This window comes from Halomonas sp. MES3-P3E (assembly GCF_002836035.1).
In the GTDB taxonomy this organism is placed as follows: Bacteria; Pseudomonadota; Gammaproteobacteria; order Pseudomonadales; family Halomonadaceae; genus Vreelandella; species Vreelandella arctica.
Window position 1 is genome coordinate 1 of record NZ_PJBT01000193.1, and the last position, 57671, is coordinate 57671.

A 57671-nucleotide genomic window follows, 5' to 3' on the forward strand; every position below is an offset into this window, starting at 1 on the left:
CTAGGTCATTGGCCTGTTCGCCAGCAGTGCCCGCCGTGGAGATAGTGATCTCAATGTCGGGATAGAGCGCCTCAAGGCGCTTTTTAGCCTCTTCGGCGTGGTAATTGACGCCCCCCGTCCAACCATGGGTGGCAGCGGGAATGGAGACACCGATAGTGTACTCCTGGGCAACCGCGGTGCCGGAGAGCCCTATCGCTGACGCGAGTGCAGCGGTAGTGACGCAGGCCTTCACTGTTGTCTTGATGGTTCGCATGGTGATGCTCCTTTCGTGTTTGTACTTGTTATGTTTCGCTGCTTGTCGTTGATGTTGCGCTGTTAGCGAGTGAGTTTATGGTCCTGTTTTCCTCCACGATGCACGCTGCAGATAAACCGCCACAATGATGATGATCCCCTGCACCGTGCCGTTGAGATAGTTGGAAATGGCGTCGGTCAAATTGAGAATATTGCCAATCATGGTGAGCATGATGGCGCCCACCACCGTGCCCCAGATGCGCCCATGCCCACCCTTCAACATGGTGCCGCCAATAATCACCGCGGCAATCGCCTCTAACTCCCAGAGCACCCCGGTGGCACCCGAGGCAGAACCCAAACGCGGCACATAAATAATCGTTGCTAGCGCCACACACACGCCTTGCAGCATGTAGGTCAGGGTTTTCACGCGATCCACATGAATGGCACTGTATTCGGCGACCTTTTCATTAGAGCCGATGGCAAAGCAGTAGCGACCAAAGCGCGTATAGTTGAGCAAGATGTAGCCGATGACGGCCACTGCCAAAAATACCCACACAGGTATGGTGATGCCCAAAAAGCTGCCGTAGTACACCGGGCGGTAGATATCCCGTACTGCCCAGTCCAGCGTCAGCGTTCCGCCATCAGAAAGGTAGGTCACCAGCGAACGGTAAATCCCCATGGTGCCAAGGGTGACAATAAACGCTTCGATCTTGCCTTTCGTCGTCACAATGCCGTTGATAAAGCCGGCGCAAATCCCCAACAACAACGAAGCGCCAATACCCAGCAGTATGGTGGTCCACCCAGCACCGAACTGCTCAATGAGGCTATTCATTAAAATAATCATCACCCCGGCAATAAAGGCCGCCATGGCCCCCACCGAAAGATCCAACCCACCGGCGGTAATCACGAAGGTGGCGCCGATGGCGATAATGCCGATAAAAGCACTGCGGGTAAGCATGTTCGAAAGGTTATCCAGCCCCAGAAACGCCGGATTAATCAGCACCCCCAGCAGTCCTAAAGCCACCAGCGCCACAAACGGCCCCCAGGTTTTCAGGTCAATCGCGAAGCCTTTTTGAGTAATCATTTTATTCGCTGCTTTATTAGTCGTTTTGTTATTAGCCATGACGCTGCTCATCGACCCCTACTCCTTTAATACCGGATGCGTACTGCATAATTTCTTGTTCATTAATTTGTTCGCCTTCAAGTACGCCAGTGAGCACGCCGGCACACATCACCGCCACACGATGGGAAAGGCCGATAAGCTCGCCCATCTCGGACGAGATCAAAATCACCGAGCAGCCTGAATCCGTTAGCTCACGGATAAAGTGATAAATCTGGTGCTTGGTGCCCACATCGATGCCCCGGGTCGGTTCATTGATAATCACGATTTCAGGGTCGATGGACATTACCTTGGCGAGCAGCAGCTTTTGCTGGTTGCCGCCGGAGAGTTCAGCGGCGGTGCGTGCAGCCGTGCGCAGCCGGATATCGAAGCGCTCAATCGCCTGTTGAAAGGCTTGCTCTTCACGGCGGCGATCGATCAGCGGGTGGCAGTGAGCGCGCAGGTTGAGCAGAGTAACGTTGGAGCGCAGATCCATATTGAGCACTAGACCTTTGCCTTTACGATCCTCGGTGAGATAGGCGATGCGCTGATGCACCGCATCACGCAGGTGGCGCATGACTACCGGCTGGCCGTTGCGCAGCACCTGCCCAGCGCTTTTGCGGCGCAAACCCAGCACCGCTTCAATCAACGCGGTGCGCCCCGCCCCTACAATGCCGCCGAACCCCAACACCTCACCCCGACGCAGGGTAAAGCTGGCGTGCTTAACGGCGCCGGGCACTACCATATCGCGCACTTCCAATACCAACGGCGCATCGTCAGGAAGGTGGGTACGCGGCGGATACATTTCAGTGATCTCACGCCCCACCATCAACCGCGCCAACTCCTCTTTGCTGCGCCCGGCCATGGGGCCGCTGTCCACCAAGTGGCCGTCGCGCAGGACTGTTACACGGTCAGCAATTTGCTCGATTTCACGCAACTTGTGGGAGATATACAAAATGGCCACTCCCCGCTGGCGCAGGCGGTCGATCAGTGCAAACAGCACCTTTACTTCGTTTTCAGTCAAGGTGGCGGTAGGTTCGTCCATTATCAGCACGCGCACATCGCGGGTGATCGCCTTGGCGATTTCCACCATCTGCTGGTCTGAGGTGCTGAGGTCTTTCACGCGGGCGCGTGGATCGACATGCGTTTCAAGCTCCGCCAGCGCCGCCCGGCTACGTTCCCGCATAGCGCGTCGGTCTAGAAACAGCCCCCGACGCAGTTCGCGGCCCAGGAAGATGTTCTCCTCCACGCTGAGCTGTTCCGCTAGTGCCAGTTCCTGGTGAATCATCACCACACCGTCGGCTTCCGCCTCACCGCTGGAGCGGTAATGCCGTTGGTGGCCGTCCACCAACACGTCGCCAGATGTCGCGCTAAGGTAGCCGGCCAGAATTTTGACCAGCGTCGATTTTCCCGCGCCGTTCTCACCCAACAGGGCATGCACTTCACCCGCCTGAAGGTCGAGATCAACGTCGAATAAGACCTGGTTTTCGCCAAACGAGCGGCAGAGTTTGCGCGCTGATAAGAGCATGGAGCCACCTGTCGTTACTGTTGTTATTATGCGTTTAAGGCTTACCACTATTATTTATATGCCGTGCGATGCTTTATTTACTTTAGGTGCTAAAATAAATAAACGCATATGCAACTTAGGTCGCATTTTGCGATTTTTCACCTCAAACAATAACGGCATTTTTATGGCGCTTACGTCGACTGATACCAGCCGCTATGACAACACGCTAGCGGTTATCCGTACCCTGCGAGACCAAGGACCGGTGGCACGTGTTGACCTGGGTGCGCTGAATGGCATCAGCTCAGCCACGGTGACCTCCATCAGCGCCGAGCTGCTTCAGCAGGGCCTGATCAAGGAACGGCCGCCAGCAGCACCCCGCCCCTCCGGGCGTGGGCGTCCCAAGACGCTGGTTGAGCTCAACCCGCAAGCGGCCTGCGTGGTGTGCATCAAGCTATCGATCAATGAGATTCAGTTGGTGGTGGGCGATTTCTCAGGCCAGGTACGCCATAGCGAGCACCACGCGGTGCCCACCCTGACACTGAGCGCCGACGACCTGGAAACGCTGCTGAAAGAGAAGATCAGCGCTGTTTGCGCGCAACAGCTAAACGGGTTTCAACGCTTGGCGGGGATCTGCTTGGCCGTGCAGGGGGTTGTATCTTCGCAAAGCGGGTCGATTATCTGGTCACCCGCGTTAAGCTTTCGCAACGCACCGATATCGGCACAATTAGCCGATCGTTTTCACTGCAGCGTACTGCTGGAAAACGATGCCAACTGCATTGCCAGTGTGCTGGCGGCAAAGCCTGACTATACGAATTGCCCCAACTTGGTGGTCATTATGCTGGGCTACGGCATTGGTATGTCAGTATTGATTAACGGCGTGCCTTACCTTGGCGCCAATGGTTCAGCGGCGGAGTTTGGCCATAGCAAATATCACCCGGATGGCGCCCTGTGCGCCTGCGGAAAACGGGGATGCATTGAAGCTTATGCCAGCGACTATGCGCTCTACCGCGCCGCCGACCATTTAAACCTCCCCGCTGGCGATAGCGCTCACCCCTCCGAGCAGCAGATGCAGGCGCTAACCCAACTAGCGCTGCAAGGCGACCTCTTGGCTCAGCGCATCTATGCTGAGGCGGGTCGCGCGTTGGGCTATGGCATCGCCAATGTCCTGGCGCTGTTTAACCCCGATCTGGTGCTGATTACCGGCTCCGGCGTGCGCGGTTTTGACGCCATGCAGGCCACCATGCATCACGCCATTGATGAAGCCCTGGTGGCCGAACTGAGAGGCACCACCCGCATCGAAAGCTGCGCCTGGGATCGCGACATGACCTGCATGGGCGGCATCGCCATGGCGCTACACGCTACCGATGGCGAAACGCTGTCGGAGAGTCAGGCCAGCTTCGTCAGTTAGTGCGAATGACGCGGCACGTCAGACCCTCGGCAGCCCACCAGGAAGTCAAAGTCGCAGCCTTCGTCGGCCTGGAGCACCCGCTCGATATAGAGCTGGCGGTAGCCACCCTGGCTGGCGATCAGCGTTGAGGCGGCGGTGGGGTCGCTCTCGGCCAGGCGCGAGGCCAGTTCTTCGTCACTGACCTCTAGATGCAGTCGCCCGCTTTCGCAGTCGAGCTCGATCCAATCACCGTTACGTACCGCGGCTAGCGGGCCACCGGCGGCGGCTTCGGGTGCCACGTGCAGGACCACGGTGCCGTAGGCGGTGCCGCTCATGCGGGCATCCGAAATACGCACCATATCGGTAATGCCCTGGGCGAGGATCTTGGGCGGCAGGCCCATGTTGCCCACCTCGGCCATGCCGTGATAACCCCGTGGGCCGCAGTGTTTCATGACCAGAATGTCATTGGCTTCCACGTCCAGGTCTGGGTCGTTGATGCGCGCCTTGTAGTCGTCGAAGTCCTCAAACACCACCGCACGACCGCGGTGCTGCATCAGCTCGGCTGTTGCCGCCGAGGGCTTGAGCACCGCGCCATTGGGGGCGAGATTACCGCGCACCACGCAGATGCCGCCGTCCGCGGTGAGCGGATTATCCAGCTTGCGGATCACTTCGTCGTTATACAGCGGGGCGTCCTGAACGTTTTCCCACAGGGTTTTACCGTTGACGGTGAGCGCGTCCTTGAAGGGCAGCCGGTCGGCCTCGCCCAGGCGCTTGAGCACCGCAGGCAACCCACCGGCGTAGTAGAACTCCTCCATCAAGAACCGCCCTGAGGGTTGCAAATCGACCACAGTGGGGGTGCCGCGACCCACTCGACTCCAGTCGTCCAGGGTTAGATCCACACCGATCCGCCCGGCAATCGCCTTGAGGTGAATCACCGCGTTGGTGGAGCCGCCAATCGCCGCATTGGTGCGAATGGCGTTGTCGAAGGCTTCCTTGGTGAGGATTTTGGAGAGCCGCAGGTCTTCGTTGACCATCTCGACAATCCGGTTACCCGAGAGGTGCGCCAGCACATAGCGGCGGGAGTCGACGGCCGGAATCGCCGCATTATGGGGCAGCGAGGTGCCCAGCGATTCAGCCATGCAGGCCATGGTGGAGGCAGTGCCCATGGTGTTACAGGTGCCCGCCGAACGGGACATGCCGGCTTCCGCGGCCATAAAGTCGTGCAGCGATATTTCGCCTGCCTTGACCTGTTCGGAGAGCTTCCAGACCACGGTGCCGGAGCCAATGTCCTTGCCCTTGTGCTTGCCGTTAAGCATCGGCCCGCCGGTGACCACGATGGTGGGGATATCGCAGCTCGCCGCGCCCATCAGCAGCGCCGGGGTAGTTTTGTCGCAGCCCACCAGCAGCACCACCGCATCGATGGGGTTGCCGCGAATCGCTTCCTCCACGTCCATGCTGGCCAGGTTGCGGGTAAACATCGCGGTGGGGCGCAGGTTGGATTCGCCGTTGGAGAACACCGGGAACTCCACCGGGTAGCCCCCCGCCTCCAGCACGCCCTGCTTCACGTGCTCCGCCAACTTACGAAAGTGCGCATTGCAAGGAGTGAGCTCCGACCAGGTGTTGCAGATACCGATGATCGGTTTGCCCTGAAACTCATGGTCGGGAATGCCCTGGTTTTTCATCCAACTGCGGTACATAAATCCGTTCTTATCAGCCGTGCCAAACCATTCAGCACTGCGCAGCGGACGTTGACGTTGGCCCATGAAGTTAACTCCTTGTTTTAGTTCGGTGACAGCTGACGGCCTAGTGGTATATGTCGATGGCTGTTTTGAATTTGCACGACACTAAACCACCTTCAAGAGATAGTCGACCATACAAAAGTATATGTTGAACAATTGCTCTTAATGTTCAACATTACCCTCTCCATATGGGTCGCTGACCCTGTTCACCACCACTTTCTCCACAACAAGAATCTTGAGGAATAGTGCCATGCTCACATCGAAATACAGTTTGCTACTCACTGGCTCAGCGCTGCTGCTAGGCCTTTCAACGGCTCAGGCGGCCGAGTACGAGTGGAAGTTTCAGGCGTCAGAAACCTCGGGCGAGCCCAGCTTTAAGATCAAACAGGAATGGGCTAATAAGATCACAGCAATGACCGATGGCCGTGTTGAGATTGAGGTAATGCCGATTAACGCCGTGGTTGGCCCCACCGAAACGCTCTCGGCGGTCAGTGCCGGTATCCTGCAGGGTCATATGACCGACCCCAGTTACTTCTCTGGCCAGGATCCCGCGTTCGGCATGCTCGGTAACCTTGTTGGCGCCTGGCAGAATCCCTACGACTTCTTGGAGTACATGAAGTACGGCGGCGGCGAAGAGCTGTACAACGAACTAGTCGAACCTTATGGCGCGCATTTGATCAGCGCAGCGACCTTTCCGCTGGAGTCAGTACCCTCCACGGTACCTATCGAATCCATCGCCGATTTTGAAGGGCTTAAGATCCGCGCCCCCCAAGGCATGGTGTACAACATCTTCGAGCGCATTGGCGCCACGCCCGTCAATCTGCCGGGCTCTGAGGTATATACCGGTCTGGAAAAAGGTGTGATCGACGCTGCTGACTCCACGGTGCTCTCCAACAACGACGCCATGGGCCTGCACGCCTTCGCCCCTTACCCGCTTTACCCTGGCTTTCACTCCATGCCAATGATCGCTGTCTCGATCAACAAGGATATCTGGGATGGCCTGCCCGAGGAGCTACAAACGACGTTAAATACCGCCTTTGATGGCATGGCGTATGACCTGATTGCGCGCCTCAAAGAGCAGGATATTGAGACCTTACAGCGGCTTCAGGATGACCCAGACGTTCATCCCTTCAACTTGCCCGAAGAAGAGCGTAAGAAATTCCGCACCGCGGCTGAGCAGGAGTGGAAAGAGTGGGCGGGTGAAAATGAGATGACCCAGAAAGTCTATGACTCGGCGACCGCCTTTTTGCGCTCGCGCAATCTGCTCTAACGCCCTGTTCTCAATTTTCTGCCTCACTAACCTAACCAACGCATCGCTCGGGAAACATCCCGAGCGATGCGCGTAGAGTCGCGCCATGTCTCAAAAAACGCCTGACAATCAATATCGCTCTCCTCCCACACATGATCTTCCCGAGATTCTCGAAACGGTAGAGGAGATCTCTCCCGAGCGTAATGCGCTTGACCGATTGATCGCCCGTGGTGGCCAAGCTGTTTCCTGGTTGGTGCTGGTGGCAATGGGTATCAGCGTCGTCGAAGTCTTTATGCGTTACGGCTTTAACAACCCGACCTCGTGGGTGCACGAAACCGTCGTGTTTCTCATCGCCGTCATCTTTGTGCTGGGCGGACCAGCGGCCATGGCGCGCAACAGCCATATCCGCGTCAAAGTGCTCTACGACAGCGCCGGGCCACGCTTAAAATGCTGGATGGACCGCTTCAACGACCTACTCACCCTGATTTTCTGCCTGTCAATGAGCTACGCCGCTTTTCATATGTTTTGGGGCGCTTCCCATAACCCGCTTGGCGAATGGTCGCTGGAGCGCTCCGGCACCTCTTGGAATCCGCCCTTTCCAGCCATGGTGAAGGGCATGATTCTATTTGCTCTGGCATTAATGACCCTTCAAGCCTCACTGCATTTGTGGCAATCGATCCGAGCTAAGCCTAGCGCTGCAAGTGAGGAGCCTCGCTAATGGATATTTCAACTGCAACGATCCTCATGGTCGGAGCCATTTTCGCGCTGCTGGTCACTGGCCTGCCGCTGGCGTTTATCACCGGTTTGGTGGCGATGGCGTTCACCTTCGGCTGGTTCGGTGAAGCGGCGCTGCCGCTGGTTACCAGCCGCGTCTATGGGTTTATCACCGAGTACTCGCTGGTGGCGGTGCCTATGTTCGTGTTGATGGCATCGCTACTGGATCGCTCTGGCATCGCCAAAGATCTGTTCAATGCCATGCGCGTTTTCGCTGGCCGCTTGCCGGGCGGCGTTGCTGTGCAAACCATCGTCGTGGCGTTTTTCCTGGCTGCCCTCTCGGGCATTATCGGCGGTGAAATCGTACTGCTAGGTATTTTGGCGTTGCCGCAAATGCTGCGTCTCGGCTATGACAAGCATCTCTCCATCGGGGTAGTGTGTGCCGGTGGCGCCCTGGGCACCATGATGCCGCCCTCAATCGTACTAATTATCTACGGCCTGATCGCCAGCGTATCGATTGCCGACCTGTTCGCCGCGGCCGTGACGCCAGCGGTGATTCTGATGGGGTCTTATATTGCCTATGTCCTGGTGCGCTGCCTAAAAAATCCAGCCCTAGGGCCGCCGTTAGATAAAAATGCTCAAGATAACCCCTTCGCCACCAAGCTGGACGCGGCGAAAGCCATTTTGCTGCCTGGGCTGATTGCCTTTTTGGTGTTAGGCACTATCTATGGTGGGGTCGCCTCGGTCACTGAAGCAGCGGCCATGGGCGTCTTTGGCGTACTGCTTGCCACCATCATTCGCGGCGAATTCACCCCAGGCATGCTGCACCACAGCTTGGGCCAAACCATGAATACCTGCGGCATGATCATCTGGATCGGCATCGGCGCCGCCGCTCTGGTGGGCGTCTACAACCTGATGGGGGGCAACCGCTTTGTCTCAAGCTTGATTCTGGGGCTTGATGTAGCGCCGATTGTGATTATCCTGGTAATGATGGCGATTATGTTGGTGCTGGGGCTATTCCTCGATTGGATTGGGATTGCCATGCTGGCACTGCCAATCTTTCTGCCCATTGTTATTCAGCTCGGTTTCGACCCGATCTGGTTCGGCATTCTGTTCGCCGTCAATATGCAGGTGTCGTTCTTGTCACCGCCCTTCGGGCCCGCCGCTTTCTACCTTAAAAGCGTGGCACCCCCGGATATCAGCCTGAAGGATATTTACCTATCCGTACTGCCCTTTATGGCTATTCAGCTGTGTGTACTCGCGGCGCTATTGATGTGGCCGCAACTCGCCATCTGGCCGCTTTGATAACGACTACAATAGGTTTCATAAGGAGATCACTATGCGACTGATTCAGTGTGACTACCAAGGCCAAGTTCGCGCCGCGCTGGTAGAGAGTGAACAGCAAGTTAGGCTGCTCGACTGCGACACCTATACGCTCGCCAACCGCGCCATTAACGCTGGTCAGTCACTTAGTGACTCTGTGACCGCCGCGCTGACCGACACGCGTTTGGATTACCAAGCGTTAGTAGACGATAAGCATCTGCTGCCACCATTGACCCATTCCGATCCGGCCCACTGCCTGGTGACCGGCACCGGCCTCACCCACCTAGGCAGTGCCGACACCCGCTCGGCGATGCATGCTAAAGCCCAAGCTGCGGAAGAAGATCTAACCGACTCCATGCGCATGTTTAAGCTGGGGGTGGAAGGCGGCAAACCCAACGCGGGCGAGATCGGCGCGCAACCTGAGTGGTTCTACAAGGGTGATGGCCAGTGTGTGGTAGCGCCGGAAGCAGCGATCCCGTCGCCAGCGTTCGCTCAGGATGCAGGCGAGGAACCCGAACTGGCAGGCCTTTACGTTATTGGCAAGGACGGTCTACCCTGGAGAGTCGGGTACGCGCTGGGCAACGAGTTTTCTGACCATGTCACCGAGCGCTTTAATTATTTATGGCTGGCTCACTCCAAGCTACGCGCCTGCAGCTTTGGGCCCGAGCTATTGATTGGCGAGCTGCCAGCCCATTTAGAAGGCTCCAGCTCGATTCAACGTAACGGCGAGACCGTATGGGAAAAGCCTTTTTTGACCGGCGAAGCCAATATGGCCCACAGTCTGGCCAACCTTGAATACCATCACTTTAAGTACCCAGGTTTCCGGCGCCCTGGCGATATCCACGTACATTTTTTCGGCACTGCTACGCTAAGCTTTGCTGACAACATCAAAGTGCGCGAAGGCGACCGCTTTGAGATCTGTATCAACGAATTTGGCCGGGCTCTGCGCAATCCGCTTCAGGTGGAGGCAGACGCACCGGCGGTTACCGTTCAATCGCTTTGACACTATTTTTTAGCACCAGCAGGAGGTTATATGAATTTGGAAGGCAAACTACTAATTGGTCAGCAGGCCATTAGCGGCCAACAGGCTGACATTCAAGCCGTTAATCCCGCCACCGGTGAAAAGCTTAGCCCCCCCTACCCTGGCGGCAGCAAAGCCGAAGTCGAACAGGCCTGTGCGTTAGCCGAAGCAGCATTTGATAGCTATCGCGAAACCGGCCTAGAGGCGCGGGCAACGTTTCTTGAGACGATTGCCGCTGAAATTGAAGGAATCGGTGATGAGCTGGTTGAGCGCGCCATGGCCGAAACCGGCCTGCCCCGCCCGCGCATAGAAGGCGAACGTGGCCGCACCTGTGGCCAGCTTCGCCTGTTCGCCTCGGTAGTCCGCGCCGGAGAGTGGTTGGATGTGCGTATCGATCCGGCCATGCCCGATCGTGAGCCTCTACCGCGCGCCGACCTGCGTCAGCGCCATATTGGGCTAGGCCCGGTGGCGGTGTTTGGCGCCAGCAACTTCCCGCTCGCCTTCAGTGTGGCCGGTGGCGATACCGCCTCTGCGCTGGCGGCTGGCTGCCCGGTCGTGGTCAAAGGTCACTCTGCCCACCCCGGCACTTCCGAGCTGGTAGGCCGCGCCATTCAGCGCGCCGTGGCCGCGTGCAAACTGCCTGAGGGCGTCTTCTCACTGCTGTTTGGTTCTGGCAAAGAGATCGGTCAGGCACTGGTTGCTGACCCGCGCATTCAAGCCGTTGGCTTTACCGGTTCACGCAGCGGTGGCACGGCATTGATGGCCACGGCCCAAGCGCGGCCGCAGCCGATCCCGGTCTACGCTGAAATGAGCTCGATCAACCCGGTGTTTCTGCTGCCGGAAGCGCTCAAGGCGCGCGGTAAAGCGATTGCCGAAGGGTTTGTCGGCTCGCTCAACATGGGCGCTGGGCAGTTCTGCACCAACCCTGGGCTGGTCATTGCGGTGGAAGGCCCTGAGCTGGATGCCTTTGTTGCGGCGGCAGGTGAAGCTGTTAAGGGTAGTGCAGGCCAAACCATGCTGACGCCGGGCATTCATGACGCCTATCAGCAGGGCGTAGGTCGCCTCGCAAGCCATGCTAAAGTAACCGAAGTGGCGCGTGGCCAGGCAGGTGAGACAGCTCACCCCTGCCAAGCGGGCCTATTCGTTACCCAGGCGGAGGCGTTCCTGAGTGACCCCGAGTTACAAGAAGAAGTGTTCGGTTCCACATCGCTGGTCATCGCCTGTGCCGATGCTCAGGAAGTAGCCCGTGTGGCGGCTCAGTTGGAAGGCCAGCTCACCATTACGCTGCAGATGGATGACGGTGACTTGGCGACTGCCAAGCAACTGCTGCCGACGCTAGAGCGCAAAGCGGGACGCATTCTGGCCAATGGCTGGCCGACGGGCGTAGAAGTATGCCACGCCATGGTACACGGCGGCCCTTATCCGGCGACGTCGGATTCACGCACCACCTCGGTGGGCAGCGCGGCGATCTTCCGCTTCCTGCGCCCGGTGTGCTACCAGGCGCTGCCGGAAGGCCTACTGCCTGAGGCGATTCGTGATGGTAACCCGGCTGGCGTATCACGCTTGGTCGATGGTAAGCGTGAATAAACCAGCGTCACTCAAGACGTTACTCAATGAAGGCGTCGGTGGTTTCTCGATGACCGTATAGAAACGCATCGGCGACTTGGCGCAGCGGGGCAACATCCACCTCGCTGCGCCTGTTTGCGACTAGCTCAGCAAAACGTGCGTAGAGGCCTTGATACTCGCGCTCTTCGGCTTCCACCACGAGTTCGCCGTCAATCATCAAGCAGCAGCCGCCTTGGGTAAGACTCAAGCGACTGCCATCACTACTCTCGACATGCATATCCCAGGTGGGCGGACCGCTCTGACGAAAGTCAAAGGCTGCCGCAATGGCTGCGCCTTCAGGGTCTGTAAAGGAGAGCTCCGCCGCAATCGGCGTTTGCGCATTGCTCGGCACTAGCAGCCGCGCTTGTTGCAGAAAAAACGGTTGAGGTAGGATTTCGGTCGCAATCGACAGCGCGTTAATACCGGGATCAAACACGCCCATGCCACCAGGCTGCCAGATCCATGCCTGACCCGGATGCCACACCCGCACATCCTCCTTCCACTCGATCTCAACCCGCTGCACCTGACGGTCGGCTAACCACTGCTGTGCGTGCGCTACGCCGGGCGCAAAGCGCGAGTGCCAAGCCGCGAACAGGCTGACGCCTTGTTGCTTAGCGCAGGCAATTAAGTCCTCTACTTCGCTTAACGTCGCCCCTGGCGGTTTTTCCAGCAGCACGTGTTTACCACGCATCAACGCTGCTCGCGCCTGTGAATAGCGCAAATGCGTTGGCGTACAAATGGCGACGGCGGTGATGTCAGGATGTGCGTCAAGCATCGCCTCCAGGCCTTGATAAGCGGGTAAATCCGGCAGTGAGGCGTGGGGGTCTGCCGTGGCAACAAGGTGGCAGTTTGGAGTAGCGGCGATTGCCGGTAGGTGTTGGTCGCGAACAATCTTGCCCACGCCCACCAGGCCAAGGGTGAAGTCAGACATACGCTTGCCTTTGTTTTAAGGGAAAAATCGTTTTAATGGAAGAATCGCTTAACTGAAAGTGGCTGAGAGGGGTCAGGGTCAATGCGTGTTATGAGGCAACTCGACACTGCGGCCCAGTGAGCTGGCGCTATGCTCTAAGCCCAACGCAGCGGCGGTGCCCGCCAATACCGCTTGAGCCGCTAAAAATGCTTCGCGGGGGCGGCGCAGGCGAATGCTCTCCATCAGCTGACGATGACGCTCCAGGCTTTCATCGGGGTCAACGGCATTCTCGTTGGACATGGACACCAGCATAAAGATAGAGGGCCGCAGGATATGCGATAACTGCGCCCAGACAATATTGTGGGTCGCTTTGAAGATCGCCTCATGGAAGGCAACATCACACTCGCTATGCAGCCGCCGCTCCTCTTCGCAGGTGGCATTGCGCAGGTTCTGCCCCAGCCCTTCAAAGGCTTCTTCGATGGCCACCAGATCACGCGCTTTAGCGCGCTTGGCGGCGGTCATCGCCACATAGGGTTCTACATCCAAACGAAAGGCGAGGATTTCGCGCTGTATTTCCGGATTGGGGGCGGCGTAGCGGGTCAGCCAGTCGGTCACCTGAGCGTCAAGAATATGCCACTCTGAGTACTCGCGTACTTTGGAGCCGTGCCCAGAGATACGCTCGATAATGCCCGCCTCCACCAACTGACGAAGGTCGCTGCGCACCGCCGAGCGATTGATCGCAAAGCGTTCACATAGATCCATTTCACGCGGCACAAGGTCGCCGGGATGATAGCGCCCGCCAAAGATCTCCTCGGCGAGGTATTCGGCGATACTGGGGCGAGCGGCTGGCTTGCTGAGAGATGACGTCACTACGTTAAGACCCTATTTCGATTCCTGCCCATCATAACGTACTTGACCGGTCTACTGTTATCGGTGAGGCAGGTTCAAATCCGGCGCGCATGCGTAGCTCAAGGCGCCTTTCATAGAGGCCCTTCGCACTCAGTGTGCCCAGTACCAGAAGGCCGCCGACTATGGCGATCGGCGCGGGTTGTTCACCTATAATCCACCAAGCTAATAGCGTCCCCATCACCACTTCAAGCAAGAGCAGTAGGCCAACTTCCGCAGAGGGTAGATAGAGCGGCCCGCGCTGTAGTAGCGTCACCCCGCAGGGCACGATAATCAGACACAGCAGGATCACCACGGCGAGTTGGTTGGTGGCTGGCAGGCTCGGTTCACTCCCCGCCAGCCAAAACAGTCCCGCCGTGCTGCCGACAATCAGGCCGTTAAACACTAGCATCGGGCTCATATCCACCCCCGGCCGCGTGCGGCAGAGAGTGAAATTAATCGCCAGGGTGGTTGCTGCCATCAAGGCGAAAGCGTTCCCCACCCACGAGCCGGCACCCGCATCATCCAGCGCGATCATCGCTATACCCACCATGCAGAGACAAATTGCCAGCCAAGTACGCCTGGGCAACCGCTCTTTGAGGATAATCCAGGAGAGAACAGCGGCGATAATCGGCGAACTAGCCAGTATCATCAGCACGTTGCCTGCCTTGGTGTACTGGTTGCCCAGCACGAAGCCACAGGTGGTCAGGCTGAATAGCAGCGCCACGGCGATGCCGGTCCAGCCACAGCGACGGTAGGCGGCCAGCGTGCCTCGGCCATAGCGCGCCAAGGCAATCAGCAGAAAACCCAGCCCGGAGAGGAAACCGCGCCACATCAGTATTTCCGCGTCGGGCAGGTCAGCTACCTTGATCAGCAAGGCATCCGGCGCCATGATTATCGCGCCGCCGCCGGTCAACAGCAGCCCCTGCTGGCGATGCGACAAGGTACTAAAACGGCTCATCTGAATATTAATCCCTTAACTGATTTGCCCCTTTAATGGTTATCCCGCGGCGGATGCTGGCGAGCGACATCGCGATACTTGGTGGCAGGCGCTAGCGTCATGCCGCGGTCCAGCGGTTCGACCATGCTGCGCTGAATTTCCTGCCAAGGCGTCTGATGACCGGGGTAGCGATAGCCACCCTGCTGAGCTAAGCGCTCGCGACGTGCCTCCAGCTCACTGGCTTCAATCAAAAGCTGTACCTCACCACGTTTGAGATCGACCCGCAGCCGATCACCGCTTTCCAGCAGCGCCAGGCCGCCGCCGGTAGCGGCTTCCGGGGAGGCATTAAGGATCGACGGCGAGCCAGAGGTGCCTGACTGGCGGCCATCGCCCAGGCACGGCAGCGATTCGATGCCCTGTTTGATCAGCGCCTCTGGCGGCTGCATGTTGACGACCTCGGCACCGCCGGGGTGGCCAACCGGGCCTGCGCCGCGCATCACCAGAATGGTACGAGCATCAATGTTCAGCGCCGGGTCATCAATGCGGGCGTGGTAATCCTCCGAGCCGTCAAATACCACGACCTTGCCTTCAAAGGCTTCCGGGTCGTTGGGATCATTCAGGAAGCGCTCGCGGAAATCCCGGGAGATCACGCTGGTTTTCATCAATGCGGAGTCGAACAGATTGCCCTTGAGATTGAGGAAGCCTGCATGATTCACCAGTGGATCGTTATAACGGCAAATCACGTCGATATCCTGGGTTTCGCGACCCTGTAGGTTATCGCCTATCGAGCGGCCATTCACCGTCAGCGCATCACTGTGCAGCTTACCCGCCGTTTGTAACTCGTGGAGAATCGCAGGAACGCCGCCAGCGCGATAGAACTCTTCGCATAGGAAAGCGCCAGCAGGCATAACGTTGGCCAGCAGCGGGATTTCATGGCCCAGACGCTGCCAGTCGTCATTATCCAGCTCGATACCCGTATGGCGGGCAATTGCATTGATGTGCACCGGTGCGTTTGAAGAGCCGCCCAGCGCGGAACACGCCACAATCGCGTTCTCAAACGCTTCGCGGGTCAGGATATCCAGCGGGCGCAGATCTTCCCAGACCATATCGACAATCCGCGTGCCGGTGTCGTAGGCGACCATGGCGCGCTCTTTATAAGGCGCGGGAATCACTGCAGAACCGGGCAAGCTCATTCCCAGCACTTCCGCCATGGAGTTCATGGTGGAAGCGGTGCCCATGGTATTGCAGTGGCCAATCGAGGGTGCCGAATCGCTGGCGCGGGAAAGGAACTCCGCGTAGTCGATATCGCCCGCTGCCAGGCGCTTACGTAGCTCCCAGATAATCGTGCCCGAACCCACCCGCTCGGCGCCGCGCCAGCCGTTTAGCATCGGCCCACCGGAAAGCACTATCGCGGGAATATTCACCGTTGCTGCGGCCATCAGGGCCGCTGGCGTGGTTTTATCGCAGCCGGTGGTTAATACCACGCCGTCTAGCGGGTAGCCGTGGAGCACTTCCACAATGCCCAAATAGGCAAGATTACGATCTAACGCCGCAGTGGGTCGGCGCACGTTCTCATGAATCGGGTGCATGGGAAATTCAAACGGCACGCCGCCTGCGGCGCGGATACCGTCTTTCACCCGCTTGACCAAATCAATATGGTGGCGGTTACACGGGGTTAAATCCGAGCCTGACTGGCAAATACCGATAATCGGTTTACCGCTGGTCAACTCATCCAGCGTGATGCCGTAATTGAGATAGCGCTCAATGCACAGCGCCGTGGTACCGGGGTGATCAGGGTTATCAAACCAGTAGCGTGAACGCAGCTGCTCAGGCGTTATGCGTTGAAAATTGGCCATGGGGACACTCCACGCCTAAAGTAAAGGTTGTAAGAACGTTTATAAGAACAGTTTTAAAAACTGCTATAAGAACGAAAGAAAGATTGCCACGAAGGTACGCTTTCTTTATTGCGGCGTCGATACATACAAAAGTATATGTTGAACATATGCGAAAAACGTTACACATTCACCTAAGGGTCGCGGTGCTGACGCGTTAAAGCCAGCGCCGCTACCAGACAACAACAACAGCCACCACGCTGTAGCTTGCTTAGAAGACTCCCTTAGTAAAGCGACCTACAGCACGCCAGGAGAATGACGATTATGCATCATCTTTGGAAGCGCACTCTGTTAGTGACCGGCGCTACGCTGCTCAGCTCAGGCATGGTTTACGCGCAAACACCCGATCTATCCGACCCGCCGGAGATTGAGGGCGACACCGTAGGTGACCACGGTAGCGTCACGTTACGCATGGGGCTTGGGTTGGCCGAAAGCTCGCCACAATACCTCTCTAGCCAATATTTTGCGGATATTCTTGACGAGCGCAGTGAAGGGCGCATTACCGTTAATATTTTCCCTAATAGCCAGCTTGGCGATGACGTGCAGATGATGGAAATGCTGCAGACCGGCACGCTGGATATGACCTATCCTTCTTCTTCTCCCGCCACGGGCTATGTTGAAGAACTGGCGGTTTTCGACTTACCGTTCTTGCTGCCCACCCGTGAAGCGGCCGTTAAGGCCATGCGCAGCGATGCTGCCCAGGAGATGCTTGACGCTTTCGATGGCACCGGCTTGAAAGCACTAGCGTTCTCTGAAAATGGCTTCCGCCAGCTCTCCAATAGCGCCCGGGAAGTCACTTCCCCAGAAGATGTGGCGGGTCTAGATGTTCGCGGCTTGTCGATTCGCACCATGGAAAACCCGGTGCACTTAGCTATTTGGGAAGCGCTGGGCGCCAACCCCACCCCCATGGCATTTGGTGAACTGTTCTCTGCCATGGAGCAGGGCGTAGTGGATGGTCAGGAAAACCCCTGGAGCACCATTCTGACGTCCAATTTCCATGAAGTGCAGGATTATGGCTCCGAAACCCGCCACGTCTATACGCCCTTCATCAAAATGATCTCTCAGCGTACTTGGGACGAACTCGACCCTGAATATCAGGAACTTGTTCAGGAAGCCGCGCTGCAGGCTGCCGATTACGAAATCCAACTTTCCAGCGAGTACGACGACTGGGCGCGCGAGCAGCTTGAAGAACGTGGCATGCAAATCACCCGTCTTAATGACGAGCAGATTGCCGCTTTCCAGGAAGCCGTGCAGCCTGTTTACGAAGAGTGGGCACCGCGCATTGGCGAAGATCTCGTAGCTGAATTCCAAGAGATTGCTGAATCGACAATGACCGAGTAATGCCATCCCTGCCGCCGAATAAAAAAGGCGGCAGGACTATTTATATGGCTTATAAAGCATTAAGAAGCGTCCGAGAGGCGCTTTTTTAGTTGCATATAAGTGCCGTAGTGACGGTCAAGGTGGCGTCGCATGGCCGCCTCGGCCGCATCCGGGTCGCGGGACTCAATGGCAGCAATGATTTCGGTGTGGGCAGCGGTCGCGGCTTTATCCTCATCTTTTTGCTGCAACACGAGCGCACGGCGATCATCCAGCCATTCGGAAAGCGCCACGTGAATGGCATCGAAGATGGGGTTACGGCCAATACTCGCCAACACGCCATGGAAGTCGTTATCGGAGCGCTTGAAGCGCGCTTCGTCACCAATGGCATCGCGGTTATCCGCTAATGCAGCATGTAGCCTAGCAAGGTCCTCCTCGCTGGCGTGGCGAGCCGCGTAGCGTGCCAGGGATATCTCGAACATGGCCCGCGCTTCCTGAAAATACTGCTGACCATCGGGCTTGGAAAGCAGTTGCCGGGTAACGCCGGAGAGTCTCGCCATTACCGCCTCGGCGGTAGGACGAATCACCCGGGCCCGTGTACCGCTGTTGATGGCGATGAGTCCAAGCTGCTGCAGGTGGAAAAGCGCTTCACGTACCGCCGGCCTGCCAACGCCAAACTGCTCCATCAATTCCCGTTCTGACGGCAATTGATCATTTTCACTTAGCCGCCCTTCGAGAATCTCCGCCTCGAGCTGTTCAGCGACCTGTTCGGACAGCGTTTTACGCTCGATCCGGTATCTGCTCATAGGCAGTCACCCCTGGTTAACCTGGAATTCGCCGCCATTTTACTGCATTTCTCGTTATTATCCTTCAAACCAGCTGAGAGAGCGGCGTTATTTGGTACTGCTCGGCGATCTCGGCATAGGCTATTTGATTGGCAGAATCGAGCGGAATGCCTTCGGCGTCGCGCTGGGCCCGGCAGCGCCATTCACGATCACCCGGCGCCATTACCTGGGCATTGGGTGCAGCAGGCTGGGCACGCAGGTCGGCTAGGTACTCGGCCATTCCGTGCGCAAAGGTGCCCGCCTCCACAAACGCATCTGGCTTCATGACCAGGAAGAAATGCCCTACCCCGCGTGGCGTCGACATGTCTGGCCCGCCCATGGGCAGCAGCTTGAAGCCATGCTGCATGCCCGACAGCATCGAGCTCAGAACCTCCACCATGCCACCCAATCCCGCGCCCTTGAAGCCGAAGCCGCTGCCGCCCAGCGGCAACAGTGCGGCCACTTCACTAGGAACGCGGCTTACCTGCCCGGCAGCATCCGCCGCGACTTGATCCGGCAGTTCGCGGCCAATCGCACCGAACTGCTGCACGCGATTCCAGGGAACCGAGCTGGTGGCCATATCCAGCAGGTAAGGCGACTCGCCCGCTACCGGCGCCGCAAAGGCGATGGGGTTGGTGCCGTGAAAGGGCTTGGCGCCCTCATGCAGCAGCACAAAAGGGTCCGAATTGCAGAACGCCATCCCCACATAGCCACACTCCGCCGCCGCCAGCGCGTAGCACCCGGCTGCTCCAAAATGCGATGAGTTACCCACCGCCACAGCGCCGATGCCCGTCACTTCGGCCATGGCAGTGGCGTGCTCCATAGCGGTGTATCCCGCCAAGTGGCCCAACCCGTCATCCCCATCTAAAAAGCCCGTGGCTGCTAGGCGCTGGTTAAACACCATGTTGGGGGCGCCGTTAATACGCCCGCCTTTGAGGGCCAGCAAATAGTGGGGCAACAGCCGTAAACCGTGGCTATCGGTCCCCATCCGCGAAGCAGTGACAAGGGCTCGGGTTACTGCATCCGCTGATGCCTGATCAGCTCCCGTAGCCGCCAACGCGGCTTGCATAAAACGGCTAAGGTCTTCACGGTTCACGCGAAACTCTTGCAATGTACCTGGCAACGTATCACTCATGGGTTAGATACTCCTGGTCTTAATATTAATCCGTTACCGGCACAACCTAGCGATAAATAAGTGTGGGTAGCCACATGGAGATCGCCGGAATAAAGGTCACCAATAGCAGGCAGATGACCAAGGGAATCAGGAACGGCATGGTGCCGCGCATGCAGCGCTCGAAGCTGACGTTAGAGACCCTGGAAAGCACATAAAGCACCATGCCGACCGGCGGGGTTAGCAGCCCTATCATTAAATTGAGCACCATGATCACCCCAAAGTGAACCGGGTCGACGCCCACGGCAACGGCCATGGGCAGCAGCACCGGCACCAGAATAGTGATTGCGGCGATGGTTTCCATAAAACAGCCAACGATAATCAACACGATATTGGCCATCATCAGCACGGCGAACTTGCTGTCAGCAAAGGGGCCCATTAGGGCAATCACGTTCTGGGTGACCTGATTGCTGGTGAGGATCCAGGCAAAAATCGATGCTGAGGAGACAATAAACAGGATGACCGCCGTGGTCTCGATGGTTTCCATACTAACTTTCAGCAGCTTGCGCCAAGTCAACGTGCGGTAAACCACCACGCCCAGAAGCAGCGCATAGAACACCGCCGCTACCGCGGCCTCAGTGGGTGTAAAAGCCCCGGTGATGATCCCGCCAACAATAATGATCGGCGTCATCAGCGATAAGAAAGCCCGTTTGAAGGTATGGCCAAGCACGCGCATCGAGAACACCGCGTCGCGTTGATAGCCACGCCGACGCGAGATAATAAAGATCATCAGCATCAGCATGGCGCCCATCAGCAGTCCTGGAATCAGCCCCGCTGCGAACAGCTGGCCCACCGAGGCCGAGGCCATCACGCCGTAAATCACCATGGGTAGGCTAGGTGGAATAATCGGGCCGATGGTAGAGGAAGCAGCGGTAATACCTACCGCGAACTCCTCATCGTAGCCAGCGTCTTTCATCGCCTTGACTTCAATCATGCCTAGGCCGCCGGCATCCGCCACAGCAGCCCCCGACATTCCGGAAAACACAATGCTGGCACCAACGTTGACGTGACCCAGGCCACCGCGCATCCAGCCCATTAGGGCCTTGGCGAAATTGAAGATCCGCTCGGTAATGCCGCCGTTGTTCATCAAACTACCGGCAAAGATAAAGAACGGAATCGCCAACAGCGGGAAGCTGTCGATGCCGTTGATCATGCGATGGGCCACCACGATATTGGGGACTTGTCCGGTAATCAGCACAAACATCAAGCAGGCGCCCGCTAGGCTGATGGCAATCGGCACGCCCAGCACCAGCATGGTGAATAGCGCGAAAAACAAAAAAGCAAGATGGTAGCCCATCAGCGGTAAGATCACGCAGCCCAACACTGCCAACGCCGCCAGCAGCGGGGACACCAGTGGCGTCTGCCAGCGCATCAAGGAAATTCGGGACATGGGAAACCTCTCAATGAAAATGGCACGACCGGAAACCACCCTTCACGCATCATTGGTACGATCCCGATACTTCAAATAAAGCCGCTGCACGGTGCGAAACGCCATCAGTACAAACGCCCCGCACACGGTGAAATAGATAATGCTCTTGGGTAGGTCGATGGAGACCATCAAACTACTGGTGCGGGATGCCAGTTGGTAAGTCACCCATGCCATCGCTATATAGAAACTAAGACTTACGAGGTTAACGAGCCGCTCCAGCAAAAGGGCTTGCCACGCAGGCATATAATGGTAGAAAAACTCCACCATGATATGGCTGCCATTGCGGGCAGCCATCACGCTACCCATAAAGCCCACTCCGATCAGCAAATAGCGGGCTATCTCCTCAGTCCATCCAATAGAGTCACCCATTACGTAGCGGCTAAAAAATTGGGCAAACACCACTAAAATCAGCGCCCAAAAGAGGATAAGGGTCACCAAATCTTCAATCCGGTAATCACTTAGCCTAAACGGAGCATCATCAAAGGCGGATTCAAAATCGATCATGGGATCGCCGATTGGCGCGGCGTCTTCTCGCGTATCATTCATGGCACCAAGCTCCAGGCACTCCGCCCGATTAAAAGCGGAGTGCTACTAAACAAGGGTTGGATTACTGGCCGATAGCCTGAAGACGATCGTAGGTTTCCTGATCCCACGTGGCAGCGTCGCCATTGTGTGCAGGCACTACGGCTTCACGAAAGATGTCGCGATCCACTTCGTTCACCGTGTTGCCCTGCTCTTCGAACCATGCCACCAGCTCTTCCTCTGATTTGAGGATATCCTGAGTGTTGTTCTCGGCAGCTTCCTGGAAAACCTCGCGGAATATTTCACGATCCTCTTCGGAGAGCTGGTTCCAACGTGGGCCACCGACAATAGTGATTAACGAGTCGGTGATATGGCCGGTAAGATTGATGTAATCCTGCACTTCGTGGAAAGCCTTGGCACGAATGGTAGGTAGCGGGTTTTCCTGTGCGTCTACCACGCCTTGTTGCAGTGCTAGATAGACCTCGTCAAAGGCGATGGGGGTGGGGTTTGCGCCAACGGCTTCGGGCATCATCATATACATCGGCGCGTTGGGAACGCGGATCTTCAGGCCTTCCATGTCCGCCGGCTCGTTGATTGCCTCATTGGAAGTGACATGACGCTCGCCATAGTAGTTGAGCGCCAGGGGAACGTTGCCTGTTTGATCCTGATAGCCCTGGGAAATCTCCTTGAATAGGTCACTGTCGGCAAAAGCCTGCCAGTGATCAAAGTCGCGGAACATATAAGCAGCACCGGCAATGCCGATAGGGCCGTAAGCGCGTCCAGCAAACTGTGTGCCGGTATAAATAACGTCCACAGTGCCCAGTTCAAGCCCTTCGTTAATATCCTCTTCTTTACCTAACGATGAGGCAGGATGCACCTGCATGGTGTAGCGGCCATCGGTTCGCTCCTCGATCTCATCAGCGGCCCATAGCGCCCATTTGTGGAAGGGCTCAGAGGTTTCATAAACGTGGGCGAAGCGCAGATTTTCGGCGGCTTGAGCCGCAGCGGTAAAACCGATGCCTGCAGCGATTAGAGAGGCGGTCAGCAAGCGGGCCATTTTGATATGGCGTTGGCTTTTGTGGCTCATCGTGTACTCCTCACAACCATTGGATTTGTTGTTGGTTATAGTGCGAGTGGCAGTAGCAACGTAACCGATCATAGTGCTATATACGTGTCATACCACCCTATTTCAAACCTAGTTGGTCGCCCACCATTGCGCAACCCTCCCGATAAGGGTTTTCATCATGTTGATGACTACTAAGACGGCGGAGTGAGCTGTTCATGTAAACGCACTAGCAGCTGTGGATCGCCAAAGCCGCCCGCTTTCGTCATCACCCGCCGCCGCGAGTCGCCATCCATACATCCCAGCGCGACCCCTGGCGACCACTCAGCCTCTACGTTGATGTAGCTCACACCCTGCTGCGAGAGCACGGCCATGGCAATATCGCCTCCGGTTAAAAACAGCAAACTCGATTCCTCGCCTCGCCAAGCAGACGTCATCTCAGCCACGTGGGCAGCCATCGCCTCGGCTACTTGGCTTGCCGTTCGCTCTTCATCTTTTCCATCTTCTCCAGGCACCACGGCACAGACACCCATTGCAGAGTGGAGATACGTGTCACCACTGGCCTCAATAACAGCCAAAGCGGGTAAGTGCAGGCGCAGTTGCTGGAGCTGTTCGGCAGCGCGCGGGCTTCTAGAGCCTATGGCATAAAGCACATTTTCGACGTTATTTAGCGAGCGAAAAGGAGCATCGGTCGATCCGCAAAGGTTCTTGGCCAGTGCCGTTGCCAGCCCCGCTGCACCCGCCATGGCCCAGTGATTGCCAGCACTCAGCACGCACTGATAGAGCGCTGAAAGCGCCTCATCGCTTTCGGCATCGGCGATGCAGTCCCCGCTAGGGAGCGGAACGTAACGCCCTGGTTGATAGCGCTGTAGCGGCAAACCGCTGGCGGCAAATGCCAGATCAATCGGGCCGACCAGGGGCGTAGATCGGGCATCCTTTTGATAGGTGGTATCAGCCAGTGGAGTGCCATCCACCCACACTTCGGCATGACGCACTGTTCGCCCCTGGGCCGGTACGGCGGGTGCCATCAACAGGGGAAAACCAAGCGCTTCTCGCAGTGCCATGCACTCTGCAATTACCTGACCACGCAGGGTCGAATCGACCTTTTTGAACCACTGATGCGGCGCTACTCGCGTGAGCAAACGCACTGCTTCGCTCACCCGAAGCGCTGCCTCCTCGGATGGCAGATGGCGGGATTCGGTATTCACGGCAATGACCTCTGGCCACTGGCCTTGCCATGCCTTCAGTGTTGTTGCTAAAGCCTCCAGGCTGATCACCACGCGGGCATCTGCCCCCCGCGCGGCGAACGGGGCGGCAGTGTCTAGCGCGCCGGAAAGATCATCGGCAATAATTGCCAATCGGCAGCCGTTCATGCCTTGGCGCCACTGGCTAACCGCCGGGCGTAGGCAATCGCTGATCCCATATTGGTGGCATCGGCTTTGCCCTGCCAAGCAATATCAAAGGCGGTGCCGTGATCCACCGAGGTGCGCTGAAGCGGTAAGCCGAGACTGACATTCACCGTGGTATCAAAGGCGATTAGCTTGACGGGGATATGGCCCTGGTCGTGATACTGGGCGATGACCAAGTCGAATTCACCTTTGGAGGCGCGGTAAAACACCGTATCCGCAGAGATAGGCCCGTTCACATCAAAACCGCGCTCGCGCAAGCGCTCCACCGCTGGGGCGATACAGCGGCTATCTTCGTCGCCAAAGATTCCCCCTTCGCCGCAGTGGGGGTTGAGGCCTGCCACGGCAATGCGCGGCACCTTCATGCCCAACGCGAGCAAGTGCGCATGCCCCGCCTCAACGGTGGCAATGATGCGTTCGGGAGTAACTCGGTCGATTGCATCGCGTAGCGACACGTGGGTGGAAACATGCAGCGTCGAGAGCGTTTCAGAGGCCAGCAGCATGAACGATGAGGGCGCACCGGTCAGCAATGCCAGCATCCCGGTGTGGCCATCATAGTGGTGCCCGGCTTCATGCAGCGCCGCCTTGTTCAGCGGCGCGGTGACAATCACCTTCGCTCGCCCCGCCTGCACCAATTCCACGGCTTTGTGAACGCAGCGAAACGCCATATCACCCGCCCCGGCGCTGATTTGACCATCGGGAATCTCAACGCCTTCCGGCAGCTCGACCACGCCGACCGCCACATGATCCTTACCGCTTTGTGCCTGCTCTAGTGGCACGAATTCAAGCGCGGCGCCAATACTCGCCGCTGCCCGGCGATAGATCGCCGGGTCACCGATGACCATCGCCGTGGCGCGCTCAGCAGCCGACATAGCACTCAAGGCGCGGCAAATGATCTCCGGGCCAATACCGGCAGGATCGCCCATGGTGATCGCAATGTCGTAACAGCTTTGACGTTTAACAGGTGGCGAGCTATTCATGGCATTAGCTGCCCGCCGTTGACCTCGATGATCTGGCCGGTGACATAGCCACTTAGCGTCTCTGTTCCGAGGAAAACATAAGCCCCGACACACTCTTCCGACGTGCCCAACCGGCCCATCGGGATCGATGCCCGCGCTGCGTTGAGGTGCGCCTCGCTTGAGTGACGATCATGAAAATCGGTGGCAATCGTGCCAGGGGCAACGGCGTTAACGCGGATATTATCTCCCGCCAGCTCCTTGGCCATATTGCGGGTGATGGTACTCACAAAGCCTTTGGCAGAGGCGTATAACCCAGCGCCACCCCCGCCGCCATTGCGCGCGGCAATCGAGGTAGTGTGAATAATATTGCCGCCGCCTGCGCGGCGAAAATGCGGCAGCGCCGCCCGGCTGGCCATAATCACTGAACGGACATTGAGATCCATGACCCGGTCATACTGATCATCGCCCATCTCTTCTAAGCCAACACGGCCCATCATGTCCCCAGCGTTATTGATCAACAGGTCTAAACCGCCCAGACGCTCGGCGGCATCGTCGACGAGTTTTTGGGTCTCACTGGTGTGGCTAACGTCAGCTTTAAGGGTAAAAGCGTCCCCACCCGCATCGCGAATAGCTTTAGCCACTGCCTCCGCGGGCGCTTCACTGCTGTGATAGTGCACCGCTACGTGCGCTCCCAACGCCCCCAGCTGTTTTGCCACTGCCGCGCCAATGCCACGGCTGGCACCGGTGATCAATACTCGCTTACCTTTCCACTCGTCTAACATGAAATTCTCCTTACCACTTTTTGTTTTATGGTGAGAGCTGTGCTTAGCGCCACCGTCTTCATCTAGATAGATTTAACTATCGACCCGAAATGGAACGGTGCGCTAAAGTAAGCCATGAACTGGCATACCTGTCATACAACACGACATCTATAACATGATAGGCGATGACGTGTTTAGCGCCAGTCGCCTACCACTGCTAACGATTAAAACTAATTCTAAAAACGAATGGAGAAGCACATGAAGCCACTTTCATCGACGGACACACTTCCCGCCGACCTGGGTAACGCGCTGCTGGTTGGCCGCGTTTGGCTAGAAGGCAGCCATCCCGGCCCTGCGCTAGTGACTGTCAACAACGGTCAGGTGATCGACATTACCGAATTCGGCCCCACCATGGCTGATCTGCTGGAACGCGACGATCTACAAGCGGTAGTGCAGCGGGCGGAAGGGCCCCATTTGTGCAGTGTTGAGGCACTGCTGGAAAACTCTCAGCTACCCCAGCCACAAGCGCCTTACCTGCTTGCGCCTTGTGATGTGCAGGCCGTAAAAGCGTGCGGCGTCACCTTTGCTGTCAGCCTGTTAGAGCGAGTGATCGAAGAACAAGCGGGCGGCGACCCGGCGCGGGCAGTTGCACTGCGTGAGGATCTTCAAGCACTGATCGGCACTGATCTTTCCAAGATGGTGCCGGGTTCTGAAGAGGCGATGTCGCTGAAAAAGGCACTGCAGGCGCGCGGAGGTTGGTCACAATACATGGAAGTAGGCATCGGCCCCGACGCGGAAGTGTTCACCAAATCTCAGCCGCTCTCATCAGTGGGTTTTGGCACCCCTGTAGGCTTACACCCCTCCTCTCAATGGAACAATCCTGAACCCGAAATCGTGCTGGCCGTCGATAGCCGCGGGAAAGTTCGCGGTGCCACGCTGGGCAACGACGTCAACCTGCGTGACGTCGAGGGACGCAGCGCCCTGCTACTCGGCAAGGCGAAAGACAATAACGCCTCCTGCTCACTCGGCCCGTTTATCCGTCTATTTGACGACCACTTCGATATCGACAGCGTGCGCAATTGCCAGGTATCGCTACGTATCGAGGGTGAAGACGACGACTTCTTGCTCCAGGGCGAGAGCGACATGCGCGAGATCAGCCGCGATCCGCTGGATCTAGTGCAGCAAACCATTGGCGCCCATCACCAATATCCGGACGGTTTTATGCTGTTCCTGGGCACCATGTTCTCGCCGATTCAGGACCGCGACGGGGAAGGCCAGGGGTTTACCCATCATATGGGTGATCGCGTCACCATCGCCACTCCAGCCCTGGGCGCGCTGGTCAACCGGGTAGGCAGAAGTGATCAGCTGCCGCCCTGGACCTACGGCATTCGCGAGCTGATGCGCCACTTGGCACGCCGCTGATTCTGACAACCATTACGCTACTCATCGCACCGCCAAGGAGAGCACAATGACAACGATTACTCGCGTCGACATTCAAGACATTCGCTTCCCCACCTCGCGTTCGCTGGATGGCTCGGATGCCATGAATGCCGCGCCAGACTACTCCGCCGCCTACGTCATCCTGCACACCGATGACGGCAGCCCAGAGGGGCACGGCCTGACCTTTACGATTGGTCGCGGTAACGAGATTGTCGTTACCGCGCTGCAATCGCTGGCACCTCTGGTTGAAGGGCGCACGCTGGCCTCGATTACCGATAACATGGGCACCTTCTGGCGGGAAATCACTGGTGACAGCCAGCTACGCTGGATTGGCCCCGATAAAGGCGCGATTCACCTGGCGACCGCCGCCATCGTCAACGCCGTGTGGGATATGTGGGCGAAAAAAGAAGGCAAGCCGGTGTGGAAACTGCTGGTGGATATGACGCCCGAACAGCTGGTGCGCTGTCTCGACTTCCGTTTTGTGACGGATGCATTAACGCCAGAAGAAGCGTTCTGCCTGCTACGCCGCCAAGCCCCCGGCAAAGCGGCACGAGAAGCCGAAATGCGCAGTGACGGCTACCCCGGCTACACCACCTCCGCAGGCTGGCTGGGTTACAGCGACGAGAAAGTGCGCAGCCTGGCGCGTGAAGCGCTGTCCGAAGGCTGGACGCACTTCAAACAGAAAATTGGCGGCGACATCGAAGAGGACGCCCGCCGTGCAGCGCTGCTGCGCGATGAGATCGGTTGGGATAACGTGCTGATGATGGACGCCAACCAGGTGTGGGAAGTCGACGAGACGATCACCAAAATGCGCCGCCTGGCCGAGTTTGATCCACTCTGGATCGAAGAACCCACCAGCCCTGACGACATTCTCGGCCACGCCGAGATCCGCCACCGCGTGGCACCGATTGGCGTCGCCACCGGCGAACACTGCCACAACAAGGTGATGTTCAAGCAGTTCTTCCAGGCGGATGCCATCGACTACTGCCAGCTTGATGCGGCGCGCTTGGGCGGACTAAACGAAGTCATCCTGGTGGTACTGATGGCCGCTAAATTTGGCGTACCGATTTGCCCCCATGGCGGCGGCGTTGGGCTCTGCGAATACACCCAACATATCTCGCTATTCGACTACATCGCGGTATCCGGCAGCCTTGAAGGCCGCGTACTGGAGTACGTAGATCACCTTCACGAGCACTTTATCGACCCGGTAGTCATCAACCGCGGCCGCTACCAAGTGCCCGAGGCGCCGGGTTACAGCATTGCCATGCACGCAGCATCCCAAGCACAGCACCGCTTCCCTGAGGGTGCAGCCTGGCAGGAAGAACGTTAATGACCGACACCACCACCTTTCTAAATGAGTTAACCAGCCTGCTCGGCGAGCGGGGGTTACTGCGCGAACCGGACGCCATGGCGCGCTATAGGAGCGATTGGGCAGGCGATACGCTGGGCATGCCGCTGGCCGTGGCGCGCCCGGCCAACACCGCTGAGGTCGCCGAGATAGCAAAGCGCTGCTATGAGCATGGAATCGCGATGATGCCACAGGGCGGTCATAGCGGCTTAGTGGCAGGCGCCTTGCCCGCCGCCAATGGCCAGGAGCTGGTGATCAGCTTGGAGCGCTTAAATAGCGTGCGGGCCATTGATCCGGTCAACTTCACTATCACGGTAGACGCGGGCTGTATCCTTGAAAACGTTAAGCTGGCCGCCTTTGATCATGATTGCGACTTTCCCCTCTCGCTAGGGGCTCAAGGCAGTTGTCAGATTGGCGGCAATATCGCGACGAACGCAGGCGGGCTTAACGTGTTGCGCTACGGCATGATGCGCGAGCTGGTGCTGGGCCTTGAAGTAGTGCTCCCCGACGGACGTATCTGGGAAAGCCTGAATGCGTTGCACAAGGACAATCGCGGTTACGACCTTCAGCAGCTGTTTCTGGGTAGCGAAGGTACTTTGGGCATCGTCACCGGGGCGGTGTTAAAACTTTCACCGCGCCCAACCCAAAACCAGACGGCGCTGCTGGGACTGCCCTCCGTCCAGGCGGTGATTGACCTTTATGGTTTGGCACGCCGAGAGTGCTGCGATCTGCTAACGGCTTTCGAGCTGATTCCTCGCCGCTGCATCGAGCTGGCGATTGAAGCGACGCCAGAGCTACGTGATCCACTTGGAGACGCCTACCCCTGGTACGTGCTGATGGAGGTCGCTGCCACGGGGCCAGTCGATCTGAGTGCCTTGCTGGAAGCGCTGCTGGAAACCGGCATGGAGCGCGAGCTGGTGCTGGATGGCGCTTTAGCCTCTAGCGACACCCAGTCCGCCCAGCTGTGGCAGTTCCGCGAAAGCATGCTGGAAGGCCAGAGGCGGCGCGGAGAGCATCTGCGCACCGATATCTCGGTACCCATCTCGGCGATTCCGGACTTCATGAGCCGGGCAAGCGAGGTGGTGATGGCGGCGTCACCCGAGTGCGACATTATTGCCTACGGCCATGTAGGCGACGGCAATCTGCACTTCAATATCCTACCGCCCACGGCAATGGCGGATAGCGATAAGAAAGCCCATCTGCACGAGCTTGAAGAGCGTCTTTTTGAGGTGCTGGATGACTTCCACGGCAGCATCAGCGCTGAGCATGGCATTGGCCGCACCAAGCAAGCGCCTTATCTGGCGCGGCTATCGCCGATTGAGCGTGAGATGGTCAGCGGCGTTAAAGCGCTGTTCGACCCCAAGGGGCTGATGAACCCAGGCAGAATTTTGCCTGCTGGGGAGTAAGCCCCAGCGTAGTTCACACTATTTGGTTCATTCCTGCCTGAAACGCTCCGCTAGACCGCGCAATGCATTGGCGTAAAGCAGCGTATCGATGCCGACACCCACGAAGGTACAGCCCGCGGCGAGATAGCCGCGGGCGGCCTGCTCGTCCACCGTGACGATACCCGCTGCCTTGCCCGCAGCGCGTATCTTGTTAATGGCGTCACTAATCGCGTCTGTCACTTCAGGGTGGTTGGCATTGCCGAGATGCCCCATTGACGCCGACAAATCCGCCGGGCCAATAAACACCCCATCGACACCTTCTACTGCGGCGATGGCCTCCAGGTTAGCCAGCGCCTGGGGGCTCTCCACTTGCAGCATCAGGCAAATCTCGTCATCGGCGCAGGAGAGATAATCTTCTGCCTGCCCCCAGCGCGAGGCACGTGCCAGCACATGACCAACGCCGCGAATCCCGTAGGGTGGGTAGCGCGTAGCCGCCACCAGCTCAGCCGCTTGCTCGGCGGTCTCGACCATGGGGATAAGCAGGTTTTGCACGCCAATATCCAGGTAACGCTTGATCAGCACCGCATCGCCGGTGGGCGGGCGCACCACTGGGTGGCTTGGATAGGGAGCCAGCGCCTGCAGCTGAGCCAGCAGGCTGGCGAGATCATTGGGAGAATGTTCCACATCGATTAGTAGCCAGTCGAAGCCCGCCGTGGCGGCAATCTCAGCCGTATAAGCACTGGTCAAACCGAGCCAAATGCCCGTTTTGGGGTGGCCCGCCAGTAGCTGTTCCTTAAAGGCGTTGCGCGGCATTTTCATACGAGCTCCTCTGGATCAATACCCCATGATATCGGGCAGCCAAGTGGCCAGCCCAGGCACGGCAATCAACAGCAAAATGGTCGCTATGATCGGCAGCAGGAACGGCAGTATCGCGGTCACCACTTGGCCATAACGCAGCCGTGTAATGCCCACCATTAAAAACAGCACCGTGCCAAATGGCGGCGTAATGACCCCCACCGATAGCGTGATCACCATCACGATACCGAAGTGAACAGGGTCTAATCCGGCGCTTAGCGCTGCGGGCACCACAATGGGGGTAAAAATCAGGATGCTTTCGATCACTGACATAAAGCAACCGATCAATAGGAAGAACAGCGCAAAACAGAGTAGCAGCGCAAACATCGGCATATCGATGCTGGCGACCTGACCCGCTAACGCCTGAGGAATCCCCATGCGCACCAGTATCCAACCATAGAAACTAGAGACCGCAATAATTAGCAGAATGACCGCGCTGAACATCAGCGTGCGACTGAAAGCGTTATAGAGATCCTTCCAATTCAAGTCACGATAGATCAGCCCGCCTAGAATCACCGCGTAAAGCGAGGCAATAGCACCCGCCTCGGTGGGTGTGAAGAAGCCACCCCAAATACCACCGACGATAATCGCTGGCATCATCAACGGCAAAATAGCGCGTTTACCAGTGCGGACAACTTCGCAGGCGTCAAAAGGCGTCGGTTTAGGCATCACCACCCTACCGCTGGCAGACAGCAGCACGGTCATTCCCATCAGCAGCAGTGCCATCAAGATACCTGGCACTAGCCCCGCCATAAACAGCCCACCAATACTCACATTGGCCAGCCAGCCATAAACGACGAGCGCGATACTGGGCGGCAGAATTGGCCCGATCACGCTGGAGGCGGCTGTGATGCCGGTTGAGTAACCCAACTCGTAGCCACGCTCTTTCATCGCCTTGATTTCGATACTGCCCAGCCCGGCAGCGTCGGCGACCGCGGTGCCCGACATGGTGGCGAAAATGGAGCTGGCCACCACGTTGGCGTGGCCAAGGCCACCCTTGGTGAAACCCACCAGCGCGGTAGCAAAATCAAAAATCCGCGTCGTCGTGGAGCCAATATTCATAATATTGGCGGCCAGAATGAACAGCGGAATCGCTAGCAGGGTAAAGTTATTGAGGGTTTGCACCATGCGCAGCGGCAGCAGTTCGACGGGTAGCCCGCCGGTGCCAGTCGCTACCAAGGCGATAAAGGAGGTCACGCCAATGGCGACCACCACGGGCAAGCCAATGGCCATCAGAACTAACAGGCCACCGACGAAAATCAGTAGTTCGGTCATGGTTGAGAGACCTCCTCTTCATGGGACGTTTCCAACCACACCACCGGGCCGCGCAACGTTTGCCAAACGGCAATGAGTGCCATGCCCACAAAGCTGAAAAAGAGGCCGTAATAGAGGTAGCTGAAACTGATACTTAGCGAAACGGTTTTATTGTTGGCGCTCATATCGGACATGATCCAAGCCCCCCAGGCGGCCAGTGCAAAAAAGCCGCAGGAGATCAGCGCGGTGAGCCGGTACTGGATATTCTTTCCCAACCCGGAAAGCTTATGGCTGAACAAATCGACCACCAGATGCTCGCTGCGTACCCAGGCGGATAGCGACCCGAAGCCAATCGCGTAAATCGCCAGCATAGACGCCACTTCTTCGGTCCAGGGCATGCCTAGCCCCAGCAGGTCACGGGCAATTACGGCCGCCACGATCAGCAGCAGAATGGCGGCCATCAGCGCCACGCCCACCCCATCGCACAGGCGTGTAACACCGCGCAGCGTATAGAAAGCAATTCGATCCGGCCCCTTATTGGGCGCTACCGCGTCTTCCACAGGAGAACTCCTTACCCTGACTGCTTTTTAGTCTTACATGAAAACTTATTTGTAATGAAGAAAAGCGACGGCCCGATGGGCCGCCGCAATTTCTGTCCAGCGCGTTTTACTCGCTGTCGTTACCCAGCGCATCTTCACGAACGCCCTCGGCCATGTCAGCCATGACACGATCGATAGCCGGTAACGCTGCCTCGCGGAAAGGCGCAACATCCGGCTCAATGACGGTCATGCCTTCATCCTGCAGGGCTTCCAGATAGAACTCGTCGAGTTCGCGTTCTTGCTCTGAACCATACTGGCGTGCCACCTCAATGGCTTCTTCGATCAGCGCTTGATCTTCCTCTTCTAGGCCATCCCACCAGCGAGAACTAGCTACCCAGCTCCACGGAAACTGCACATGGCTGGTCATGATCAGGTAGTCCTGCACTTCCCATAGACGACGGGTATAAGGCGAGGAGAGCGAGTTCTCGTGGCCATCGACCTGGCCGGTCTGCATGGCGAGGTAAATCTCTGGTGCCGGTACGTTGACTACCTGAGCTCCAATCTCTTCCCACACTTCCAGCCATACCGGCAGCGAAGGCAGGCGCAGGCGGAAGCCATCCAGATCATCTGGGGTATGTATCTCTTTATTGGCGGTCATGTGGCGGGGCCCGCGATGCTGCAGGCCAAAATATTTCAGGCCGCCCTGGCTTTCTGCTTTCTCGACCAGCGCTTGGCCGGAAGGGCTCTCCATATAGGCGTCGACTTCATCCCAGGTAGTGAACACAAAGGGAACCGTAATAGCGTCGTATTCAGGCGCATACTGTTGACGCCAGTTACCACCGGTTAGGGATAGCTGGGTTTGGCCCAGGTTAAGCAGTTCCAACACGGCATTCTCACCGCCCAGAGAACCCGCTAAAAAGGGGCGAACTTCAAAGCGCCCGGGGGCCTGTTCCTCTAAATATTCCGCAAAGCGTTCCACCGCGGCGCTTTCCGAGCCGCCTTCACTCATGGTGTTGTTAACTTGAATTTCGATTGGGTTAGCTAAAACGAACGGGGCCGTCGTTAGCATGCCTAGGGTAGCCAGCGTGGCAAACAGTTGTTTCCGCATGGGATGACTCTCTACGGTTGTCGTTATTGGGTGTGGTTCTTTATAGCTCCTGTAGGCAAGAGCTTTATGTCGCTTGCCTGATCTTGAAACAAGCAGCCGACGGGCTCAAATCGACGTTCAAGAAGGATGACTTCGTTAAATACGATGGCTAGAAACGTCGGTATGACGCGCTTTTTGACCGAGGTGCTTGCAGCCATACGACCAAAGATGAATACCTGACCGCCTTCGCTGCTCTTTCAAAAGCCCTCTCAATAGGCTGTGAAGGCATACTTCAGCGCCGCTGCTCAAGGCATTTTGCCACCACAAGATATTTGCCAGCTTTCACGAAGCACGAAGCCATTTGCAGACTTTTGCAATTAGTCCTCGCCCGCCTTCTGGGTAAGGTGGTCTACCAAGTGTCGCGCAGTGACATGCAAAGAGGCGTAGCGGCGCATGCCAATCACCAGCTCACGCTGGGCCCAAGGGTCGCTAAGCGGGATGCTTTTGAGCTGCAAATCCCCCAGATCACGATAGATGGTCTGCTCAGGGAGTACGCCAACGCCCATGCCGTGGTGAATCATCCGGCAAATAGCGTCAAAGCTACGTACCTGAATGCGCATACGCAGCGCTTTGCCTGCCAGGTTAGCTTGTTCATTCAACAGCGATTGCAGCGAGGCGTCCTGCTGTAAGCCAATAAAATCGAAAGCCAGCGCTTCATTAAAAGCGATGCTTTCACGCTCAGCCAAGGGGTGATCAATGGGCGTCATTAACACGAGTCGGTCATGCCGATAGGAGAGCTGCTGGAGATCAGGCGCCGCCACATGCCCAGCGAAAATACCGATATCGGTCAGCCCGTCGCGAACGGCGGCAATGATTTCGCTACTGACTCGCTCCTGAAGATCGATCTTAATTTCGGGATAAAGCCGGGAGAAAGCGCTGAGATCTTGGGGAAGAAAAGCAATGATCGCCGAGGTATTGGAGTGGATACGCACATGGCCGCGCACGCCTTCGCCGTACTCGCTGAGTTCCGCATGCAGGCGCTCGATGTTATCCAGAATACGTCTAGCATGGTGCAAAAATGCCTGCCCGGCGGGCGTCAGCTCAACACCGCGCGGGCGACGATACAGCAGCGTGGTACCTACCAGCGCCTCCAGATCACTGATCCGCTTGCTCACCGCGGCGAGCGCTAAATGCTCACGCTCAGCGGCGGCGGTCAGGCGCCCCTCATCTGCCACGGAGATAAACAGCTTAAGAGTGACGAAATCGAAGCGGCGCATGACATATGACTCCCGTAAGACAAGCGCATTATGCTAACGCACCCCTTCGCTAACCACGAACCCTTTGTTACCGATTGCCTAATTGTCGGCCTGTAATGGCTCACGCATGCTGAACATCAATGACGATAACGACAAATAGAGGAAAGCCTAGATGAACGCTACCGAAGCCCGCCAGCTTCCGCTCCAAGGCTTGAAAGTGCTTGAGCTTGGTCAACTGATTGCGGGGCCTTTCGCCACCAAACTGCTGGGGGAATTTGGTGCCGATGTGATCAAAATCGAACCGCCAGGCACCGGCGACCCACTTCGCAAATGGCGAATGATAGAGGATGGCACCTCGCTTTGGTGGCACGTCCAGACCCGTAACAAGCGCTCGGTGGCGCTGGACTTGCGCAGTGAAGAGGGCCAAAAGCTGGTGCGCCAACTCGCCGCCGAGGCGGACGTGGTAGTGGAGAACTTCCGCCCCGGCACGCTAGACAACTGGGGGCTGGGCTGGGAAGCACTCTCCAAACTCAACCCTCGGCTGATCATGGTGCATATTTCCGGCTATGGGCAAACGGGGCCCTACCGCGATAAGCCCGGTTTTGGCGTAATTGGCGAAGCCATGGGCGGGCTGCGTTACCTCACCGGCCAGCCGGGCGAGCCTTCGGTGCGCGTTGGCGTGAGCATCGGCGACTCACTTTCCGCGCTCTACGCCGTGATTGGTACCCTGCTGGCACTTCAGGAGCGCAACCGCAGTGGCCTGGGTCAAGAGATCGACGTCGCGCTGTATGAGTCGGTGTTTGCGATGATGGAGAGCCTGCTGCCTGAGTTCGATGCCAGCGGCCAGGTTCGCGAACCGAGCGGCAGCGCCCTGCCCGGCATAACCCCTTCAAATGCCTACCGCTGCCAAGGCGGCGATTACGTGCTGATTGCCGGCAATGGCGACAGTATCTTCAAGCGCCTGATGGGCGTGATTGGCCGTGAAGATTTAGCCAACGACCCGGCCCTGGCCCATAACGATGGGCGTAGCCAGCAAGCCGAAATGATTGATGCCGCGATTCAAACGTGGACCGAAGAGCGCCCACGGGATGCCATTTTACAAGCACTGGATGACGCCCGCGTGCCCGCAGGCTACCCCTACACTGCCGCAGATATCGCCTTTGATCCCCACTACTTGGCTCGGGAGATGATTCAAACCTTTACACGGCCTAATGGCGAACCGCTAAAAGTACCCGGCGTATTGCCAAAGCTTAGCGCTACGCCAGGGCGAATCGGCGACGGCGGCCCCACTCTTGGCCAGCATACCGATGACGTGTTGGGTGAGCTGGGTATTGATCACGAAACCCGCGCTAAGCTGCGCCAAGCGGGCATCATCTAGGGAGTATTTTTATGAAGTTGGTAACACCTTGCCCCACCAAAATCGAGATCAACGAAGTTGCCCCCCGGGACGGCCTGCAGATTGAAGCACGGTTTGTGCCGACGGAAGAGAAAATCCGCTGGATCGATGCGCTCTCTACCACTGGCCTACGGCGTATTGAAGCAACGTCGTTCACATCGCCTAAAGCGATCCCCAACCTGCGCGATGCCGCTGAAGTGGTGACCGGCATTCAGCGCCGGGAAGGGGTCGATATCACGGTGCTGGTGCCCAACGTAAAAGGCACTGAGCGAGCGCTCGCCTGCCAAGTAGATGAGATCAATCTGGTGATGTCCGCCAGCAATAGCCACGGTCTGGCCAATCTGCGCATGACGCCGGAACAGTCGCTAGAGCAGTTCGCGGCGATTTTGGAGGTCAGCAAGCATTTCGATAACAATAAAAATAGCAGCGTGTTTATCAACGCCTCACTCTCGACGACCTTTGGCTGCCCCTTTGAAGGCGAGGTGCCCGAGGCGCGGGTACTGGAACTTGTTGAAAAGCTGATTGGCCTTGGCATTCAGGGCGTCACACTCTGCGATACCACCGGCATGGCCAACCCTGTCCAGGTCAAACGCCTGTGCGAAGCCGTGCTTGAACGCTGGCCGGAAACGCCGTTCACGCTGCACTTCCACAACACGCGCGGGATGGGCTTAGCCAATGCATTGGCGGCTTGGCAGGCGGGTATCAGCCGCTTCGACTCCTCCTTAGGCGGGCTGGGCGGCTGCCCCTTTGCCCCGGGTGCGACGGGCAATGTATGCACCGAGGATCTGGTGCATATGTTTGAGTCCATGGGCGTCGATACTGGCGTCGATCTGGATGCACTGCTGGAGATCGCCGCCACCCTTCCCGACCTTATCGGCCATGGCGTGCCGGGGCAGGTAGTCAAAGCAGGAAAGTCGACCCGGCGTTATGCGATGCCGCCTAATGCTCAAACCTGAGTGTTAGGCAGGCCCAATCACATGCTTCACTTCAAGGTAAGCACTTAGCCCCCAAGGGCCAAGTTCACGCCCAATGCCGCTACGCTTGAAGCCGCCCCAGGCGGTTTCGGGTAGCACTAGCTGCTCGCTGTTGTACCAGATGCTGCCAGCCTTGAGCTGGCGGCCGATGCGTTTTGCCCGCTCAGGGTCACCGCTGATCACCGTTGCCGCCAAGCCAAAGCTGCTGTCGTTGGCAAGCTGAATGGCTTCGGCTTCACTTGCGACGCTGCGTGCGCAGAGCACCGGGCCAAAAACCTCTTCTTTCCATAGGCGGCTCTCGAGCGGTACATCGCGATAAAGCGTGGGTGCCAGGAAGTAGCCCTGGGCAGGTAGCGTGCGGTGTTGGCCGTCGCGCACCACCGTAAGACCTTCCTGTGCAGCAATATCCAGATAGCGCTGCACCGCGTCGCGCTGTTTGGCGCTAGTCAACGGCCCTAAGTCGGTGCCTTCGACAAGCGGGTCGCCCAGCGTAATCGCATCCATACGCTCTGAAAGCGCAGCGTAGAGTGCTTCTGCTACGTCTTCGTGCACCAATAAACGCGAGGTCGCAGAGCAGATCTGCCCGGCGTTGAAGTAGATGCCGGCCATTACCCAGTCAGCGGCTTGGGCAGGATCAGCGTCTTCCATCACCAAAATCGGAGACTTTCCACCCAGTTCCAGCGATACGCCAGCGGTGCGAGCGCTGGCCGCTTGCATCACCGTTTCGCCTACACGGTTACTGCCCGTAAAGGAGATTTTATCCACCCCAGGATGATTAGTTAGCGGTGCACCGATGCCCTCGCCGTCGCCATTGAGCAGGTTCAGCACACCCGCGGGTAGCTCAACCTCTAACGCAATTTCTGCAAGCACTTGCTCGGGTAGCGGCGTCACTTCCGAAGGTTTTAGCACCACCGTACAGCCAGCGGCCAAAGCGGGCGCCAGCTTCCAGGCGCTGGTGACCAGCGGGAAATTCCACGGCGTTATTAATCCCACAACGCCAGCGGGGTCGTGGTAAGTGCGCGCCTCAACGCCCTCCATTTCCACATTGACCAACTCCCCCTGACGGGCATCCAGCGCCTTGGCCTGCTTGGCATAGTAGCGGTAGCAGGCAATCGCATCGTCCAGATCAATACCCGCTTCCACCAGTGGCTTGCCGTTATTGGTCGCCGAAAGCGTCATCAGCGACTCCCGACGGGCTTCCAGTGCATCGGCAAATCCATCAAGGTAGTTTGCACGTGCGGTACCGCCCAACGCCTGCCAAGCGGGCTGCGCCTGCTGGGCGGCTTTAACGGCGGCGTCTACATCTGCAGCATCCCCCGCCGTGACTTGAGCAATACGTTCCTCGCGGTAGGGGTTCATCACATCGAGTAGGCGAGCTCCCGAAGATGCGACCCACTGGTTGTTGATGAACTGTTTGTTAATTAACTGCTGGCTGAGTGACTGCATGGAAATATCCTAGTCAGAAAATGCACACGCACGCTGCCAGGCAGCGGCGTCAATTTCGATCAGTAAAGGCCCGGTGGCTACGCGGTTGGCGAGCGCTTTGGCGAGTTCGGCAGGACTTTCCACTAGCATGCCGGGGCAGCCGAAACCTTCAGCCAGGGTGAGAAAGTTGGGTGCCTGAATATCCACGCCCAAGCGGGCCACGCCATTAGCATCCATATAGCGACGAATCTCTTCGTAGCCAGCGTTGTGCCAAAGCACAATCACTATGGGCAGGCGCTCTTCTACCGCCGTTGCCATTTCCGAGAGGGTAAACATCACCCCACCATCACCAACGAGAGCCACCACGGGCAGATCAGGCCGTGCCAGTTGGGCACCCAACGCCGCCGGTAGCCCATAGCCCAAGGTGCCGTAACCCGTTGAAGCATTGAAATAGCGCCGGGGTGCTGGCTGACTGACCAAGTGGTTACCGGCATATACCGGTGCGGTGGAATCACCTACCAAAATCGCCTCGGGGAGATAATCAGCCAGGGTTTTATAAAGCGGCACAAAGTCGGCAAAAGCAGGATCGTTTACCAAATTAAGCGCGCCCAACGCTGCGGCGGTTCGCTCAGTGCCTTGACGCTTCAGTGGTTCGGGGAAGTGACCAAGCAAAAGCTCCAAACTGCGTCCTGCATCACCCACTAGGCCAAGCGTGGTGCGCTGATTGCGCACTAGCTGCTCAGGGTCGAGGTCGATACGAATCAGCGTGCCGTTGAGGTGAAAGCCGCCATCAAAAACGACGTCATAATCGGTCTCACCCAACTCGGTACCTATCGCCAGAATCACATCGGCGTTGGCGGCTAGTTCACGAACCGCGGGCAGTGCGGCATTGGCGCCCAAATCCAGCGGGTGGTCGCGGCCTAGCAGCCCTTTGGCATTAATCGTCGTTACCGTCGGGGCATCGAGTTTTTCTACCAATGCTCGCGCTGCTTCCGGCGCTGAAACGCAGCCTCCGCCCAATAGCACCAGGGGCTGTTTCGCCGCTTGAAGCAAGCGTGCAGCCTCGACCAAGCCTTCTGGATCAGGCGCCGCGCGATAAAGCGTGGGCGCTTGCCAACTGGCCGGCACATCCACCGGGGCATTAAACAGATCGATAGGGATTTCAATATGCACCGGGCCTGGGCGCGCGCCGTTGAAAACGGCGAAGGCGCGGGCCAACACCTCGAGCAGTGTATTGGCATCCAACAGGGTGTGGCTAAACCGCGCCACGCCGCTGATCATCTGCTGTTGGCTGGGCAGCTCGTGCAGCCGCCCTTGGCCTAAGCCCAAGGTATCGCGGCGGTTGACGCTGGAGATCACCAGCATGGGGATGGAGTCCGCCAGGGCCTGGCCCATGGCGGTGGCAATGTTAGTCATGCCCGGCCCGGTGATAATCAGGCATACCCCCGGTTGGCCGCTGGCGCGGGCATAGCCGTCGGCCATAAACCCCGCGCCCTGCTCATGGCGCGGGGTTATATGCTGCACATCGCTGCCTTCCAGACCACGATAAAGCTCTATTGTATGCACGCCGGGGATGCCGAACAGGGCGCTCACCCCGTAAGTCTCCCGCAGCAGCCGAATGAGTAGCTCTGCACAGGTCATGGCGGGTTGTTTACGTGCTTCTTCAACGCTCATTACAGCCCCCTTAGAAGAAAAATGTATGGGCCATAAAGGCGATGATGGGCAGCGTAATCGCGGTACGCAGCAGAAAGATGGCCACCAGTTCCCAGAGTTTGATGGGGATTTTCGACTTGAGCAGCAGCGCGCCTATTTCAGACATGTAAATTAGCTGGGTCAGGGAGAGGCAGGCAATCACAAAGCGAGTGAGCTCGCTTTCAATATTGGTCGCTAATACCGCCGGTAGGAACATATCGGCAAAGCCAACCAGCGTGGCAGGTGCTGCCGCTTCTGCCTCTGGGATACGCAGCAGTTCCAGCACCGGTACCATCGGGTAAGAGAGCCACGTAAACAGCGGAGTAAACTCCGCCAGAATGAGCGCCACCGTGCCAATGGCAAACACCAAGGGTAGTAAACCTAGGAAAATATCCATCACGTTGAGCAGCGCCAAACGTGCTAGTTCGCGAGGACCGGGAGCACCAGCGGCGCGATTGGTGGCTTGAATCAAGCTATAGCGGAACAGGCCGACTTTTTCGGTACGTTCTTCGTTTAACTGACAGCCGACCGGCTCATAGTAATCATTGGACTTGCGCGATAGCGGTGGGATTCGCGGCACAATGACCGCAGCGATTAGCCCTGCCACCACGACCGTCGTGTAAAACTGCACAAACAGGTGGTTAATATCGACGAAGCTCGTCACTAACAGCGCAAAGGCAATGGATACCACAGAGAAGTTGGTAGCAATGACAGAGGCTTCGCGGCCATTGTAATAGCCCTGCTCATACTGCTGCGTGGTAATGAGGACACCCACGGTACCCGACCCCATCCATGAGGCAGTGGCATCAATGGCACTGCGTCCCGGCAGGTTAAAAATTATCCGGAACGGCTTGCGTACCATGCTGCCGATAAACTCCATAAAGCCAAACTCGACCAGAAACGGTAGCAACAGCGCGGCAAAGAAGAAGAAGGTTAAGAGCACCGGCGCAAGATCATTGAGCATGACGCCACCGGTAAAGGAGGCAGTGACGAATTCAGGCCCAAACTGGAAATAGGTCATCACCGCAAACAGTGCGCCTAATACGCGCATAGCCAACCACAGCGGCCCAACATGAAACATCTCATGCAACATGCCTTTTTTGGCCCAGGCTGGATCAGCCAGTTTGGCATAAACAGTGATTATCACTGACAGACAAAGCACGACTACCGCGATAGCAGGCAGCGCTGAGCCTAATAGCGTTTGCAAGCCTTCCGCCATGAGGCCCATACCAATATTGATGGTATCGCCAAATTGAAAAGGGACGAGAAACAGCAAAACCCCAATTAAAGAAGGCACTATAAACTTCAGTAAATGCGCCTGGGGGATCGGCCCCGACGAGGTCGGCTCTTCGGTCTTAACGTTGCTATTCGACATAGGGTTCACCTATTGGAAGTGATTATTGGAGGTGGGCTGGCGGCGTCCTGGCAGGAAGTAGACCTTCCTGCCATATGTCTTTTTATTAGCGCCTTATCAGGTCGGCGCCTTTTAAATCAAAACCGTCTTAAGAGCGGCTTAGTCGCCACGCTTCACGCCCGGCAGGACGCAGAGCATTTCATACAGCAGCGTGGCGCCCATCAGTGCGGTGTTGCCGCTGGGGTCGTAGGGCGGGGATACTTCCACCAGATCACAGCCGACAATATTCAGGCCCAAGGCGCCACGAACAATTTCCAATCCCTGAGTAGACGTTAGGCCACCCATCTCTACCGTGCCGGTACCGGGGGCAACAGAGGGATCCAAACCATCAATATCGAAACTGATGTATACCGGAATATCGCCCATCTGTTCGCGCACTTCCTGCATCAACGGCGCTAGCGAGCGGTACCAGCACTCCTCAGCGGGAACAACGCGGAAACCTTGATCGCGGCACCAGTCGAAATCCTCAGCGGCGTAACCCGTACCACGCAGGCCGATTTGTACGACCTTACCGTGGGCCAACAAGCCCTCTTCCTGAGCACGACGAAATGGCGTGCCGTGAGCAATCGGCTCGCCGAACATATGCTCGTTTACATCGGCATGGGCGTCGATATGAATCAACCCCACCGGGCCATGCTTTTTGGCCATGGCGCGTAGAATTGGCAGGGTCAACGTGTGTTCGCCGCCCAGGGTCATCGGAATGCAGTCATGCTTCAACACGTCGTCGTAGAAAGCGGTGATGATGTCGACGCTTTTCGGCAGGTGGAAGGTGTTGATGGGTACGTCGCCAATATCGGCTACCTGGAGGCTTTCAAACGGCGCGGCGCGGGTTGCCATATTGTAGGGGCGCAGCATGCGCGACTCATCGCGGATCTGGCGCGGCCCGAGGCGCGTGCCGGGGCGGTTCGAGGTACCGATATCCATGGGAATGCCGATAAACGCCGCATCTAAACCTTCAGCGGTGTCTTGGGTAGGCAGGCGCATCATGGTGGCGGGGCCTGCAAAGCGCGGCATGGTGTTGCCGCCCAGCGGCTGGTTGAACTCCGACATACACATCTCCTTGGATTTGTTGTGACGATTTAGCCTATGCAACTTTCCTGACTTTCAGCCTTAGCTATCTCCTATAGGCGTTGCACAGATCATGCCAAGTCGTAGATCCCTATAAAGCGGTGGGATTACCGGTCAAATGATGCAAAAATGAATCAATTTAACGCTTAGTCAATTCATTATTGAATCAAAGATTCAATAATGAATTATTTGAAGGGAGTCGATGGCAGTGAGTGAAATAGACAGACGTGTGCTGCAAACCATTGTAGAGACTGCTAACGATCACTTCTTTATCGTCAGTGGCGATGGACAAATAGTCGATATTAGCCCAGGGGCCGAAGCGGTTTACGGGGTATCACGAGAAGAACTGCTCACCAGCAGTGTGCAGCAGTTGCAAGCGGCCGGGGTGCTCAAGCCCTCTATCACCATGGAAGTGATGCGCACCCGCCAACCAGCGCAGCTCATGCAGGTCACTGGAACAGGCCGCCGGGTCATCGCCGAAGCTTACCCTGTGTTCGTCAATGGCAAGCTAGAGCGCATTATCAGCCGCTCCCGGGATTTAACCGACTTGCAGCTATTGCAGGACGAATACGCGCTGCTGCAAAAACGCTTTAGCGAACACTTAAAACGCAGCCAGGCCGCCCCGGATGCGGAAGAGCAGGCGCTGGATGATGCCCTGGATAACCTGCAGGTGCGCAGCAGCGTGATGCGTGAAATTGCGCTACTGCTTAAGCGGGTCGCACCATCAGATGCCAATGTGCTAATGCTGGGTGAATCGGGCGTGGGTAAAACCGCCTTTGCTAAACAGCTACACCGCTGGAGCCAGCGCTGTGACGGGCCGTTTATTGACGTTAACTGCGCGGCCATTCCTGAGAATTTGTTTGAGTCCGAGATGTTTGGCTATCAGCCCGGCGCTTTTAGCGGTGCGGCGCGGCAAGGTAAGGCGGGACTGTTGGAGCAGGCCGAGGGCGGCACGCTGTTTTTGGATGAAATAGGCGAACTGCCGCTGCTAATGCAAACCAAACTGTTAAAGGTCATTCAGGATGGCAGCCTGACTCGGCTGGGTGACACCCGCTCTCGCAAAGTCAATTTTCGTTTGGTCGTGGCCACTAACCAAGACTTGGCTAAACAGGTTGAGGCTGGGCAGTTTCGGTTAGACCTTTACTACCGTCTCAATGTGATCCCGGTCACCCTGCCGCCCCTTCGCGACCGCCGGGAAGATATCCCAGACCTTGTCGAAGCGTGTTTAAACCGGCTCAACCAGCGCTATGGGCGGCAGAAAATTCTCGACACCCGCGTTTGGTCGACCCTGATGGGCAGCGAATGGCTGGGCAACGTGCGTGAGCTGGAGAACTGGCTGGAACGGGCGTGGCTTTCCAGCCCCACGGATCAGATTGAGGTGCCTGCCGCTCAACCATATACCGAACAACACCATGCAAGCCTGCCGAGCTCGTCACCAGCAACGTCGATACCTGCGCTGGAACCTCATGAAACACTTAAGCAGTATATGGCCCGTTTAGAGCGGGAAACGCTTGAGGCGCTGTGCACCACTCACCTCAGTACCTATGCCATCGCCGAGCGGCTGGGCATCAGTCAGTCCAGCGTGGTGCGTAGGCTTCAGCGCTATGGCATTAAAGTTGCCAAATGATTTTCTGCTTGACACAGCGGCTGTCATAAACGATCCATGTAAGTGTCATACAACGGCAACACCTTCAACACAAGCTGAACCAATAACAACCAACAGCCGGTGATGTGTGTGCTATGTCAAACCAATCGCGTATCCGCCTGGAACGCGTCACCAAACGTTGGGACGCGACTGCTGCCGTCGATGATATCTCCTTCGACGTCACGCCTGGGCAATTTGTCATTCTGCTAGGCCCTTCGGGCTGCGGCAAATCTACCACGCTGCGTATGATCGCAGGCTTGGAAGAGGCCAGCGGCGGGCATATCTATATTGGAGAGCGTGATGTGACACGCCTGCCACCCGGTGACCGTGGGCTGAGCATGGTGTTTCAGTCCTATGCACTGTTCCCGCATTTAAGTGTTGCCGACAACATCGTGTTTGGCCTGCGCAGTCGTAAAGTACCCAAAGCCGAACAGCGCGAACGGCTCGCCAAGGTTGCCGAGCTGGTCGATCTCACCGATTACCTGGCCCGCAAACCTGCCCAGCTCTCTGGTGGCCAGCGACAACGAGTGGCGCTGGCACGCTCAATTATCTCCGAACACCCCATTTGCTTAATGGATGAGCCGCTCTCCAATCTGGATGCGCGGCTGCGAAGCGATATGCGCAGAGAAATCAAAGCGTTGCAAAGTCGCCTAAATATGACGGTGATTTACGTCACCCACGATCAAGTTGAGGCCATGAGTATGGGTGATCGCGTCATTCTGATGCAGCACGGCAAAATCGTGCAGGACGGTACGCCCGACGAACTTTATAACCGCCCCGCCAGCGCCTTTGCCGCCAGCTTTATTGGTAGTCCAGCGATGAATCTGCTGCCGTTGGTGGCTGGTGAGACTGGCGCCGTCATTGAAGGTGAGCCAAGCACGCCGGTGGCGCCAATGGAGGCCGCCGGTGGACACTTGGGCGTGCGCCCAGAAGATATTGAGCTACGGCCAGCGGCGTCGCCAGGCGTACCCGCCAAGGTAGTCAGTGAAGAGTACTTGGGGGCAGATACCATCGCCTATGTTGAGGTGGGCTCGCATACCCTGCGCGTTCGATTAAGCGGCAAACCGCTATTGAGCGGCCAGCCATGCAGCCTCTATTGGGCGTCCAAGAACATACACCTTTTCGATGCTAACGGCCTACGGCGCGATGATATGCCACCAAGCGATTTCGCTCCGCCAATCCGCAGCATTCCTCGTCCACCGGCGGTGGGCTCTTTCCAACACTGATCGCTTTTCAACCTTGATTCAGTCCTGACACTTGTGGAGTCTCTTATGCGTTCGCGGATCCCTTTTGCGATGACGGCCCTGGCAGCGGGCTTGTTGAATGCCGCCCAGGTCAACGCTGATAGCGTCGATCTCACCATGTACTACCCAGTGTCGGTGGGCGGTGCGCTCACCAACGTGGTGGATAATCTGGTAGAGGAGTTCGAAAGCGAACACCCGGATATCAACCTGGAAGCGATTTACGCCGGCAACTACGACGACACTCGCGTACGGGCTATGTCCGCCATCGAGGCTGGCGATACGCCGCAACTGTCAGTTCTTTTTTCAATCGACCTTTATGAGCTGATTGAGCAGAACGCCATTGTGGCCTTCGATGATCTGGTCGAAACCGATGAAGAGCGTGACTGGCTGGATAGCTTTTACCCTGGCTTGATGGAAAACGGCCAGCTGGATGGCAAAACCTACGGCATTCCCTTCCAGCGCTCCACCATCGTGCTGTTCTGGAACAAAGACGCCTTTGAAGCGGCAGGCCTAGACCCCGAAACGCCCCCTGAGAACTGGGAAGAGATGGCCGAAATGGCCGCCACCGTTCGGGAAGCCTCCAATGGCGAGCAGTGGGGCGTGATGGTGCCTTCCACGGGCTACCCCTACTGGATGTTCCAGGCCTTCGCGTTTCAGAATGGCCATCGTTTGATGAGCGAAGATGGTACTGAGGTCTACTTTGACGACCCCGCCGCCGTTGAAGCGCTGGAATACTGGGTGTCGCTAGCCACCGAGCACGATGCCATGCCCGATGGCACCATCGAATGGGGCACGCTGCGCCAAAACTTTATCGAGCAATCTACGGCGATGATGTGGCACACCACAGGCAACCTAACGGCCGTACGTAGCGAAGCTGATTTTGACTTTGGCGTTGCTATGCTGCCAATGAAAACCCAGCGCGGCAGCCCCACCGGCGGCGGCAACTTCTACATTTTTGAAGATGCCAGCGAAGAAGAGCAACGCGCAGCGATGACCTTTATCCGCTGGATGACCGATCCCGAGCGCGCCGCGGCCTGGTCAATTGAAACCGGCTATATGGGCGTTAGCCCCGCCGCTTATGAAACCGATGCACTGAAAAGCTATGTGGAAGAGTTCGCTCCCGCAGCCGTAGCCCGCGACCAGCTTGAACATGGCACAGCTGAGCTTTCCACGTATCAGGGTGGCCGCGTGCGTCGTGCTTTGGATAACGCCGTACAAGCCGCGTTAACTGGCCAGATGTCACCGGAAGAAGCGCTTAGTCAAGCGCAGCAAGAAGCCGATGGCGTGCTGCGCCGCTACGCTCGCTAATCGTCATATTTATCTCTATTTGCCGGGGCATGCCCCGGCTTTTCCCACTTGCGGTACTTAACCATGTCCTTCACCAACCACCGCAAAATGCAGCTCTACGGTGCGCTTCTGCTGCTGCCCGCCGCCATACTGCTGGCCACCTTCGCTTACCTGCCCACCATCGCGACGGTGATCAACAGTCTGTTTTTACCTGGCTTTCGCGGTGCACCCACCGAGTTCGTGGGGCTTGAAAATTATCAGGTGCTTTTCGATGACCCGACGTTTTGGAAAGTAGCTCGCAACAACTTAATCTACGCCGTCGGTACGATTCCGACTTCTATCGCGCTGGCATTGTGCATGGCGCTATTTGTTAACGGAAAACTGCGCGGGCGCGGCGTTGTCCGCATGGCCTACTTTACGCCGACCATCCTGCCCATGATCGCCGCTGCCAATATTTGGATGTTTTTCTACGCGCCGCAGATTGGCCTATTTAATAAGCTGCTTGGCGCGTTAGGTTTTTCGGGCGTGAACTGGCTCGGCGACCCAAGCGTCGCTCTGGGATCAGTGATCGTAATGTCGGTGTGGAAAGAAGCCGGTTTTTTTATGATTTTCTACCTCGCCGCACTGCAGGGCATTGCGCCTGAACTCAAAGAGGCTTCTGACCTTGAGGGCACCAGCCGCTGGAGCTTCTTCTGGCGGGTTACCTTCCCATTGCTGATGCCCACCACGCTGTTTGTGCTGATTAACGCCTTAATCAATGCAGTAAGAGTCGTCGATCACCTGTTTATTTTGACCAAGGGCGGGCCCAACAACGCGACGAACCTGCTGCTCTATTACGTCTATGAGAACGCGTTTTCGTTTTTTGACCGCACCACCGCCGCCACCATCACGGTGGTTATTCTGCTGGTCCTCGCGGTCGTTGCCACGCTTAAGTTCACGATTTTAGATCGCAGGACGCACTACCAATGAATACGACCACACCCTATGCGCCCCGCTCCCGTTTCTTCTCAATTCCTGCACTGGAAACCGTGGCCGCGTGGCTGCTGGCGGTTATTTGGGTTTTTCCACTGCTGTACGCCTTTTGGGCCGCCTTCCACCCCAGCGAATTTATGGTGAATTTCGAGCTTTTCGCCCCGCTCACGCTGGATAACTTCACCAACGCCTGGGCTCAGGCGCCTTTTGGGCGCTACTACCTGAATACCTTTGCCCTCGTCACTGGCGTTGTATTTGCCCAGTTTGTGGTTTGCACTCTGGCGGCGTTTGCCTTTGCGCGCTTTCCGATTCCCGGTAAAAACGTGCTGTTTATGCTGGTGCTGATTCAGCTGTTCGTATTTCCCGAAGTTCTGATCGTCGAGAATTATCGTATTGCCAGTGAGCTGGGGTTGATCAACACCATTAGCGGCATAGGCCTGCCCTACGTCGCCAGCGCTTTTGGTATTTTTCTGCTGCGCCAGACGTTTAAAACCATTCCCCGGGAGCTGGAAGACGCTGCTCGGATCGAAGGCTGCAACTGGATGGAGATCTTATGGAAGGTCTACGTACCGCTGGCCAAGCCGACTTATCTTGCTTATGGGCTGGTTTCGATCAGCCACCACTGGAATAACTTTCTATGGCCATTGGTGGTCACTAACTCGGTGGAAAGCCGCCCGCTAACGGTAGGACTAGGCGTTTTCTCCGCCCCGGAAACCGGCGTCAACTGGGCAACGGTGAGTGCCGCAACGTTGCTGAGTATCGCCCCTTTGCTGGTGGCTTTCCTACTCTTCCAACGCCAGTTTGTGCAGTCGTTCCTGCGCGCCGGGATTCGCTAAGCAAAACCCCGTGAGTTTTCGTGCGACAATTCTCCCTCAAGCACGCGATAAGGAGAGCATTGATGCACGGCGACCCTCACCCGGCAGCCCTCAAGGTACTGCAGGAAGTATTCGGCTACGACAGCTTTCGCGGCCCGCAGCAGGCTATCATTGAGCATGTGATCGCCGGAGGCGATGCGCTGGTGCTGATGCCAACCGGCGGGGGCAAGTCGCTGTGCTATCAAATCCCGGCACTGTTGCGCGAAGGCACCGCGATTGTGGTCTCGCCGCTGATTGCGCTGATGCAGGACCAGGTAGCGGCACTGGAACAGAACGGGGTCAGGGCGGCTTACCTCAACTCCAGCCTCGATTATCACGAGGCGGTCGAGGTAGAGAACCGCCTGCGGGCGGGCGAGCTGGATCTTTTATATGTCGCGCCCGAGCGGCTGGCCACGCCGCGTATGCAGATGCTTTTGGAGCAGAACCAGATCGCGCTGTTCGCTATTGATGAAGCCCACTGCGTCTCCCAGTGGGGCCACGATTTCCGCCCGGAGTATCGCCAGCTTTCCCATCTGCATCAGCGCTTCCCCCAGGTGCCACGCATCGCCCTCACCGCCACCGCCGATGTGCCCACTCGGCACGATATCATGGAGCATCTGCAGCTCCAGAAAGCGGCGCTTTATAACAGCGGCTTTGACCGGCCGAACATTCGCTACCATATTGCCGAGAATCAGGGTAACGCCAAGGAGCAGCTGCTGCGCTTTATCCGCGAGCACCACGACGGCGAGGCGGGTATCGTCTACTGCCTTTCCCGGCGCAAGGTGGAAGAGACCGCCGCCTGGCTGGAGCGTCAGGGGCTGACCGCACTGCCCTACCACGCCGGGCTCCCAGCCGAGCAACGCCAGCAGCATCAGACCCGCTTTCTACGTGAAGATGGGGTGGTGGTCGTCGCCACCATCGCCTTCGGCATGGGCATCGACAAGCCGGACGTGCGCTTTGTCGCTCACCTTAACCTGCCCAAAAGCATTGAAGCCTACTACCAAGAAACCGGTCGCGCCGGGCGTGACGGCCTGCCCGCCGATGCTTGGATGGCCTACGGGCTTCAGGATGTGATCACCCTGCGCCAGATGCAGCAGGGCTCCAGCGCCGCCGACCAGCAAAAGCGCATCGAGCAGCAAAAGCTAGATGCTATGCTGGGGCTGTGTGAAATCATCAGCTGTCGCCGCCAGGCGCTTTTGCACTACTTTGGCGATCACTTGGACGACCCTTGCGGCAACTGCGACAACTGCCTTACCCCACCCGAGACCTGGGATGCCACCGTAGCCGCACAAAAAGCGCTGTCGTGCGTCTACCGCACCGAGCAGCGTTTCGGCGTGACCTATCTCGTGGATGTTCTGCTGGGCAAGCGCAACGAACGTATCACCCGCTTTGGTCATGACCAGCTCAGCACCTTCGGCATTGGTCAAAACCTCACGGCCAGCGAATGGAAAGCGCTCTTTCGCCAACTGATTGCCAGCGGCTTTTTGAGCGTGGATATGGAAGGCCACGGCGCCATCAAGCTCACTGCCAATGCCAAGCCGGTGCTGCGAGGCGAGCAGAACCTCACCCTGCGCAAGCCAAGCAAAGCAAACCCTGCCCGACGGGGAAGCAAAGGCGCCTCAGCCACTCTGGGCCATGGCGCGCTATGGGAAGCCCTTCGCCAGCACCGCAAGGAACTTGCCGAGGCGCAGGGCGTGCCTGCCTACGTGATCTTCCACGACGCCACCCTGGCCGAACTGGTCGAACAGAAACCCCAGAGCATGGAAGCCCTGGGCGCGATTTCAGGCATCGGCGCGCGCAAGTTGGCAGATTACGGCGTGGGCTTTCTGGACGTTATTCTGGCGCATCAGGAAACCGAGCAAAACAGCTGAACCGGCGCGCCCTCAAAAAGCTCAAATGGTCGCTATTTTCAAAAATCGCTCACTTGGCGTAATATAACCATAAGTGAGGAGGGAAATAGATGGCTATTCAGCACAAAACAGCCGACAAGCGGCGCGAAATGGGGGCCGCAGCGATGCGCACCTACCCCAGCATTTCACACAGCTGGGGGTTAAAAGAGAGTGAAGCCGCTCTTCTATTGGGAGTACCTGATTCCACCTATCGGCGTTGGAAGCAGGCACCAGAGAATGCCCGCCTGGATGCTAATCATCTAGAACGGATGTCGTTGATTCTCGGCATCTACAAAGCACTGCATATACTGTTGCCCAACAAAGAAGCGGCCAACAGTTGGTTGCAGAGATCCAACAGCAACCCTCTTTTCGCCGGTCACTCGCCAATGGAGCGTCTGTTAAATGGGCAAGTCTCAGACCTCTACGTTGTTCGCCAGCATTTAGATGCAGCGCGTGGTGGAGGCCATGCATGACATTCCCGCTGAGCAATGTCACGTGGCGGCCCAGTTACCGCGTTATCCCCTCGCGTTTCCCACCGATTGATTTATTCGAAGGCGTCAATAGCAACGCTGATGACTGGGGCTTACTTAATGAGTTGGAGGGTGAAACCTCCGCAAGGCTTCGTGAGGAAGCGGGAGCCATCCATCTAGTCCGCGATGACGACCGCCGCTACGGCCCCGGCTGGACGCCAATCATGGCTGCCTTCTGCCACTTCCCCGCTACCGGTTCGCGTTTTAGCGATGGCACTTTTGGTGCCTACTACTGCGCACTCACCGAAGCCACCGCCATTGCCGAAACCGTTTACCACGCAGAACGCTTTATGGGGGAATCAAACGAACCGCCCATGATGCTTCAGCAACGTGTTTATCTGTCGGATTTAACAGGCCAACTACTTGATTTACGTGGGCAGGATGCTGCCCAAACGCTTCTCACGACGGATAGCTGGGCAGCCGGGCAAACCTTAGGTAGACAAGCCTGGGAGGAGCAAACGACTGGCATCGTTTACCCAAGCGTTAGGGACCCGGAGGGAGAGTGTGCTGCTGTGCTACGACCTCCCGTGCTCTCTGCGACAAGGCAAGGGCGTCATCTCGGGTATGACTGGGATGGTCAGCGTATCCGCCATGTCTACGAGCTCACGCTATTGGGCTAACAATTAACTTTCGCCCCTATTTTTCGCTCCGTCTCTGACAGTGCTCACCGCGTGCGATCGCAGCGGCATCAAATACGCCGGTATCCAACACCCAGGCAGTGACGAGCTTGGCGGGGGTGACATCAAACGCCGGGTTCCATACCGGGGCATCGTTGGGCGCCCACACGACCTCACCAAACGCGCCTGCGGCGCCGCGCACCTCAGCGGGATCACGCTGTTCAATAGGAATGTCCGCGCCGGTGGCGCAGGCAGGATCTACTGTGGTGTAAGGGGCCACCACATAGAACGGCACCTGATGGTAGTGAGCTATCACCGCCAGCATATAAGTACCCACTTTATTGGCGAAATCGCCGTTGGCGCAGATACGGTCAGCGCCCACCATTACTTTATCCACCTTGCCTAACGCCATCAGGCTCGCGGCCATACTGTCGGTAATTAACTGGTAGGGAATGCCTAGATCAGCCATTTCCCAGGCGGTTAAGCGGCCACCTTGCAGCAGCGGGCGGGTTTCATCCACATACACATGAAGTTCTACGCCGCGCTGTTTGGCCACTGCCAGCGCGCCAATCGCGGTGCCCACTCCTGCGGTGGCCAGCGCCCCGGTGTTGCAGTGGGTGAGCACACGATCACCCATTTCCAGCAAGTCAGCGCCCCGTTCGGCCATTTGTTGGCACAGCGCACGGTCTTCTGAAAACAGCGCAGCAGCGCGCTCGGCCAAGGCGCTTGCGCCTTGCTCAAAGCAGGCTTCCATGGCATCCAGGCAGTACATTAAGTTAACTGCGGTGGGGCGTGTGGCGCGTAAGCGATCACTTACCAACTGCCAATCACTTTGTGGATGGCGAGCGGCGTATTGGGCCAGCACAAAGGCGGCGCTCAAACCAATCAGCGGCGCACCGCGAATCGCTAAGCTTTTTACCGCTACCTGCCACTCTTCTGGCGAGTCACAGCGCACCCACTGCTCCGCCTGGGGCAGTTGGGTTTGATCCAAATACTCAAGGTGGTCGGCATAGATCCGCAAACTGCGTGATTGAAGATGAGGCATTTGATGGACTCCTTGAGCACTTGAGTAGCAGAACAACGGCGCGGCTTATCAGGCGCGAAGCTTATCATATAGAATGGCTGCCACTAGAAGAGGCGACGCAGATCCTATGATGACGCTACAAACTGAACTGCTGGAGGCTATTTCCTGGGCGGCCCAGCAGGGCTGGACGCCCGCTACCGGCGGCAACTTTTCCGCCCGCACCGAGGCGGGCTATCTTGTGACCGCCTCTGGCCGGGATAAAACCTGCATTCAGGCCGATGATCTATTGCTGTGTGACCTGGATGGCAAGGTGCTATCAGGCGATGGTAAGCCGAGCGCGGAGAGTGATCTGCATGCCGCGCTCTACCGCTTAGACGCTTCGATTAACTGCGTGCTCCACACTCACACCGTGGCCAGCACGGTTCTATCGCGGCGCTTTCCAGAGGGTGTCGAGCTAAGCGGTTTCGAGATGCAAAAAGCGCTACAGGGTAACGTTACTCACGATGCCTCCATCCATTTGCCCGTCGTGCCCAACTCCCAGGATATGGAAGAGCTAGCCGAGCATGTGCGCCTCGGCTGGCCAATGCCTTGGGGCTTTTTGGTCGCAGGGCACGGCATTTATGCCGTGGGTGATAGCATTGCCAGCTGCCGACGCCACTTGGAAGCGATTGAGTTTTTACTAGCCTGTGTTCTTGAAGAGAGTCGCTGGTCTTAAATGAGCAGTCTTTAATGAGTAGCCTTAAATGAGTAATCCAACTGTTCGCGCCATTGTGACCGATATTGAAGGCACCACCACGGACATTAACTTCGTGCATAAGGTGCTGTTTCCCTACGCCCACAATAAGTTACCTGAGTTTCTAAGCGTTAACGCAGAAATCCCAGCCGTCGCCGAGCAGATCGACGCCGTGCGCAGCGAAATGGGTGACCCTGCTGCCACGCTGGAAGCTGTCATTGCTGAGTTGCTGCACTGGATCGAAACCGACCAAAAAGTCACCCCGCTGAAAGCACTACAGGGCATGGTATGGGCCGACGGCTACCAGCGTGGCGATTTTAAAGGTCACCTATATAGCGATGTAGCACCTGCACTGCGCCAGTGGAAGGAGGCAGGCAAAGCCCTTTACGTTTATTCGTCAGGCTCCGTACAGGCCCAAAAACTGCTCTTTGGCTACAGCAATGAGGGCGATTTAACCCCGCTGTTTAGCGGCTACTTCGATACCCATATTGGTCATAAGCGCGAGGCGACTGCTTATCAGCGTATTGTTGCCGAGCTTGACCTGCCTGCGGATGCGGTGCTGTTCTTGTCGGACGTTGTTGAAGAGCTGGATGCCGCCAAGCAGGCGGGCATGCAAACGCTGCAACTGGTACGCGAAGGTACTCAGGCCGGTACCCATCATGCATGCGTCACCCGCTTCGATGAGATCGTTCTGTAACGTTCATCGCCCGTCACTTTTAAGGAGAGTTGTTGATGTCGCAACTAAAAGTATTTGCTGATCAAAACCCGAACGATGCTCTGATCGACACCACTGACGGCGAACAGATGACCACTGAGCTCAACAAGGTGGGTGTGCTGTTTGAGCGCTGGGCAGCGCCGGGCGAGATTGCTGACGATGCCACCCAGGAAGATATTTTGGCGCTTTACCAGGAAGATACTGACCGGGTCAAAGCTAAGGGCGGCTATCAAACCGTGGATGTGCTGCATATGGTGCCCACGCACCCTGAGAAGGACGCCATGCGGCAGAAGTTCTTAAACGAGCATCGCCACCACGAAGATGAAGTGCGTTTCTTCGTTAAAGGCCAGGGGCTGTTCTGCCTGCACATCGATGACAAGGTGTATCAGGTGCTGTGTTCTCGCAATGACCTGATCAGCGTGCCTGCCAACACGCCCCACTGGTTCGATATGGGCCCGGCACCGGAATTCACCGCGCTACGTTTCTTCGACAACGTGGAAGGCTGGGTACCCCACTGGACTGAAAGCGATATCGCCGGGATGTTCGATCGTTTGGACCAGCTGTAAAATGGGTACGCTGTATCTGCCACTGAGAACATAGCTAAGCAATCCTGGTGCTGTTTATGTCATCGCGAGCGAAGCGCGGCGATCTCGGGTTGACTTGCCACCACCGGCAGATATTGCGGCGTCGCTGCGCTCCTCGCAATGACAGCGGCGCCTGAGCACGCTTCTCACGTTAAAGCCGCTATTACGTGATCGCTTATTAAAGAACCTCTTGCTGGTTATACGCCTTAGCTAAATCCACCAGCGCGTTCAGGTCACAGTAGGCTTCCGGCTCCATGATCAGCGTTTGTCCCATCAGCACGTTGCGCGCTTCAAGCTTGGCGCGCAGCGCGGTGTCTTTAATCTCTTCGAAGTCGGCGTTGTGGGCCAGCGATAACACCCGGCGGTGCATTTCGATGCCACAGTAGGCCAGCGCATCCATGCGGATCTCTTCAAGCAACGCATCGCAGGCGTCGTCTGCGCTATTGCCTTGCTCTTCAAACAGCGACTTGGGAAATAGAATACCAGTCCGCTCGGTTTGCCAAAGGTGGCGAAATTCCGCATCAAAACGGGTAAAGCAGGCTTCGATCACCTCCAATATCCACGCCTGATAAGCCTCAAGCTCGTCTTCTAGGCGATGAGCGGGCTGGCTGAAATAAGCCATTAGGAAGTTGGCCACCGCCATGCCCAAGTCAAAGGCCATTGGACCGTATTGGGAGAACTCAGGGTCAATGACCCGCACGTCAGTATCCGTGGCCATAATCGAGCCGGAGTGCAGATCACCGTGCAGCATGGTTTCGGTGTTCGAGGTGAACTTCATCAACAACCGCTGAACTTTGGCTTTCAGACGCGCATTGCGGCGCAGCTCGTCCACCACCGGTGAAAGTTCCGGGGTGTGGTAGTTCATTTCGGCGCCGTAATAGGGGTCGGTAAACACCAGCGACTCGGTGATGGCGGGAATCGCCACATTTCCTGAGAACAATCCTACGTCCGCTTTTTTCTCCGGGCTGTTCAGCGAAAGCTCCGAGCCACGAAACGCGGTGCGTGCGCAGAATTGGCCGATGGTTTCGCCAAGCTGGGCAACTCGCTCACCGTTGATTAACTTGCGGCGCAAAATCTTGTGCGGGTGAAGGTACTCCATCACAAACAGCGCCTGGGGTTTGTCGAAGTAGTACACCTCGGGGGCAATGCCGGGCGCACGCTTGGCTTGGCGAACCAGCGCATAATATTCAAAGTGGGCGCGATAAATCGGTAGCGGCCAGCTTTCGCCCACCATGCGGACATAGGGAAGCGCCTGCTTAACCACGACACTACCTACGTCACCGGAGACGATAAACACTAGGTTGAGGTTGCCGTCACCCACCTCACGAATGTCCCAGCTAGTGGGTTCTCCGCCCACTCGACTCGCCACCGCCTCAACCCCTCCCAGCCGTTGGGATAGCGTGTCGACGCCGAGCGCGCGGTAATGTTGATCAATCTCCACAGGCCAATCCTCACCAAAACGTTGCATATATTCAGGCCCGAATAGGGGGCTTTAAGACGTTTATTATCAGAGAGTAACGTTTAAAAGTTAATAAGGGGACTATCGTCATCGTTATTAATGATGATCCCAATAGGGTCGTTCGCCAATCTGCGCAAACAAATGCTCTAAAAAGGCGGCCACTTTCTGCGAGCGCAGGCGGTTTTCGGGGTAGATAGCATGGATTCCTTCTCGCGTCGCTTCGCCTAGGGCTTCATAGGTTTCCAAAATGGGCGTTAGGCCGCCATCGCGCAGCGCATCGAATAGCAACCATGTGGGGAATAGCACAATACCTTGACCTTGCAGAGCGGCTTCCACAAGACTCTCGGCATTGTTGCTATGCAAATTGCCTTTTACCGAATAACGCTGCGCTTGAAAATCGCCAGCCCCCTGGAAATACCAAGGCTGAATACCGCGTGTTCCTTTATAGACTAAGCAGTTATGGTCACTCAATTGTTCAGGATGGTGGGGCTCGCCGCACCGCGTTAAATACGCGGGGGAAGCGCAGGCGACAAAGCGCTGGGTCGCGAGTTGCCGGGCCACTAGGCTTGAATCCCCCAGCGATCCCACCCGTATTACGACATCGGCGCCCTCTTGTACCGGGTCGATAAAGGCATCGCTTAAGGTTAGCTCTACCTCCACTGCCGGGTTTGCCTGCTGAAAACTAGCCAATAAAGGCGCAATATGCCGACGCCCAAACGCCACAGGTGCATTAAGACGCAACAATCCCTGCGGTTGCTTAGCGCCGCTGATCACCTGCTCGGTAGCAGCATCCAAGCTTTCTAATATGCTTCTTACTTCCCGATAGTAGCGCTCCCCGGCATCGGTGAGCCTTACCGCTCGCGTATGACGGTAGAGCAATCGCTGGCCTAGCGAACGCTCCAACCCTGCAATGTGCCGCGAGACCGAAGAGGCCGGCAAATCGAAGTAGCGCGCGGCTTCAGCAAAGCTGCCACTTGAGGCCACTCGCACAAAAAGGCGTAACGCTAACAGGCGAAGCGAGTTGTCCAAAA

At 57.3% G+C, this 57671-nt stretch carries 50 protein-coding genes and 1 pseudogene; 23 read left to right on the forward strand and 28 right to left on the reverse strand.

What is annotated here, in order from left to right:
- From CXF87_RS20705 to CXF87_RS20715, 3 genes and pseudogenes are all read right to left on the reverse strand, one after another.
- A pseudogene (locus CXF87_RS20705) lies at positions 1 to 253 on the reverse strand (ABC transporter substrate-binding protein); the annotation flags it as partial.
- Positions 254 to 328: 75 nt separating this feature from the next.
- Positions 329 to 1354: an ABC transporter permease gene (locus CXF87_RS20710; protein WP_232774983.1), complete on the reverse strand. Its 1026-nt coding sequence runs from the start codon at positions 1352 to 1354 to the stop codon at positions 329 to 331.
- Positions 1347 to 2858, reverse strand: a complete 1512-nt coding sequence (locus CXF87_RS20715; protein ID WP_101148048.1) for a sugar ABC transporter ATP-binding protein — start codon at positions 2856 to 2858, stop codon at positions 1347 to 1349. The genes CXF87_RS20710 and CXF87_RS20715 overlap by 8 nt, the downstream gene beginning before the upstream one ends.
- A 163-nt stretch (positions 2859 to 3021) precedes the next feature.
- On the opposite strand from CXF87_RS20715, the gene CXF87_RS20720 reads away from it, so the two are divergent.
- Positions 3022 to 4245, forward strand: a complete 1224-nt coding sequence (locus tag CXF87_RS20720) for an ROK family transcriptional regulator (protein ID WP_101148180.1) — start codon at positions 3022 to 3024, stop codon at positions 4243 to 4245.
- Here the strand turns inward: CXF87_RS20720 and CXF87_RS20725 are convergent.
- Positions 4242 to 5987 (reverse strand): IlvD/Edd family dehydratase, encoded by a 1746-nt coding sequence (locus CXF87_RS20725; RefSeq protein WP_101148049.1) that lies wholly within the window; start codon positions 5985 to 5987, stop codon positions 4242 to 4244. The two genes, CXF87_RS20720 and CXF87_RS20725, sit on opposite strands and share 4 nt — an antisense overlap.
- 226 nt (positions 5988 to 6213) lie before the next feature.
- Here CXF87_RS20725 and CXF87_RS20730 point away from each other — a divergent pair, with 226 nt between their 5' ends.
- The 5 genes from CXF87_RS20730 to CXF87_RS20750 all read left to right on the forward strand — a co-directional run bounded on the left by CXF87_RS20730 (position 6214) and on the right by CXF87_RS20750 (position 11857).
- Positions 6214 to 7233 carry a TRAP transporter substrate-binding protein gene (locus CXF87_RS20730; RefSeq protein WP_101148050.1) on the forward strand — a complete coding sequence of 340 codons (1020 nt, stop codon included), beginning with the start codon at positions 6214 to 6216 and terminating at the stop codon, positions 7231 to 7233.
- Between the two features lie 85 nt (positions 7234 to 7318).
- A complete protein-coding gene (locus CXF87_RS20735) occupies positions 7319 to 7930 on the forward strand; it encodes a TRAP transporter small permease subunit (protein ID WP_101148051.1) in 612 nt (203 codons plus the stop codon).
- Positions 7930 to 9231 carry a TRAP transporter large permease gene (locus CXF87_RS20740; protein ID WP_008959428.1) on the forward strand — a complete coding sequence of 434 codons (1302 nt, stop codon included), beginning with the start codon at positions 7930 to 7932 and terminating at the stop codon, positions 9229 to 9231. The genes CXF87_RS20735 and CXF87_RS20740 overlap by 1 nt, the downstream gene beginning before the upstream one ends.
- A 34-nt stretch (positions 9232 to 9265) precedes the next feature.
- On the forward strand, positions 9266 to 10252 hold the full coding sequence (gene araD1 / locus CXF87_RS20745) for an AraD1 family protein (protein WP_101148052.1): 987 nt from the start codon (positions 9266 to 9268) through the stop codon (positions 10250 to 10252).
- Between the two features lie 30 nt (positions 10253 to 10282).
- Positions 10283 to 11857: an aldehyde dehydrogenase (NADP(+)) gene (locus CXF87_RS20750; RefSeq protein ID WP_101148053.1), complete on the forward strand. Its 1575-nt coding sequence runs from the start codon at positions 10283 to 10285 to the stop codon at positions 11855 to 11857.
- 19 nt (positions 11858 to 11876) lie between these two features.
- Here the strand turns inward: CXF87_RS20750 and CXF87_RS20755 are convergent, their stop codons facing one another.
- The 4 genes from CXF87_RS20755 to CXF87_RS20770 all read right to left on the reverse strand — a co-directional run bounded on the left by CXF87_RS20755 (position 11877) and on the right by CXF87_RS20770 (position 16466).
- The gene (locus CXF87_RS20755; protein ID WP_101148054.1) at positions 11877 to 12806 is read right to left on the reverse strand and encodes a Gfo/Idh/MocA family protein; all 930 of its coding nucleotides are present in this window, start codon (positions 12804 to 12806) and stop codon (positions 11877 to 11879) included.
- Positions 12807 to 12884: 78 nt separating this feature from the next.
- Positions 12885 to 13655 carry a FadR/GntR family transcriptional regulator gene (locus CXF87_RS20760; protein WP_008959424.1) on the reverse strand — a complete coding sequence of 257 codons (771 nt, stop codon included), beginning with the start codon at positions 13653 to 13655 and terminating at the stop codon, positions 12885 to 12887.
- 31 nt (positions 13656 to 13686) lie between these two features.
- Positions 13687 to 14631 carry a DMT family transporter gene (locus CXF87_RS20765; RefSeq protein WP_101148055.1) on the reverse strand — a complete coding sequence of 315 codons (945 nt, stop codon included), beginning with the start codon at positions 14629 to 14631 and terminating at the stop codon, positions 13687 to 13689.
- A gap of 32 nt (positions 14632 to 14663) precedes the next feature.
- A complete protein-coding gene (locus tag CXF87_RS20770; protein ID WP_101148056.1) occupies positions 14664 to 16466 on the reverse strand; it encodes an IlvD/Edd family dehydratase in 1803 nt (600 codons plus the stop codon).
- Between the two features lie 300 nt (positions 16467 to 16766).
- Here CXF87_RS20770 and CXF87_RS20775 point away from each other — a divergent pair, with 300 nt between their 5' ends.
- A complete protein-coding gene (locus CXF87_RS20775; protein WP_101148057.1) occupies positions 16767 to 17843 on the forward strand; it encodes a TRAP transporter substrate-binding protein in 1077 nt (358 codons plus the stop codon).
- Positions 17844 to 17902: 59 nt separating this feature from the next.
- On the opposite strand, the gene nanR is transcribed toward CXF87_RS20775, so the two are convergent.
- From nanR to CXF87_RS20815, 8 genes are all read right to left on the reverse strand, one after another.
- Positions 17903 to 18625 (reverse strand): transcriptional regulator NanR, encoded by a 723-nt coding sequence (gene nanR / locus CXF87_RS20780; protein ID WP_101148058.1) that lies wholly within the window; start codon positions 18623 to 18625, stop codon positions 17903 to 17905.
- Between the two features lie 64 nt (positions 18626 to 18689).
- Positions 18690 to 19778 carry an Ldh family oxidoreductase gene (locus CXF87_RS20785; protein ID WP_101148059.1) on the reverse strand — a complete coding sequence of 363 codons (1089 nt, stop codon included), beginning with the start codon at positions 19776 to 19778 and terminating at the stop codon, positions 18690 to 18692.
- Between the two features lie 46 nt (positions 19779 to 19824).
- Positions 19825 to 21204 (reverse strand): TRAP transporter large permease, encoded by a 1380-nt coding sequence (locus CXF87_RS20790; protein ID WP_008959418.1) that lies wholly within the window; start codon positions 21202 to 21204, stop codon positions 19825 to 19827.
- Between the two features lie 42 nt (positions 21205 to 21246).
- Complete coding sequence (locus CXF87_RS20795) at positions 21247 to 21789, reverse strand: TRAP transporter small permease (protein WP_101148060.1); 543 nt, start codon at positions 21787 to 21789, stop codon at positions 21247 to 21249.
- 61 nt (positions 21790 to 21850) lie between these two features.
- On the reverse strand, positions 21851 to 22852 hold the full coding sequence (locus CXF87_RS20800) for a sialic acid TRAP transporter substrate-binding protein SiaP (RefSeq protein WP_101148061.1): 1002 nt from the start codon (positions 22850 to 22852) through the stop codon (positions 21851 to 21853).
- Positions 22853 to 23022: 170 nt separating this feature from the next.
- Positions 23023 to 24201 (reverse strand): four-carbon acid sugar kinase family protein, encoded by a 1179-nt coding sequence (locus tag CXF87_RS20805; protein WP_101148062.1) that lies wholly within the window; start codon positions 24199 to 24201, stop codon positions 23023 to 23025.
- A complete protein-coding gene (pdxA, locus tag CXF87_RS20810; protein WP_101148063.1) occupies positions 24198 to 25214 on the reverse strand; it encodes a 4-hydroxythreonine-4-phosphate dehydrogenase PdxA in 1017 nt (338 codons plus the stop codon). Before pdxA ends, CXF87_RS20805 begins: the two co-directional genes overlap by 4 nt.
- The gene (locus CXF87_RS20815; protein WP_101148064.1) at positions 25211 to 25975 is read right to left on the reverse strand and encodes an SDR family NAD(P)-dependent oxidoreductase; all 765 of its coding nucleotides are present in this window, start codon (positions 25973 to 25975) and stop codon (positions 25211 to 25213) included. The genes pdxA and CXF87_RS20815 overlap by 4 nt, the downstream gene beginning before the upstream one ends.
- Before the next feature lie 237 nt (positions 25976 to 26212).
- Between CXF87_RS20815 and CXF87_RS20820 the strand changes: the two genes are divergently transcribed.
- The 3 genes from CXF87_RS20820 to CXF87_RS20830 are packed head-to-tail and all read left to right on the forward strand — an operon-like array spanning position 26213 to position 30148.
- Positions 26213 to 27376 carry a fumarylacetoacetate hydrolase family protein gene (locus CXF87_RS20820; RefSeq protein ID WP_101148065.1) on the forward strand — a complete coding sequence of 388 codons (1164 nt, stop codon included), beginning with the start codon at positions 26213 to 26215 and terminating at the stop codon, positions 27374 to 27376.
- 46 nt (positions 27377 to 27422) lie between these two features.
- Entirely contained in the window at positions 27423 to 28724 is a 1302-nt protein-coding gene (locus CXF87_RS20825) for an L-fuconate dehydratase (RefSeq protein ID WP_101148066.1), read from the forward strand.
- Entirely contained in the window at positions 28724 to 30148 is a 1425-nt protein-coding gene (locus CXF87_RS20830; protein ID WP_101148067.1) for an FAD-binding oxidoreductase, read from the forward strand. The genes CXF87_RS20825 and CXF87_RS20830 overlap by 1 nt, the downstream gene beginning before the upstream one ends.
- A 27-nt stretch (positions 30149 to 30175) precedes the next feature.
- Here the strand turns inward: CXF87_RS20830 and hpaI are convergent, their stop codons facing one another.
- The 5 genes from hpaI to CXF87_RS20855 form a co-directional block, all read right to left on the reverse strand.
- On the reverse strand, positions 30176 to 30946 hold the full coding sequence (hpaI, locus tag CXF87_RS20835; RefSeq protein WP_101148068.1) for a 4-hydroxy-2-oxoheptanedioate aldolase: 771 nt from the start codon (positions 30944 to 30946) through the stop codon (positions 30176 to 30178).
- Between the two features lie 15 nt (positions 30947 to 30961).
- On the reverse strand, positions 30962 to 32257 hold the full coding sequence (locus CXF87_RS20840) for a TRAP transporter large permease (protein ID WP_101148069.1): 1296 nt from the start codon (positions 32255 to 32257) through the stop codon (positions 30962 to 30964).
- Complete coding sequence (locus CXF87_RS20845; protein ID WP_101148070.1) at positions 32254 to 32796, reverse strand: TRAP transporter small permease; 543 nt, start codon at positions 32794 to 32796, stop codon at positions 32254 to 32256. The genes CXF87_RS20840 and CXF87_RS20845 overlap by 4 nt, the downstream gene beginning before the upstream one ends.
- A 106-nt stretch (positions 32797 to 32902) precedes the next feature.
- Complete coding sequence (locus CXF87_RS20850; protein ID WP_101148071.1) at positions 32903 to 33883, reverse strand: TRAP transporter substrate-binding protein; 981 nt, start codon at positions 33881 to 33883, stop codon at positions 32903 to 32905.
- Positions 33884 to 34239: 356 nt separating this feature from the next.
- Complete coding sequence (locus CXF87_RS20855) at positions 34240 to 35139, reverse strand: LysR family transcriptional regulator (RefSeq protein ID WP_101148072.1); 900 nt, start codon at positions 35137 to 35139, stop codon at positions 34240 to 34242.
- Between the two features lie 151 nt (positions 35140 to 35290).
- Here CXF87_RS20855 and CXF87_RS20860 point away from each other — a divergent pair, with 151 nt between their 5' ends.
- Both CXF87_RS20860 and CXF87_RS20865 read left to right on the forward strand, forming a co-directional pair.
- Complete coding sequence (locus tag CXF87_RS20860) at positions 35291 to 36496, forward strand: CaiB/BaiF CoA transferase family protein (protein WP_101148073.1); 1206 nt, start codon at positions 35291 to 35293, stop codon at positions 36494 to 36496.
- Positions 36497 to 36507: 11 nt separating this feature from the next.
- Complete coding sequence (locus CXF87_RS20865; protein ID WP_101148074.1) at positions 36508 to 37470, forward strand: hydroxymethylglutaryl-CoA lyase; 963 nt, start codon at positions 36508 to 36510, stop codon at positions 37468 to 37470.
- A gap of 3 nt (positions 37471 to 37473) precedes the next feature.
- Here CXF87_RS20865 and CXF87_RS20870 read toward each other — a convergent pair whose 3' ends face one another.
- The 4 genes from CXF87_RS20870 to speB all read right to left on the reverse strand — a co-directional run bounded on the left by CXF87_RS20870 (position 37474) and on the right by speB (position 43069).
- Positions 37474 to 38934, reverse strand: a complete 1461-nt coding sequence (locus tag CXF87_RS20870) for an aldehyde dehydrogenase family protein (protein ID WP_101148075.1) — start codon at positions 38932 to 38934, stop codon at positions 37474 to 37476.
- Positions 38935 to 38943: 9 nt separating this feature from the next.
- Positions 38944 to 40587 carry a 5-guanidino-2-oxopentanoate decarboxylase gene (locus CXF87_RS20875; RefSeq protein ID WP_232774984.1) on the reverse strand — a complete coding sequence of 548 codons (1644 nt, stop codon included), beginning with the start codon at positions 40585 to 40587 and terminating at the stop codon, positions 38944 to 38946.
- 10 nt (positions 40588 to 40597) lie between these two features.
- Positions 40598 to 41980 carry a YjiH family protein gene (locus CXF87_RS20880; RefSeq protein WP_101148076.1) on the reverse strand — a complete coding sequence of 461 codons (1383 nt, stop codon included), beginning with the start codon at positions 41978 to 41980 and terminating at the stop codon, positions 40598 to 40600.
- A gap of 138 nt (positions 41981 to 42118) precedes the next feature.
- Positions 42119 to 43069 (reverse strand): agmatinase, encoded by a 951-nt coding sequence (speB, locus tag CXF87_RS20885; protein ID WP_008959398.1) that lies wholly within the window; start codon positions 43067 to 43069, stop codon positions 42119 to 42121.
- Between the two features lie 220 nt (positions 43070 to 43289).
- Here speB and CXF87_RS20890 point away from each other — a divergent pair, with 220 nt between their 5' ends.
- The 8 genes from CXF87_RS20890 to CXF87_RS20925 all read left to right on the forward strand — a co-directional run bounded on the left by CXF87_RS20890 (position 43290) and on the right by CXF87_RS20925 (position 52128).
- A complete protein-coding gene (locus CXF87_RS20890) occupies positions 43290 to 44714 on the forward strand; it encodes a sigma-54 interaction domain-containing protein (protein WP_101148077.1) in 1425 nt (474 codons plus the stop codon).
- Positions 44715 to 44827: 113 nt separating this feature from the next.
- On the forward strand, positions 44828 to 45958 hold the full coding sequence (locus CXF87_RS20895; RefSeq protein WP_008959396.1) for an ABC transporter ATP-binding protein: 1131 nt from the start codon (positions 44828 to 44830) through the stop codon (positions 45956 to 45958).
- 45 nt (positions 45959 to 46003) lie between these two features.
- The gene (locus CXF87_RS20900) at positions 46004 to 47284 is read left to right on the forward strand and encodes an ABC transporter substrate-binding protein (RefSeq protein WP_101148078.1); all 1281 of its coding nucleotides are present in this window, start codon (positions 46004 to 46006) and stop codon (positions 47282 to 47284) included.
- Positions 47285 to 47347: 63 nt separating this feature from the next.
- Complete coding sequence (locus tag CXF87_RS20905) at positions 47348 to 48232, forward strand: carbohydrate ABC transporter permease (protein WP_008959394.1); 885 nt, start codon at positions 47348 to 47350, stop codon at positions 48230 to 48232.
- Entirely contained in the window at positions 48229 to 49071 is an 843-nt protein-coding gene (locus tag CXF87_RS20910) for a carbohydrate ABC transporter permease (RefSeq protein ID WP_101148079.1), read from the forward strand. The genes CXF87_RS20905 and CXF87_RS20910 overlap by 4 nt, the downstream gene beginning before the upstream one ends.
- A gap of 62 nt (positions 49072 to 49133) precedes the next feature.
- Positions 49134 to 50960 carry a DNA helicase RecQ gene (gene recQ / locus CXF87_RS20915; RefSeq protein ID WP_101148080.1) on the forward strand — a complete coding sequence of 609 codons (1827 nt, stop codon included), beginning with the start codon at positions 49134 to 49136 and terminating at the stop codon, positions 50958 to 50960.
- Between the two features lie 89 nt (positions 50961 to 51049).
- Entirely contained in the window at positions 51050 to 51451 is a 402-nt protein-coding gene (locus CXF87_RS20920; protein ID WP_008959391.1) for an MbcA/ParS/Xre antitoxin family protein, read from the forward strand.
- A complete protein-coding gene (locus CXF87_RS20925; protein WP_008959390.1) occupies positions 51448 to 52128 on the forward strand; it encodes an RES family NAD+ phosphorylase in 681 nt (226 codons plus the stop codon). Before CXF87_RS20920 ends, CXF87_RS20925 begins: the two co-directional genes overlap by 4 nt.
- A 16-nt stretch (positions 52129 to 52144) precedes the next feature.
- Here CXF87_RS20925 and mtnA read toward each other — a convergent pair whose 3' ends face one another.
- The gene (mtnA, locus tag CXF87_RS20930) at positions 52145 to 53170 is read right to left on the reverse strand and encodes an S-methyl-5-thioribose-1-phosphate isomerase (RefSeq protein WP_101148081.1); all 1026 of its coding nucleotides are present in this window, start codon (positions 53168 to 53170) and stop codon (positions 52145 to 52147) included.
- A 106-nt stretch (positions 53171 to 53276) separates the two neighbouring features.
- On the opposite strand from mtnA, the gene mtnB reads away from it, so the two are divergent.
- From mtnB to CXF87_RS20945, 3 genes are read left to right on the forward strand one after another with little or no spacing between them, the layout of a single operon-like run.
- Complete coding sequence (gene mtnB, locus CXF87_RS20935) at positions 53277 to 53864, forward strand: methylthioribulose 1-phosphate dehydratase (protein ID WP_101148082.1); 588 nt, start codon at positions 53277 to 53279, stop codon at positions 53862 to 53864.
- Positions 53865 to 53892: 28 nt separating this feature from the next.
- A complete protein-coding gene (mtnC, locus tag CXF87_RS20940) occupies positions 53893 to 54579 on the forward strand; it encodes an acireductone synthase (protein ID WP_101148083.1) in 687 nt (228 codons plus the stop codon).
- Positions 54580 to 54614: 35 nt separating this feature from the next.
- Positions 54615 to 55163: a 1,2-dihydroxy-3-keto-5-methylthiopentene dioxygenase gene (locus CXF87_RS20945; RefSeq protein ID WP_101148084.1), complete on the forward strand. Its 549-nt coding sequence runs from the start codon at positions 54615 to 54617 to the stop codon at positions 55161 to 55163.
- A 196-nt stretch (positions 55164 to 55359) separates the two neighbouring features.
- Here CXF87_RS20945 and mtnK read toward each other — a convergent pair whose 3' ends face one another.
- Positions 55360 to 56622, reverse strand: a complete 1263-nt coding sequence (gene mtnK, locus CXF87_RS20950; protein ID WP_101148182.1) for an S-methyl-5-thioribose kinase — start codon at positions 56620 to 56622, stop codon at positions 55360 to 55362.
- 114 nt (positions 56623 to 56736) lie between these two features.
- Positions 56737 to 57669, reverse strand: coding sequence for a LysR family transcriptional regulator (locus CXF87_RS20955; RefSeq protein ID WP_101148085.1), 933 nt, complete (start codon positions 57667 to 57669; stop codon positions 56737 to 56739).
- Positions 57670 to 57671 lie beyond the last annotated feature (2 nt).

Coding starts and splice junctions, on each gene's coding strand:
- CXF87_RS20840 (WP_101148069.1), bottom strand. CDS start 32,257: ATGACCGAACTACTGATTTTCGTCGGTGGCCTGTTAGTTCTGATGGCC.
- CXF87_RS20735 (WP_101148051.1), top strand. CDS start 7,319: ATGTCTCAAAAAACGCCTGACAATCAATATCGCTCTCCTCCCACACAT.
- CXF87_RS20785 (WP_101148059.1), bottom strand. CDS start 19,778: ATGAGTGATACGTTGCCAGGTACATTGCAAGAGTTTCGCGTGAACCGT.
- CXF87_RS20920 (WP_008959391.1), top strand. CDS start 51,050: ATGGCTATTCAGCACAAAACAGCCGACAAGCGGCGCGAAATGGGGGCC.
- CXF87_RS20725 (WP_101148049.1), bottom strand. CDS start 5,987: ATGGGCCAACGTCAACGTCCGCTGCGCAGTGCTGAATGGTTTGGCACG.
- CXF87_RS20790 (WP_008959418.1), bottom strand. CDS start 21,204: ATGTCCCGAATTTCCTTGATGCGCTGGCAGACGCCACTGGTGTCCCCG.
- araD1 (WP_101148052.1), top strand. CDS start 9,266: ATGCGACTGATTCAGTGTGACTACCAAGGCCAAGTTCGCGCCGCGCTG.
- CXF87_RS20795 (WP_101148060.1), bottom strand. CDS start 21,789: ATGAATGATACGCGAGAAGACGCCGCGCCAATCGGCGATCCCATGATC.
- CXF87_RS20765 (WP_101148055.1), bottom strand. CDS start 14,631: ATGAGCCGTTTTAGTACCTTGTCGCATCGCCAGCAGGGGCTGCTGTTG.
- CXF87_RS20815 (WP_101148064.1), bottom strand. CDS start 25,975: ATGTTAGACGAGTGGAAAGGTAAGCGAGTATTGATCACCGGTGCCAGC.
- CXF87_RS20865 (WP_101148074.1), top strand. CDS start 36,508: ATGAAGTTGGTAACACCTTGCCCCACCAAAATCGAGATCAACGAAGTT.
- CXF87_RS20770 (WP_101148056.1), bottom strand. CDS start 16,466: ATGGCCAATTTTCAACGCATAACGCCTGAGCAGCTGCGTTCACGCTAC.
- CXF87_RS20830 (WP_101148067.1), top strand. CDS start 28,724: ATGACCGACACCACCACCTTTCTAAATGAGTTAACCAGCCTGCTCGGC.
- CXF87_RS20720 (WP_101148180.1), top strand. CDS start 3,022: ATGGCGCTTACGTCGACTGATACCAGCCGCTATGACAACACGCTAGCG.
- mtnB (WP_101148082.1), top strand. CDS start 53,277: ATGATGACGCTACAAACTGAACTGCTGGAGGCTATTTCCTGGGCGGCC.
- CXF87_RS20945 (WP_101148084.1), top strand. CDS start 54,615: ATGTCGCAACTAAAAGTATTTGCTGATCAAAACCCGAACGATGCTCTG.
- nanR (WP_101148058.1), bottom strand. CDS start 18,625: ATGAGCAGATACCGGATCGAGCGTAAAACGCTGTCCGAACAGGTCGCT.
- CXF87_RS20875 (WP_232774984.1), bottom strand. CDS start 40,587: ATGAGCGTTGAAGAAGCACGTAAACAACCCGCCATGACCTGTGCAGAG.
- CXF87_RS20800 (WP_101148061.1), bottom strand. CDS start 22,852: ATGAGCCACAAAAGCCAACGCCATATCAAAATGGCCCGCTTGCTGACC.
- recQ (WP_101148080.1), top strand. CDS start 49,134: ATGCACGGCGACCCTCACCCGGCAGCCCTCAAGGTACTGCAGGAAGTA.
- CXF87_RS20740 (WP_008959428.1), top strand. CDS start 7,930: ATGGATATTTCAACTGCAACGATCCTCATGGTCGGAGCCATTTTCGCG.
- mtnA (WP_101148081.1), bottom strand. CDS start 53,170: ATGCCTCATCTTCAATCACGCAGTTTGCGGATCTATGCCGACCACCTT.
- CXF87_RS20710 (WP_232774983.1), bottom strand. CDS start 1,354: ATGGCTAATAACAAAACGACTAATAAAGCAGCGAATAAAATGATTACT.
- CXF87_RS20850 (WP_101148071.1), bottom strand. CDS start 33,883: ATGCGGAAACAACTGTTTGCCACGCTGGCTACCCTAGGCATGCTAACG.
- hpaI (WP_101148068.1), bottom strand. CDS start 30,946: ATGAAAATGCCGCGCAACGCCTTTAAGGAACAGCTACTGGCGGGCCAC.
- CXF87_RS20925 (WP_008959390.1), top strand. CDS start 51,448: ATGACATTCCCGCTGAGCAATGTCACGTGGCGGCCCAGTTACCGCGTT.
- CXF87_RS20805 (WP_101148062.1), bottom strand. CDS start 24,201: ATGAACGGCTGCCGATTGGCAATTATTGCCGATGATCTTTCCGGCGCG.
- CXF87_RS20750 (WP_101148053.1), top strand. CDS start 10,283: ATGAATTTGGAAGGCAAACTACTAATTGGTCAGCAGGCCATTAGCGGC.
- CXF87_RS20895 (WP_008959396.1), top strand. CDS start 44,828: ATGTCAAACCAATCGCGTATCCGCCTGGAACGCGTCACCAAACGTTGG.
- CXF87_RS20730 (WP_101148050.1), top strand. CDS start 6,214: ATGCTCACATCGAAATACAGTTTGCTACTCACTGGCTCAGCGCTGCTG.
- CXF87_RS20880 (WP_101148076.1), bottom strand. CDS start 41,980: ATGTCGAATAGCAACGTTAAGACCGAAGAGCCGACCTCGTCGGGGCCG.
- CXF87_RS20860 (WP_101148073.1), top strand. CDS start 35,291: ATGAACGCTACCGAAGCCCGCCAGCTTCCGCTCCAAGGCTTGAAAGTG.
- CXF87_RS20905 (WP_008959394.1), top strand. CDS start 47,348: ATGTCCTTCACCAACCACCGCAAAATGCAGCTCTACGGTGCGCTTCTG.
- CXF87_RS20900 (WP_101148078.1), top strand. CDS start 46,004: ATGCGTTCGCGGATCCCTTTTGCGATGACGGCCCTGGCAGCGGGCTTG.
- CXF87_RS20910 (WP_101148079.1), top strand. CDS start 48,229: ATGAATACGACCACACCCTATGCGCCCCGCTCCCGTTTCTTCTCAATT.
- CXF87_RS20825 (WP_101148066.1), top strand. CDS start 27,423: ATGACAACGATTACTCGCGTCGACATTCAAGACATTCGCTTCCCCACC.
- speB (WP_008959398.1), bottom strand. CDS start 43,069: ATGTCGGAGTTCAACCAGCCGCTGGGCGGCAACACCATGCCGCGCTTT.
- mtnC (WP_101148083.1), top strand. CDS start 53,893: ATGAGTAATCCAACTGTTCGCGCCATTGTGACCGATATTGAAGGCACC.
- CXF87_RS20775 (WP_101148057.1), top strand. CDS start 16,767: ATGCATCATCTTTGGAAGCGCACTCTGTTAGTGACCGGCGCTACGCTG.
- CXF87_RS20870 (WP_101148075.1), bottom strand. CDS start 38,934: ATGCAGTCACTCAGCCAGCAGTTAATTAACAAACAGTTCATCAACAAC.
- pdxA (WP_101148063.1), bottom strand. CDS start 25,214: ATGAATAGCTCGCCACCTGTTAAACGTCAAAGCTGTTACGACATTGCG.
- CXF87_RS20820 (WP_101148065.1), top strand. CDS start 26,213: ATGAAGCCACTTTCATCGACGGACACACTTCCCGCCGACCTGGGTAAC.
- CXF87_RS20715 (WP_101148048.1), bottom strand. CDS start 2,858: ATGCTCTTATCAGCGCGCAAACTCTGCCGCTCGTTTGGCGAAAACCAG.
- CXF87_RS20855 (WP_101148072.1), bottom strand. CDS start 35,139: ATGCGCCGCTTCGATTTCGTCACTCTTAAGCTGTTTATCTCCGTGGCA.
- CXF87_RS20755 (WP_101148054.1), bottom strand. CDS start 12,806: ATGTCTGACTTCACCCTTGGCCTGGTGGGCGTGGGCAAGATTGTTCGC.
- CXF87_RS20890 (WP_101148077.1), top strand. CDS start 43,290: ATGGCAGTGAGTGAAATAGACAGACGTGTGCTGCAAACCATTGTAGAG.